Origin of the sequence: Taibaiella lutea, assembly GCF_008629695.1 — a bacterium.
GTDB lineage: Bacteria > Bacteroidota > Bacteroidia > Chitinophagales > Chitinophagaceae > Taibaiella > Taibaiella lutea.
On sequence record NZ_VWSH01000003.1, the window covers coordinates 655,716 to 713,386 of the forward strand.

Genomic DNA, 57,671 nt, shown 5'->3' on the forward strand with positions numbered 1-57,671 from the left:
TTGCAAAAATCCCGCTGTTTTCATGGCGGGATTTTTTGTAATGTTTATTTTACAATAGATAACATTTTTACATTAAAGCCGAATAAAATTGTATATTTTGTGTTTGTCAACTGTTTCAATTCTTGATTTTGAATTTAATATCTGTTTTCTTAGATAACGCCTTCTTAATCCCCAATAAGCACCATAATGAAGAACAAGATTAATTCTATTCAATATTTAAGAGCGATTGCTGTATTACTTGTGGTTTTTAATCATTTGTTTTTTATACGGGATTACATTGGGATTAAAAGAGAAGCAAGTATGTTAAACTTGCAGGGATTTGGAGCAATTGGTGTTGATATTTTCTTTGTAATATCAGGATTTATTATTACTTATACTGCTTCTCAGAAAAAAGGGATAGAAGGGGCTATTGATTTTGCTAAGAAAAGATTTATAAGAATTGCGCCTTGTTACTACATTGCAAGTAGCTTTCTCGTGTTACGTATTGCAATAAGTCATTTTTTTCATGCTGCGTCAACGGCTGATACTCTGAATACATCTACATTATTAAAAACAGTTACAATTTTGCCGGTTTTTGACAAGGGCTTTTTTCAAACACCCATTTTATTGGTAGGCTGGACTTTAAGTTTTGAGCTTCTGTTTTATGTGATTTTCAGCCTGTTAATTTTATTTACATTAAAAAACAGAGAAACATATTTGCTGGCCATTATTGTTTTACTTGGATTAACAGGTACTATTTTTCCTGTTCACCAGGTTCAGCTAAAGTTTATTACCAATCCGATAATTTTGGAATTTGCTTTCGGTGTTCTTATCTGCATTATGTACAGGAAAATTAAAGCTGTTTCATTCAACATAAATGTGGGTATTTTGATAGTTTCTTTGTTAATGTTTCTTGCCTTGATTTTATTTGGGTACGGAGACATCAGGCTTGTGTATAAAATTACAGATGGAGACCTGGCGCCTTTACGGGTTCTTTTGTGGGGAATACCTTCTGCTTTTTTTGCAGCAAGTATTATTTTTATTGGGAAAAGTAATCCTTATAAAATTAGGGAGAATAGGCTCCTGTTGTTTATAGGAGAAGCATCCTATTCATTATATTTGGTGCACGAATATTCATTTTCATTCTTAACAAGGGTTATTATTTATTTTCATCTACAGCAAATGAATATAATTTTGTTTATAGCAATAAGTATTATGACGGCTTTGCTCAGTGGAGCTCTTTTTCATATTATTATTGAAAGGCCATTGATAAGATGGCTTAATAAAATCTTTATTTCCAAGAAAAAGCACGAGAGAATCTTGTCTTTACATTAGTGCTTTTATACGAATATTGCATACAACCCAATTATTGAAAAGAAATACTTTAAAAAATTTAGCTAATGAGTTTTGATCCGGAAAGAAGCAAAAAGAATTTTGATAAAATGAGAGGCTATGCCGGCATGGGCATGGGCGCTGTTTACCTTATCATTGGCATAACGATATTGACTTATTCAAAAGTAGATCCCTTTCATATAGGCACCGGAATTTCCTATGTGGTTTCAGGTTTGATGCTTGCTTACGGTATTTTCAGGATTTACAGAGGTTATAAACTTTCAAAAGGCGAAGGGCTTTAACCTTTTATCTCAGACAAGCCATGGCCATTCAATATTTTGAAGTTGAAGTATCATCCAAGCTGAAACAAAAACGGAATCTCTCGGCGTTTCTGAAAGAGCTTATATTGCAATATCTTGATGTAAAAAAAATAGACATCAGTTATATTTTTTGCGATGATGCTTATTTGCTGGAAAAAAATCTTCAATTCCTTAACCACGATACGCTTACCGATATTATTACTTTCGATCTTTCGGAAAAAGATTTCGAGCTGGTTGCGGAAATTTATATCAGCGTGGACAGAATCAGGGAAAATGCAGAAAAATTCAAAATTGATTATCAGACGGAATTGCACCGGGTCATTTTTCACGGAGCATTGCATCTTTGCGGATTTAAGGATAAAAAGAAAGAGGACAAGGCATTGATGACCGAAATGGAAAACGATAGCCTGCAAAAATATTTTAATTAATGAAGTTTGAAATAGTTTACGAGGACGAAGATATTGTAGCATATAATAAGCCAAGCGGCTTGTTAAGCATTCCCGATCGTTATAATGCGGAAATTCCATGTCTTTACCACATGGCTGCAAAAAATTACGACAAGCTTTTTGTTGTACATCGGTTAGACAAAGATACAAGCGGGTTGATTGTATTTGCAAAAAACGAAGAAAGCCATAAATACATGTCGCAGTTATTTGAAAGCCGCGATGTAGAAAAATATTATCTGGCTATTGTAAACGGAAAACCGTTTAAAGACAAAGGAAGCATCGTTGCACCAATAGCCGAACATCCTAATCACAAAGGAAGGATGAGTATTCAGAAAAAAGGGAGATTTGCACATACCGATTATGAGTTGCAGAAATCCTGGAACCAGTTTTCATTGCTAAAATTGCGTATTCATACAGGCCGTACGCATCAGATAAGGGTTCACATGCAGCATTTGGGAAATCCGGTTGTTTGCGATCCTTTTTACGGCAGCGGAGGAACGCTATTGCTTTCATCTATAAAAAAGAAATTTAAGCTGGCGGAAAATGCAGAGGAAGAAAGGCCATTGTTGAGCAGATTGGCTTTGCACGCCTCGCAATTGAAATTCATAAACCAAAAAGGCGAAAAGCAAACCATTGATGCGCCTTTGCCTAAAGACTTAGCTGTTACCATTAAACAGCTGGATAAATGGGGATAAAATAAAGATTCCGGTTATTAATAACCGGAATCTTTATTTTAAGCGTTTAGCTCCTTCAGAATATTATCTATTCGTTCCTTCAATGTTTCAAAATCGGTATAACCTTTTGCCACCAGGTAAAATTTATTGTCGGATGCCTGTAATAATAATTGCGGAAAACTTGTAACCTGCAATTGTTTGCACAATGCAAAATCATAGTAAGCTTTCTCTTTAAATTTTTCGGAATGTAAATCGCTGTAAAAAGTTTCATTATCAATTCCGTATTTTGGTAAAAGGTGCCTGTAAGCTTCGTCGTCTGTTAAATCACGGCCTTCAAAGTTCAATGAGTATTGTAAATCGGCAGCGAAAGAAACGGCCATGTCAGGATTGTATTCTTTAATAATACACAATGCAATAGCCGGTTTTTCTGAATTTGGAAACCAATCGCTTTGTTCCGGGTTGAAAATATGCCAGAGAAAATCTTCACCAAACTTTACGCCTGTATATTCTTCAACCGTTTTATATGCTTGTTGAATATAAGGCGCAGTCAGGCCGATATGCCTTGGCTCCTCCGGTAAAATCATACCACCGCTTAACACTTCAACATGCAGCCTATCTTTGTAGAGCGCTTCTATCTTTTTAATAACCGGGCTGAAGCCGTAGCACCAGCCACACCATGCATCATAACAATATATCAAATTCATAATCCGGAAATAAGGGCAAAAGTAGGAAACAAAGACGCAAACACGCATTAAAACAACATAGAAATTGATAATCAAGATATTGCTCAAAAATAAATTCGTAAAAGAAATTTTTTTTTAACTAAAACAAATCGTAAACTTGCAAAACAAATGCACCAATTATTCCATCCCTTTGGTGTTATATCAAAAAACAGCTTACTTTTTTGCCCCAAAGAATAGGAAGCTCCAAAATTAAAAATTCAGTAAAACTTTATTGATTAACAACCTCAACATTTAAGAATCGTTTTGATTCCACACCTAATAAGATTAGTAAATCTCACATTTGAATGGCTTACGACATTTTGCAATTGAACGACATGATCGTTCCTGAATTACAGGATATTGCTGAAAAACTGCAAATTACCGACATGAAAAAACTTGGTAAGCAGGAATTGGTATATAAGATATTGGACCAGCAAGCACTGAACGATTCAGCAGTAGCGCCAATAGAAGAACCCAAAAAGAAACGCGGCAGAAAGCCAAAAGAAACGGTTGTGGCCGACGATACAGCAGAGGTTCCTGTAGCAACCGAAGAAATTCCTGTAGCATCACCAGAGGAACCGATTGAAAATACAGAAGAGAAACAAGTGCCGAGAGTTCGCCGTGAACGCAAACCGATTGCTCATGCAAGAACTGAAAGAGTTCCGGTAAGCTATAGTAGCCCTGAAGTCGAAGAAAAACAGCCGGACGTTTCACATGACGCAACAAGCTTTGAAGATCCGGCAGAAATAACACATGGCAAAGTCGTAACACCGGTTGAAATAACGGAAGAAGATAACAGCCCTCAGCCTCCGGAAGTTATATTGGCAGAAGAGTCCAAAGCCGGCGATGCACCAAAGCCACAGCAGAATAATCAAAACCGCAATCAGAATCCAAATCAAAACCGCCATCAACCACGTCAGAATGAAGGAAACTTCAATATTGAATTTGATGGCATCATTCCCGGCGAAGGAGTTATTGAAATGATGCCGGACGGATATGGATTTTTACGTAGCAGTGATTACAACTATTTAAGTTCACCGGATGATATTTATGTATCTCCTTCCCAGATAAAACTTTTCGGATTAAAAACAGGCGATACCGTAACGGGTAATGTCCGCCCTCCGAAAGAAGGTGAAAAATATTTTGCCTTATTAAAAGTAGAAACCATTAATGGCCGTTTGCCTGAAGAAATCCGCGACCGCGTTCCCTTCGATTATCTTACCCCGCTTTTCCCTAATGAAAAACTAAACCTGAATACTACTTCCAATAATTACGGAACACGTATCATGGATTTGTTTACGCCAATTGGTAAAGGTCAGCGTGGATTAATTGTGGCACAACCCAAAACAGGTAAAACCATGTTGCTGAAAGAAGTGGCCAATGCCATTGCTGCCAACCACCCGGAATGTTACCTGATGATTGTATTGATAGACGAGCGTCCGGAAGAGGTTACAGATATGCAACGTAGTGTAAATGCAGAAGTAATTGCTTCTACGTTTGATGAACCTGCCGATAAACACGTAAAAGTTTCTCAGATAGCATTACAAAAAGCAAAACGCCTGGTTGAAGTTGGCCATGATGTGGTTATTCTTTTAGATTCAATTACACGTCTGGCCCGCGCTCATAATACCGTTGCTCCTGCAAGCGGTAAAGTATTGAGTGGTGGCGTGGAAGCAAACGCTATGCAAAAACCAAAACAATTTTTTGGTGCCGCGCGTAAAATAGAAAACGGAGGATCGCTGACCATATTAGCTACAGCCCTTATTGATACCGGTTCCCGCATGGATGAAGTTATCTTTGAAGAGTTTAAAGGTACCGGTAACATGGAATTGCAATTGGATCGTAAACTGGCAAACAAACGCATCTTCCCTGCTATTGACATTACATCTTCCTCTACACGTCGCGATGACTTATTATTGGATAAAGAAACCTCTTCTAAAATGTGGGTATTACGCAATCATATTGGCGGCATGAATACAGATGAAGCTATGAACTTCCTGATGCAGCAAATGAGAGGCACTAAAAGCAACGAAGAGTTTTTGGCTACGATGAATAAGTAAATATTTGAACAATTCTTTGCATAATAAAGAGGCTGTCCCAAAAGGGCAGCCTCTTTATTATGCCTGACTATATATGGATATTTACAAATTTACTTTAAGGCCAATGTCGCCTCCTAAAAAGTAAAGGTGTTGTATAGAGTTACTTTCGGGAATAAACGACCATGTACCGGTCATTATATCATTAAGTGTATATTGAAATGCGGGACCTGCAATAATTTCAAAACGGTTATTTAGTTTATATTCTATATGCAGTGCTGTATTTCCCCATATATGAATTAAACCATAAAGGCTTTTAAAACGATTATGACCTATATTTTCCGAATGTTCTTTTTCGTCGGGGGCTTTGGTTGCGTAATTTATATTTAATAAGAAACCGGTAGATATACCAACAGAAGGCACTAACTTAAATCTGGAAGAAAGAGGTATTTGATAACCGATATCAATAGGAATGGCTATCTCCCGAAACTTTAATTTTTCGTAGCCGGTTGGCATTGTATCAGGAAATGAGCTTCCAAAAGTAAGACCTTGCTTATATCCGGTCTGTTTATATTGTAAGCCGGTTTCCAGCCTCCAGTTTTTTAAATGGTATCCGATTTTGGCTTGTGTATTAAAACCCGTTATGGAAGATATATATGGCTCCGGCCAATGAGAACCTTGTTTAATGGAGCTACTGCCAACAGCTCCTGATGTAATAATATACCATTTTTGCTGTGCATTGGTATGAGCCCACAATATGCAGGTGGCGATTAAAAGGGTTAATTTCTTCATTAAAAAATCATTTACCCTTAAAACGCAAATCCGGCTCAAATATTTTCCGGAGCAAAATAATCGTAAGAAAAACACAGTATTATAAAAATCTTACACACTACAAAGTGTACTATTATTTCAGCAAAACAAAATCTCCTTTCTTTACATGTGCCTCTTCCTTACAATCTCTATATCTCAGGTAATAAAAATAGTTTCCAATATCGCATAGCTGATTCCTGAAATGCCCGTCCCATTTGCCGTCAAGCTTATTGGTATAAAAAACACGTTCACCCAAACGGTTGTAAATACTTAATTCCATACCGGAAATATCTTCAGGATTCATTGGCATGAAGTAATCATTACTGGCATCATCATTCGGACTGAATGCATTGGGCATAAACAATTCTGAACATCTGGGTCCGCAGTATTTTGTAACGACTTTTACATCCGCCTTCTGCTCACATCCCTCTGCCGTTGTAATTTCTACGGAATAGGTTGAAGCTTTATCGATTTCAATAGATTTTGTTGTGGCGCCCGTATTCCATTCATAAGTCAAAGCATTATCAGGATAAGCGGTTAGTGTAAGAGTGCTGTCTCTGCAAATAACAGCTTCGTTTGGTAAAATAAAAGCAGCCGGTATTTCTTTTACTAAAACATCATCAAAAAGATAGTAGCTCATGCCGCTATGAAACTGTTCTTCGCCAAACGCACCAGGAAGTTGCGCCGTATCTGTGAGAGCATCGGTATTAAAATTACCGATGATGATTTTTGTTTCACCTCCTTTAGCAATGAAACAACCTGAAACCTTTGTCCACTCTGTCATTTCACTGATTACGCTATTGCTGTATTCTACTACCGGCGTTTCTTCAATGATATAAGAGGCCGTAGAATCATAGCGTATATAATGTTTGTTGGTCAGTACAATACCGATGTTCTTAATTCCAAAATTAATTACCGGAGATTTCAACATAGGCTTTACATACACTTCGGCATAATAAAGTGTATTTGGCTTTAACGGTTCGCTTAATTCCCCCTGAATATATTCTCTGTTATAAGCCGGCATAGCTCCCCAGTAACCCAGCTGATAACCGCCTGTCATTCCTGCTCCCGAGCGGGGCAAAGTCCCGCAATAATCCTGTACGCCTTCTATGGTCCACAATGCAGTATTGTAATAATCAGGTGTGGTAAAATAAGAATACCAACCCGGCAGCCAATCTTCAAGAAGTAAGCCTCCCGGCGAATTAGTGTACTGCTCAAAGTCGCCATTACGCACAAGATTCTGAGCACTTATTTTACCACACAAAAACGATGAAAGTAAAACAATAAAATAGCTGAAACGGAACATGACAATATTTTTAGGCCTATAATATCAGACGTAATCCATACCTTCTTTCTTTGTAAACAATACCGCTCGTTACAAGAAAATCATATTTATCGTTCTACCGTAATTCTTTTTACAACGTTTTTATCTTCAACATTTATTTTCAAAAGATAGATACCGCAGGCATTTCCTGTTAAAGAAATAATATGTTTATAATCAGGGTTTTTATTTTCAAAAATCACTTTTCCGGCGATATCCAAAACAGTAACCGTACTTTTTAGAGTTGACGTAATGGTAAAACATCCGTCATTAGGATTGGGATAAACGTTAAAACCATCTTCATTTAATGCCGGGTTATGAATACCGGTAACAGGAGGGGCAATTCTGTTAGTAACAATAAGACCGCTGTCACCTACTGCATAAGCAATGGAATCATTTACCATAGCAACAGAGCGCAACGGATGTCTTACCCTTTCAAAGCCGCTGAACATAGAGGTGCTGTCTCTCCAGTAAATCATTCCCTGCCCCTGCATCGTCGTAGATTCTCCGACTGCAATGAAAGAGTCTTTTTTAGATACGACAATACTTCTCATGATGGGATAGTCAAATGTCAGAGAATTGAAGTCCGCTACCCAGGTACGGCCTGTATCAAAACTCATCAACATGGTTCCTCCTTGCCCTGCACAGGCTGCCATAATAGTGCTGTCGTTTATGAAACGAATAGCATTGATTGTAGTATCTGTAGCCTGACAGGTAAGTGTATCCCAGCTAAGGCCGCCATCAAAAGTGCGGGCAATGTAACCTTTATCGCCTGCAACAATGCCCGTCTGCTCATTCCTGAAATCAATGGCTTTGAAGAAATAGCCCGCTGTCGATTGAAAAGTATGGTAATAAGAAGGCGTTCCTGATGGAATTTTATTAACTACATAGCCCGAAAAGAATGCCGAACCCGTTATAAAACCATTATTCTCTGAGAAGAAATGGCTGCAATAAGCAGCTATCGTTCCGGCATCTACCGGACTCCAGCTTAAGCCGCCATCCGTAGTTTTAAATAAGTCACCTCTGAAAGTCGGATCATTGTAATTTGATATAACGGCGTAACCCACACTTGCGCTGACGAAATCCAGATCGATTACATCATTAAAAGTATTCATTACCGCTATTTGTGACAAAGAATCCCAGGTCTGTCCGCCATTCACTGTTTTTAGAAGCACCCCATCGTAGCCCCCAATATAGCCCACCTGCTGATTGGCAAAAGAAATGGAAAATAATTGTCGTTGCGTGCCGGAACCCACTTCATGCCAATATTGTGCATTTGTCCGAATGCTGATTATAATAATCAGTAATACTAAAATCTTTATCTTTCTCATCTTCTTCTGTTTTAGTTGATGTCAAAATTAAAGCATTAACTTTTTTTATAATGGTACTTTGGGGCGTATTTAGGGTATTATGCGGTCATTTTTTGATTAATGGGAGTCAGCGTTTTCTTTTTGTTTGACAAGATTAATTGAAATTGAATCGTCATTACATCATTATTCTTTCATCACTTTACTCATAAAAACCTGTCCGTTTTTATCTTCACATTTCAATAAATATATGCCTTTGCCAAAGCTGTGGATATCTATTGATTCCTCTTGCTTTGATAATGATTTGGTAAATAAAATTCTGCCTGTCATATCGTAAACAGTTACAGATTTTAAAGCAGTGTTTTCGACACTTATTTGAATAATGTCATTTGCCGGATTTGGATAAACTTTGAAGTTGTTTGTTGCTGCTGACTCTGGCTCTGTGACTGCTAATGGTAAAGTGTCTGATATTGTAGCATCATTGATATAATAAGTCCAGTCATAAAGCGGCCTGTTATCTTCTAAAAAAAAGTCATAACCCGTAAGGATTATTCCCGAACGTTCGTAAGGCGAATTAATCCCATTAACTGTAGAACAGGAACTATGTGTTTTAAAATATTTCTTCCATTTTATATTTAAATTGGTATCAAGGCTGATTACCTCCAAATAGCCTTTGTCGCTATTCGCTGCACAGCTGGCAAAAAATAAATGGTGTGTTGTTGAAGCGTAGTATATAGTATGATCGTATGGATTGTAAGCAACAGAAACCGGCATCCAGATACTTTCATGTGCGGTATCTGTATTATCAAGAGGGCCGGAAACCACAAATTTATCAATACCATAACGGGTAGCGGCTGTATGTTTGCGTATCAACGGATAATTGCTTTCATCCCCTAAAGAGCCCGGCGCAAAACGCGTTGCACTTGCAGAAATAAGCGAGCCTCCGGGCAGTACAATAGTACCGGGGTTGAAAAAATAAGATAAGGCAACAGGATCCTGCACCGCTCCGTATTTGTCATTAAAAGTATCGAGCGTCTGCATGCTGTCGTTCACCAGGCACCAGCCAAAGCTACCGGGTGCACTACCCGATCCCGCAGCATAATTACCCGATACAAGGTATGTATGGTTACCCAAAGGCGTAAAACCCCGCATTAATGCAGTTTCACTAACCCTTGCATTTGAAATGGTATTGCCCATCGAATCCAGTATCAGGTGGTTGCGCCAGGGGAAGAGCGCAGGATTATATATCTGTCTATAACCTACAAAAAAATTGCCGTTATCCATTGGCTTTAAACAGTCAGAGAAAACAAAATCGATCTTTGCGCTGTCTTCTATTCTCTTCACCGGTACAAGCGTATTAAAGTGTATATCAATCCGCTGGTAGAAATAGTAATAAGGTGAAACTGTATTACCATGTTGGGCTTGCGAAGTATAGAAAAGATAAAACTGCTTATCTTTTAGTCCTATATAAGTTGCAAAAGTTATGCTGTCGCTGTTAAGGGTATCGCCGTACAGGTATTTCTGATCCAGTCTTTGCAGGGTATTTTTATCATATTTATTCAGGAAGTATTGGCTGGCCCAGCCATGCAATGTACTGTTATAAGGCCCTGCCTTTTGGCATGACACAAAATAATAATAATTACCGTGCTCGATCCAGTAAGAAGTTCCCCCGTGCTCTTTGTCCTGCATCTGATCCAGTAAATTCTGCAAATTATTTTGGGCATAAGAATGGAAATGCAGTATTCCCATCATCAAAAAAAGTGAGAGCCTGAAATATTTCGAAAGCATAAGTAGTATTTTAAGAGATGGAATCGAATCATTATGCAGCATACATCCTGTTGTATAATGATTCGATTTTAATTATTTTTTTTTATCTGTGAATCGTTATAGTTCAGTCAGAAGAAATCCTTGTGGAGCAAACCCGATATATTTACAGCTAAATGCCCATTAAAAATGAGTGCTTTATGTTGATTGAAATGAATAATTTAATTTTTAATTAAAAAATTTATGCTCAAATATGGACATTGTTTATGAATTATGATAATGTTTAACAGATAGTCTTAAAACTTTAACATGCGGTAATTATACATGCAAATTTCAAAGAATTTCAATATTTTCCATTGTTACGGAAAATATTCTTAAAAGGATAAAACAGGATGTTTCGCTTCTTAATTGATATTAAATGCTTTATGTAAGGATAGTTAATTTCCAAATTGTACATAAATATAGTTACATGGTACATATTCAGGAAAAATTCTGGCACAGTATTTGCACTATCTGAATTTTATTTATAACCCTTTAAATTTATTTAAAATGCCAATCAGCAATTTAAATAACGATCATTTCGAGATAGAAGATCGTGAACAGATTAATCAGGCCTGGTCAACCATTATGACCATATTGACCAGCAAAACCAGAAACCTGACGCCTAAAGAACGCCTGAAGTACGGCAGTGTCAGCGAAGAGAATAAACTGGTGGTACAGAAAGTACTGGAATACCATGAAAACCAGCCCCACCTCAGCAGCCCCGATGTGGATTTTTGGGAATTACAGGCCGATTGGAGCGACCGTATGTTCCTTGCCGGATTCATGTCTAAAATGGTGGAAGCTACCAATATTTGTAATAATGTGCGTATCACGCATGACTACGATGCCTTCCAGAATTCGAGAGTAGATTACAAGCATTGCAAGTACAAAATGGAGACCGAGCCGGGTGCAGGCTTTGAAGCAAAGTATAAAGACTTGCTGTATTTCTTTAAGAGTTATGTGGAACCGGCCGGAGATGATACAGAGGCCGGGAATGTAACAGCCGGACAGTAGAAACAGGATGTTACGTGGAAAGGGGATTAGCTTTAAGTTAATCCCCTTTTTTACCTCTGTATATCCATTAAGATAGGTCTTTACCCGTACGGACATAGGTCTTTACCCGTAATATGGGTAGTCAGACCCCGTCGGCTACGGGTGCTTATTATAGTTTTTACGGGCTTTGACCCGTTCCGGAACGGGGTATGAGCATTAGCGGAACGGGTTATGATTTATCTCCGTACGGGTTGTGTACATAGTTTTTACGGGCTTTGACCCATCGGCAGACGGGGGTAATGCACGGTCCGGACGGGGTAAGACCTATGTTCAGACGGGGTGAAGGGTATTATTTCAGTACAGATATGAGACATTTTAAATGTTCCATACCTCTTTTCATTGTGGCTTATAAGTTGTGAAATTTATAAACTATAAATTAATGATAGCAGTAAAGTAGAGCTTGCAATCTCTTTTTGATAAACACAAATCTAAGGTATTAAAGCATTCCTAGAATGAGTCTCGATGAGAAACTCTGCTGGGGGACAGACTATTCAATCACAAATTCGATAGGAGCCAAAGGGTTGCTTTTTTTATTAGCAGATATGTAATTCATATTTGAAAACAAAACTCTGCTATTGGACTTAAGTAATTTGAACATTTCAATCACTTCTGCAGGGAATGTGTTTCCTTCAAACGACTTTGAATAAATCGTAGTTTCATTTTCATATACTGTAATCGTATAATTTTGAACTCTGAAATTTGCTTGAAGTGTTGTTGCAGGTAATCTCGCAATAATTCCAAGTTGATTCTCAAAAATACTCTTATTGATTATTCCGCCACTTAAATTTGCCACAATAGCTACAGGAGCAGGTATTTCCCTTACTCTACATGGTACAACCCCTATTTTTTTATCATGTTTTTTTAAATAAACACTGATGTTTGCTGTACCCGATTTTTCGGGTATAATAGAATATCCGCAGCCTGTTTTGTCTCTAGAAATTCTTCCATTGTCAGTCTTTAAATAATAATCACTACATGAGTATTCGTTTATTGAAACACGGAGTGAATTTTCGAATCCGACATATAGAATATTCCCATCTTGCGAAGCAATAACATAGTTTTGGCTATATCCCTTATCAATAATGAATATTAATAGAAGTAAAAGTATCGCTAAATATTTCATTTTTCTAGTTTGTTGGAACGGTAGGGAGAACTTCTGATTTTCCTTCGCTTTTCTTGCGATCAATCATATTTTTTGTGCCACTTAAATCTTTATTATTAGTGGGGTCGTCAATATCCCCAACTTCATAAACCTTTATCGTAGTTCCATCCTCTAAAGTGACAGGTTCAAGATGGAATATTTCGTCTTTTGCATCTCCGCCAACTTCGTCGGCAGACCTAAAACCATCTTTTAAATCACCGGTATGAGTGGTTTCATCAATCATTGTTCCATAAAATTTGGTGATTGCGGCTTGCTTGTCTTCCTGACTTACGTTTTTATCAGACAGCATATTATCAAGGTTTTTAGCGTAGTCGTAATCTATTTGAATGTCTTTAGAATTGGATGTATGGGCATTAGCAGAACCATTCGTTTTTGCAGTTAATCCCTTTTCAAAAGTGATTGTAGGACTATTTTTATTGCTCCATTTTGCCACATTTTCGACTAGTTCACTGTTTGTATAACCACCATAAGTATTCTTCACAATGGCATTTTGAACAATAGTGCTTTTCCTCATATCATTCTGTATATGACTGGAAAGATACTTCGTAAGCATCGGAAACTCCTTTTTATAAGCCGCTGCTTTGCTAGCCGGATACTGATATAATCCATCAATGTCAACGAAATAGATTGGATTATTGGCCGCAAAACAATAAGGTGATTGAGACGGAAATTTGCTTGCCAAAGGGTCAATGGACAGCCACCTACTGATAATTTCCGGCGGCATGGCATTCTCACCTTCTTCTTTTTCGTCAATAAAGCCAACGATGGTTCTGGAATTGACATTGTATAAGATATTGCCGATAACCTCGATACTATCCTGATCAAAGGTTTCAACATATTTTCCCTTACTAAGGGTAAGCACTTCTTTTTTATCATCTCCCGCAAATGCGGAACTCCATAGCAAAAGGCTGATTAAGCCAAGGCAGAAATAGCGTAACATATGTGCATGTTTTATTTTGTGAAATTAATTTTTTTATTTGAATATTTTTCGTGTTGAGTTTTCAAAACAGACAGCCATTCCATATACATTTTGACCGGCATTCGTCTATAGCCAAGGTCATATATCTTACTTGTAAGCAGGGTCATATTTCCAAACAGCCTTTTGCTTTCAGGGTCTTTATCCAAATATTCTTGCGGCGTGCTATATCCGTCCGCTTTTAATCGTTCTGAAAACTGTCTTTCATAAATTTTGGATTGCAACAGCAACGCATTTATATAATTGGGGAAGTATGTCAGCGCAGTATTGCAGCACTTTAAGACAAAGGTATCAATTGCATTTCCTTTTGCCTGCATGTCCAGACCTTGCGCAAGGTCGACAAGACACATGGCAACGCTTTTGGTATTGCCAATCGTGTCCATATAAACGGCGTTTTGGATGGCGCTTAAATGCACATAACCCGAAGCCATTATCCATGCATCGATGGGAAAATCACCGCTTGTAAGTTCCGTATTATACCAGCCGTCCTTTTCGCTGAATAGTTTCAGATAAATATGATTGGGTGCCAACGCCAGATATGCTTCCTCACCGAGTTCCTGCACGATAATTTTGTAGAGATAAGGCATGGAATGGCAATTGCCCTGATGCGTTTCCAACAGCTTTGACACAAACATATCGCTCCAATCTGCCGAGCCGTCAAAATCGCTGAAATTATATTTATAAGGAATGTGGTAAAGTATCGTGTCATTAAAAGAAATGGGAATGCTGTCCGTCATAATTTTAAATACCGCCGCATATTTGCCAATGGTGGCACTGTCTTTCCCTTGATATAAAAGCGGATTGCTGCGCAAATATGCCTTTGCCAGTGCCGCAAGCCCTTTTATTGTCTTTTCGTAAGCTTCGTATGAGAGTGAATTTCGATAATAAGCATTTTCAACGGCAAATACGGCAGCCTTAAAGCTTGGCCTGCCTTTCGTTAACATAGTATAGATATTATTGTAAGCTTTGTTATATAAGCTAAGCTTAATGCTGTCTGTCTGTGCCAATGTCGCGAAGGAAAGCATCAATGCCAAGGCAAGCACCGTAAAATTTTTAATGTTGCCCATAGTTTATTTTTGAAGGATGTGTTTTCTGATATCGTAAAAACAATTCGTAATCCTGTTTGCGTTTTTCTTCGTCGATGGATTTCAGCCATTCCTCGTAGGCCGCTTCTGGTATTTGCGTATATCCGGCATCATCCATCTGCTTATAGATAGTGTGCATCTGGCTATAAAGCTTTCTTGCCTGCGGGATGGACAGGACTTCCTGCGGTGTTTTACCCGGCATCTGGCTTACGACATATTGAAACAATACGGTACAGTAATCCGATTTTATCGCCATGCCATAAGGATCATTGGGATAATATTGAAGCCCTGTATTGGCACATTTTAAGACAAAATCATCAAACCCGTACTTAACAAAGTAGCCTTTGCCTAAATCCTGCATCATCAGCGCGACAGCCTGTTTTGGTGAAAGCGTATCAAGATAGAGGTGGTTTTTGATAGCTTCTGATTTAATGTAACCACTTCCAAGAACATAGGCATCGGTCGTTATGTGTCCATTGGTCAGCTCCACATTTTTAAAAGCCTTCCCATGTCTGTATTTTATAAAAGATGTGAGGGGGAAGCGGACAAATAAGTTTCCGTCCCAAGTTCTTCGGCAAGTATTGCATAAAGCAACGGCATTGAATGGCACTGTCCAAAATTTGTATTCATCAGTTTGGTGACGAACATTTTCGTCCAGTCTTCCTTGCCATAGAAATCTTCAAAATCATAATGCACAGGGTAATGTGTGGCTTTCCTTTTTGTTGCAGGTTCTGTAACGGAGAGCGTATCGCTCATAAACCGAAACAGAAGGTTATTTACTTCCACATCATCTTTAGGGTCTATATTTTCTTCTTTCATTTTAAGGCGGCAAAACGTAACCAGATTTTGCACACTGCGGTCATAAATTTTATAATTCATTTTGTTTTGAAAATAGGCATTCTCCACAAGGAAAACTGCCTTTTTCAAACTCAAGGGGCTTTGCCCGGTCAGCATTGCATTGAGTTCATCATAGGCTTGCTGATAACATCCTGCGCCTGTATCGCTCAAATGCGAAGGCAGGGAATAATGAATGACTGGCTTTGAAAAAGCTTCTCTTACATCCACTAAAGCATTTTCATATTCCCTTTGATACTGTGCCTGTCTTCTTAGATCAGCATCATAAACCGAAGTGCCATTATTTGCATTAGGTAGATTAATAGGGCTTCGTTGATTAATGTCATTCACGCCTATTCCCTGCACAGGCGTGAATGTAGCAGGCTGTGGTGCAGACGGCATTATCTGTGCATTTATATTTTGGGTAGTCGATAAGCAAAAAATTACCAATAGGAATTTTCGCATAAGCTGTGTTTTGGTATCTCAAAGATAAAAATATAATTGAGATTGCATGCATTAAACAAACTTAAAAGGCTAAAATAATACCAATATGCTTGAAAGAATTAAATCATAAGCCATCAAAAATGACTTTGAAGAAATGCAGATAATTTTAATCTTACGAATAATTTGCTCGACTGACCTAGAACATAAAATTCAAAATGTTGCACCTATGTACCAATAAAACCCCCGCAGCATTAAGCTGCGGGGGTTTTATTTGAGCAGTTGATTTTGGCCTACCTTATTAAGGTAATATCTCCTTTGCGTTCATACAGCTTATTGTCGCTGCAGGTATATTGAACACGGTACATATAGATACCTGAATTTGCAGGCTCTCCGTTTTGGTAATTTCCGTTCCATCCTTTTCTTGGATTGGCATTGTCATAAACCATTTTTCCATAACGGTCAAAGACTTTGAATGAAGTCAGTAATTGTCCCGGTTCCATTGCCGGAGTGAAATAGTCGTTCAGGTCATCACTGTTCGGGCTGAATGCATTCGGTACAAAAACTTCGCAGCAAGGCTTCACCGTTACAAGCGTAGTGTCGGTTGAAGAACAACCGTAGCTGCTGTAAACCGTCAGCATTACCGGCGTGTTCTTATCAAAAACACCCCTGACTTCCGTACCCTCTTCTCCTGAAATAGCCCTGAAAGCCTTAGCCGGCTCCCATGTGTATATTCCGTCTGCGCTTAATTGGTCTGCTTTAAAGCTTAAGGTATCGTAAGAACAAAGCACGGGGTTATCATTTATAATAACGGCGGCAGGTACAGGCCTTAAATCAATTCTTAATCTGGAGGATGTGTCCACGCAGCCATTCAGATTTCCCGCCAGATGATAATCGCCGCCATCAAAAGCCTGGTATTTATCGCCTGTTTCTCCCGGCAACGCAGTGCCGTTTTTTATCCATTGATAAGCAGCGCCCGCTACCGGATTTAATACTTTTACGGTAATGGTATCTCCCGAACAAAGATCAATATGCGGTACTCCCGAAATAGAAGGATCAGGTAATGGCTTGGCTATCAGGTTAAGCGTTATATGAGAGCCGCATACATCCGCCGGCCCGCTGAAGATTAAAGTATCGTAAGTGCCGGTCAGGCCTACCGGCCTGCCATAAAAATCATAAGTATTTCCAAGACATACCGTTTCGTTCAGCACAACCTCGGGTGCAGAAAGAATCTGAACAACAGAGGTATCGCTTACAGCAACGCAGTTAATATTACCGGTTGTTCCCTGCGGGCCTGTAACATAACGAATCAGATAGGTGCCTATCGGCAAAGATGAAGGATCAAACACATAGCCTGTAGCAGGACCTGCCGTTCCCTGATCAAGCCAGGTAAGGCCGCCGTCTGTACTGTATTGCCACAAATATTCAGCAGGGTTATAAGGGCTGTTTATAACATTTGCCGTAAAGCCCAGCTGTGCATTCTGGCAAATAACCGTATCGAGCTTTGGCAAGATATGTGATTCGGGTACACATGGCTGAATAGTAATATCATCAATGGCAAGGTCGTTTCCAAAACCCGAACCGACAGAGTTGTTTACCAATTGTAATTTAACGGAAGTACTTGTCCCGTTATTGAATACCACAAAATATTGATGCCAGGCTGCATCTGCCGGAACATCTCCCGACGGGGAAGAACCCAGCACAACATTGCTGATTGCGTCAATAGCATTCAAGGTCATGTTGGCATACTGATAGGTAGGGTTTGTAGTAATAGAAGCATCATTTGCGTTCAGTATCCATACAGAAAGTTTAAGTGTCGTATTCGGGCACAGATTGTCCATTGTATATTCAAAGAAAACCGTTGCCGCAGTTGAAGGTGCATTAATCAACATCATTAATCCGAAAGGATCGCCGGTATGATCCGTAGTAGGAACCCAGTTGCCTTGTCCGCTGGCAGAGGGAACTTTGGCAAGCCCTGAAAATCCATCACTCAAAGTGCCTCCCGCCGGACCCGCTGCACCCACAAATGTAGTTGACGTAGATGCGCCCGGAGCATAAGTAGCTAAAGGCCCGTACCAGGTAGAGGTAGCATTTCCCGCACCGAAGGTTTGGTTGACTAATTTTTGCCCCCATACACCGTTACAGGTGTTTTGAGCAAAAGTGTTAAAATTTAACAATAAAATTAGAATCGAAAGTTCAATTATCCTTTTCATTTCTGTTGGCTTTAAGTTTGGCTAATATACTGAAAGACAAGGAGGAAAGGGCAAAGTATAGGCGCTACAGCATAAAATACATCAGAATGTAGCAAAATACAACATGTTAATTTTTACATTTACTGTTAAATGCCGTTATTATTTTTCAGGAAAAATTTTTTCTTGTATTCCTTCAGGAAAAATAAGCAAGACGGATAATCGGGAACAATGCTTCTTATTTTCCTTCCGGAAAACCGCTGCTTTTTCGTTACTTTGTAGCTTCTAAAATTTTGATGGCCGGGCTCCTTTTAATTGGTTTTGATTTTTAAGAAATCATTATCAAACCGGCGCATCATCAAATTATCATATCAAAAGAAATGCAGTTTTCTCACTTACATAATCATACACAGTTTTCATTATTGGATGGCGCATCCTCTATAGGGCGGTTATTTAAAAAAGCGGAAAAAGACGGCATGCCCGCAGTGGCAATAACAGACCACGGCAATATGTTCGGCGCTTTTGAATTTGTATCGCAGGCATGGAAGAATACAAAAGTTGTAGGAACTACGCCTGATGGAAAAGAGATAAAAGAACCGGTTGTAAAACCCATTGTAGGATGCGAAGTTTATTTGGTAGAAAACAGGCATAAACGCCAGTTTACAAGAGAAGAAGGGAAAGACAAGAGATACCATCAACTGTTTCTGGCTAAAAATGAAATAGGTTATCAAAACCTTGTAAAGCTTTGCTCTCTTGGCTTTATGGAAGGTCTGTACGGTAAATATCCGCGTGTAGATAAAGAATTGGTTTTAAAATATCATGAAGGGCTGATTGCTACTACGTGTTGTATCGGTGCATCGGTGCCGCAGGCCATATTGAAAAAAACAGAAGAAGAAGCAGAAAAAGAATTCAAATGGTGGCTCGATTTATTCGGCGATGATTATTATGTGGAGTTACAGCGTCATGAGATTCCGGAACAGCTAAAAGTGAACGAGGTATTACTGAAGTTTGCGAAGAAGTTTAATGTGCCTGTAATTGCATCCAACGATTCGCATTATGTAGAAAAAGAGGATGCCAATGCACATGATATCCTGCTTTGCATCAATACCGGCGAAAAACAAAGCACGCCAACCAATAAAGAATTTTCGGACGATGATGAAGTAAAAAACAAAAACACTCGTTTTGCTTTTTACAATGACCAGTTTTATTTCAAGACAAAGGATGAAATGACGCATTTGTTCAACGACGTTCAATATGCCGTTGACAATACGCAAATGATTGTGGATAAGATAAAGCCTTTAAAGCTGGAGCGCGATATTCTGCTGCCCCACTTTAAAGTGCCGCCTGAATTCAACGATAATCAGGATGCTTATCTGGAACATCTTACATGGATGGGTGCTAAAGAGCGTTACAAGGAAATCACACCCGAAGTAGAAGAACGGTTGAACTTTGAATTGTTCACCATCCGTACGATGGGTTTTGCGGGTTACTTCCTGATTGTATCTGATTTTATTAAAGCAGGAAGAGATTTAGGCGTTTTTATCGGGCCGGGCCGTGGTTCTGCCGCAGGCTCTGTGGTGGCTTATTGTACCGGTATTACAAATATCGACCCTATTAAATACAATTTACTGTTTGAGCGTTTCCTGAATCCGGACCGTAAATCTATGCCCGATATCGATACGGATTTTGACGATGTTGGCCGTCAGAAAGTAATCGACTATGTGGTAGATAAATATGGCAAGAACCAGGTAGCGCATATTGTGACTTATGGTACGATGGCGGCAAAGTCAAGTATCAAGGACGTGGCGCGTGTATTGGATTTGCCGTTGCAGGATGCAAATATATTGGCAAAGTTAGTACCCGATAAGCCGGGCATTTCTTTAAAAAGAATTTTACGTGCGCCTATTGAAACCAGTACTGACAGCGAAAAAAGCCTGAAAGATAAAGAAGGATTACAGGAAGAGGACTTAATAAACGTAAGAAGGCTGCGCGAAATACTGGAAGAAACAGGTATTCAGGGAAATGTAATCAGGGATGCAGAGAAACTGGAAGGATCGGTTCGTAATACGGGTATCCATGCCGCAGGTATCATTATTGCGCCAAAAGACTTGTCGGATCTGATTCCGGTAAGTACGGTGAAAGATATTAACCTGCTTGTTACGCAATTTGAGGGAAACGTCATTGAAAATGCAGGCGTTATTAAAATGGACTTTCTGGGTTTAAAAACCCTTACCATTATTAAAGATGCCTTAGCTTTAATCAAAAGAAATCACGGTATCGACATAAGCATTGACGATGTGCCGCTGGATGACAGAGAAACCTATGAGTTATATCAGCGCGGCGATACCAATGCTACTTTCCAGTTTGAGAGCCCGGGAATGCAAAAGCACTTACGTGATTTAAAACCCGATAAGTTTGCCGATCTCATCGCCATGAATGCTTTGTATCGTCCGGGTCCTATTGCTTATATCCCCAACTTTATTAAGCGTAAGCATGGTGAAGAAGCCATTACTTATGATATTCCCGAGTTAGAAGAATATTTGTCTGATACTTATGGTATTACCGTGTACCAGGAACAGGTAATGCTTTTGTCGCAATCTATAGGTGGCTTTAGTAAAGGCGACGCCGACGTATTGCGTAAGGCAATGGGTAAAAAGCAAAAGGCTGTACTGGATAAAATGAAAGTACAGTTTATGGAAGGAGCGAAGGCAAAAGGCCATCCTGCCGATAAGCTCGAAAAAATATGGACCGACTGGGAAGCATTTGCCCAATACGCTTTTAACAAGTCGCACTCTACCTGTTATGCATTTGTAGCTTATCAGACAGCTTATCTGAAAGCACATTTTCCGCCGGAATATATGGCGGCGGTGATGAATAATGCCAATAGCATTGAGAAGATAACTTTCTTTATGGAAGAGTGCCAGCGGATGGGTATTAAGGTGTTGGGACCTGATATTAATGAATCGCTGAAAGGGTTTTCGGTAAACAGAGACGGTATTGTCCGTTTCGGGTTAGGCGCCATTAAAGGTGTGGGAGAAGCTGCTGTTGAGGACCTCATTGCAGAGCGTGAAGCGAATGGCGTTTTCAAATCTATTTTTGATATGATAACCCGTGTGAACCAACGCACGGTTAATAAGAAGTCATTGGAAAGCCTCGTGCACGCTGGTGGTTTCGATTGTTTTACCGAACATCACAGGGCGCAGTATTTTCATGCACCTACTATGGATCCGGTTACAGGCATTGAACGCATCATCCGCTTTGGCAGCCAGTTTCAGGCAGCACAATCCATGACCGTAAATAGTTTGTTCGGCGATGCAGAAATGCCGGATATCAAACCGCCTGATTTGCCTGCATGTGAAAAATGGACCTTACATGATTTGCTGGAAAAAGAGAAAGATGCCATCGGCATTTATTTAAGCGGCCACCCGTTAGATGGCTTCAGGTTTGAAATACAGCATTATAATATTATTCCCATAAATGAATTGGATAACTTCAGAGGCCGCCAGATAAGAGTTGCAGGTTTTGTAAGCAATCCTTATCATGGCATTTCAAAGAAAGGTGATAAGTACGGAAGAATGGTATTGAATGATTACAGCGGTAACCTGGAATTGAATTTCTGGAAAGAAAACTATGTTCAATATGGCAACTATCTGGAAGAATCACAAAAACTGATGATTACCGGAACGTACGACGAAAGCCGTTTCCGTCCGGGTCAATTGGAATTCAGGATACAAGGTGTAATGCTATTGAGCGATGTAAAATCGAAGTTTACAAAACGGTTGTCTATGGCTTTGCCATTACAAAAACTGGATAAAGATCTTGTGGATTTTCTGCAAACCAATTTTCTGCAAAATCCCGGTGGCTGCGATCTGAGTATCATTGTAACCGATGAAGAATCTGAATACAGGGCAGCGCTAAGATCCAGCAGCGGCAAGGTTTTAGTAAATGATGATCTGATAGAATATTTACAGACTGCAGATATTGCCTATAAGGTGGAGGTGAGTTAATGAACGAAATTTGGGGCAATATTATATTTTACCCTTTTCAGATTCTCATTCAAGCTATTAAAAAAGAAAAGAACCGCTAGTATTTATTACAGCGGTTCTTTTCTTTTTATTTTTTGATAAAAAATTCTAATTAATTCCCGGAATCAGGCTAAATACTAAATTCTTATAAGATTCTAATTTAAATATTCCGGCAAAACTGAATTGCGGATTGGAGTGCTGCAATGCGCCGATGGTCATAATAGCAATACCTGAAACAAAGCAAAGAATACACATTACCAACAATAAATAAGCATTCCTTTTGCGAATTGTATTTTTAGTTATCATACCTATGATTGTTTAGATTTGGATGGTAAAGCTATACAATAAATCTATATATTCCTAATAACAAATGCTCACCATGGTCTTTTAATTTCATTTGTATTCGTTGTGCCGGAATTTAAAGTGTCCTTTGGCGTAAAAAAGGCATTTTGTTGTACTCCGGTGGATATAGGAAGGTTATAATCATGTTTTGTATCTGTTGCTGCCGAAATGGAGCCGGAAACCATCCTGATGAAATAAAATACCATCAATAAAATAGTAGCATAAGAAGCATAGGTTTTCCTTTTGGATTCAACAGGAGGTTGATATGCCTGATATTCATACTGTGGTTCATAATAATACGCTTCCAATTCCGGCCTTTCCCCTAAAACATTGAACCTGTATTGCTGATCATAGATTTCTTTTTTATAATTGTCCGACAACGCTTCGTAAGCCTCCGTTATTTCCTGGAATTTGGCCGTATAGCTTTCTGCATCTTCGGGATGCATATCCGGATGCAATAAACGGGCCATTTTCCGATAAGCAAGTTTGATTTCGGCCTCAGATGCCGAAAAAGGGATGCCTAATATGTCGTAATAATCTTTAAATTTCTGTGCCACGCTGTTTTGATTAAACCGTAGCAAACTTATTAAAAAATAATAATCCCTGATTATATAAGTATTCAATCAGCCTATTGTTGCAATATGATTTTGGTGTTACCTTTGTTCTTTCTTTGTAAATAATTAAACAAAAATAAAATGGCAGCAGTATTCACCGATGCTAACTTCGATAACGAAGTGTTGCAGTCTGATAATTTATCTGTAGTTGACTTTTGGGCACCTTGGTGCGGACCTTGTATCGCTTTAGGACCAACCATCGATGCGCTTTCAAAAGAATATGAAGGTAAAGTGAATGTAGGAAAAGTAAACGTGGATGAAAATCCGACTTTATCAGTTAATTATGGTGTTACAAGCATTCCTTGCGTGTTGTTCATCAAGAACGGACAAGTTGTGGATAAGCAGGTAGGCGCCGCTCCTAAATCAGCATTCGAAAAGAAAATCCAACAGCATTTAAGCTAAGGTTTTCCTGACTATAAAAATGCCACGTCAAAAGACGTGGCATTTTTATTTCTGTTTATCAAAGCTTTTTCTTTATCAATATTATAGATCCAGTTCCGCAAATACCGGGCAGTGGTCCGAATGTTTTACATCAGGGTAAATAGCAGCTCCTTTTAACTTTGATTCAAGCGATTTACTGACCGTTATATAGTCAATGCGCCAACCTTTATTATTGGCTCTTGAATTTGCCCTGAAACTCCACCAGCTATAATGATGCGGCTCTGCATTGAAATGCCGGAACGTATCTACGAATTCACTATTAAACCATTTGTCCATCCAGGCACGTTCTTCGGGCAGAAAACCGCTGCTGTCTTTATTGCTGATAGGGTTATGAATATCTATTGGCTTATGACAGATATTATAGTCACCTGTAATGATAAGATTAGGTCTTTCTTTTTTCAATGCATCAATGTATTCATAAAATTCCGCCAGCCATTGATACTTGTAGGTTTGCCTTTCGTCGCCACTGGAGCCGCTTGGAAAGTATGCATTTATTAAAGTAACATCCCCGAAATCGGCTCTGATAACACGCCCTTCCGCATCGCTTTGCATAATACCATTACCGTATTGCACAAAATTCGGCTCTGTTTTTGAAAAAATAGCAACGCCGCTATAGCCCTTCTTCTGAGCCGGAAACCAAAAAGTATGAAAGCCCAATGCTTCAATAGCAGCAAAATCCACATTCTCCTTATGTGCCTTAATTTCCTGCAAACAAATTACATCAGTGGGATTTGTAGCCAGCCAATCAATAAAACCCTTTGTAATGGCGCTTCTCAGCCCGTTGACATTATATGAAATGATTCTCATTTTTTTGATTTAAGATTCAAAAGTAAAATTGAAAATAAAGATAGCGTATTGCATTTCAATTTTAAAAACAGCTCAGCAATTTCAATAATAAAACCATGCAATAATTTACGAAGCGACCACCAGCTCTTTTCCGTTGTAGATAGGAACAACCGGATGTAAATTGGGCGTGGTGCAGTATTGCAGATCTTTTTGCAAACCAAACCCCGATAATCTTCTGTAATGATTGCTGTCCTTTACAAATTCCAGTATTGAAGGATATTGCTGAGATTGCAGGTACAGTTCCCTTGCCATTCTCGCGCTGTCGCACTCCATTGTAAAATGTTCTTTTATCTTTTCGGCAACGGCACCCGCAAAAAGGCTGTCTTCAATATTGACACGGTCTTTCCAGGCGGAGCAGGCCAGCAGCACTTTTTTATTTTGCCTGATTAAATAAGCACAAACCGCATCCATATTTAAAAACGACCCCGTGATGATAGAATCCGCATCGCTTACCATGTGCAATAATTTGGTGCCGTTTGTTGTGGTAAGCGCCAATGTCTTATGCTGAATAAAAGAGGTTGGATATTCAAGCGGAGAATTACCATATTGCAGTCCCGGCGCTACTTTCCCGTCTCTTTCTCCTGCGGTAATGCAATTGTCCAGCTTATCTTTCAGCGAAATGCATTCTTCTACCGAAGCAACGGGAACAACACATCTGGCCCCATTATCCAAAGCAGCTGCAATGGTGGAGGTTGCACGAAAAACATCAATAATTACAACAACTGTATCTTTAGTATCATATAAATGAAGCAATGCCGGCGAAAGGCAGACTTCCAGAGAAGGTAGGTTGGTCATGCTGCAAAAGTAAATAAGAATTAGTGCATTTTTTGTTCGGGATGATTGACTGCATTTTAAAATTTGAATATTAGTGTGGCATCGGATGGTATAATATTCTTTATTTTTGTATTTAAGTACTATTTTAGCATACTTTTAAGCCAATCAAAGTCACAGATTTTTTTGGAGCAATTTCTATCATCTTTTTAAAACGCATAATTATGATGTTATCACCAAACAAGACATCAGGCAAAAACGTACAGATAACATTTTCTGCGCTGATGTTAGCTGCATTTATATTATTTCAAAGTAATATACATGTAACGGCACAAAGTAGAAAAGGCGAGAAGAAAATTTTTACAATGGTGGACCAGACAGCAGAATTTCCCGGCGGAATGAGTGAAATGCGCACTTACCTGGCAAAAAGCATTCATTATCCTGATTCTGCAAAGAAGAATAATATTCAGGGAAAAGTAGTCCTTCAATTTATAGTAAATAAGGACGGCTCTATCAGCGATGTTGACATCATGCATAATCTGGCGGGGGGCTGCGGAGCAGAAGCGAGAAGAGTGGTGCTGGCAATGCCTAAATGGAAACCGGGTATGATGAATGGCCAGGCGGTAGATATGTATTATACCCTGCCTATTTATTTTAAAACCAGATAAATGGATTTTTAAAAATTGCCGGCTTTCGCCGGCAATTTTTTTATGGAATATATGAAATGACTTGTCTTTTCCCAATGAAAGCCATCATCTCAAAATGCTTCAGGCAAAACACTGTTCTTTGTTTGTCCTTCCTGTTCCTCTTCCAAATTGCATCTGCACAGAAGCAAGAACCACCCTTTCAATGCAAAATCGCAGAAGAGATGCCTGAATTTCCCGGCGGCCCTACAGCGCTCCTTAAATATATTTCAACTAATTTAAAATATCCGGAAAGCAGCAATGAGGATTTATGTGGCAGAATAGTCGCAAGATTTGTCGTTAATAAATCAGGGAGCACCGGGCAGGTTAAAATTATCAGAGGCTGTAATAATGCAGGATTGGAAGCTGCAGTTATTAAGCTGATTCAGGACATGCCTGCATGGAAGCCGGGCAAGGCAAACGGCACAATTGTCGATTGCGATTACACTTTGCCCATCAGTATAAATTTGAAAGAATAAGAGCTATAAGGTTTTGCGGATTTTCCGCTCCCTGTAATTATTTCGTATTTTCTCTGCATTGGTTATATAAACGCCCAGAAGAATTACAAATAAACTTCCTATTTCAGGTTTGGTAATGTCTTCATGGTAAAACAATCCCCATACGATAGCCATTACCGGTATGCAGTAAGTCACCATAGCAGCAAATATTACACCCGCATTTTTAATCAGCTGATAATATCCGACCGTAGCGATACCTGTACAAACAAACCCAAGCAAAGAAGTATAACCTGCCGCTTTCAGGAAACCGCTGTCATTGAACTGCAATGAAAAAAAGCCGGTGAAAATAAGTACCAGCAAGGCTATAAAGCCACTGCACAATAATGAAACCGAGGCAACGCCATAAATATTTATGCCTTTCAGATAACGGCCTACCATGTTTACATTGATACCATAAAAAACAGTTGCAATAATTATCAGTGAAATGTCAATCAGATTTTGCTGCCCTTCTACCCCGCCCCGGCTAAGCAATAAAAGCAGGCTTCCTAAAAATGCAATTCCAATGCCCAGTTGCTGCATGCGACTGGTTTTTTGCTGAAAAAAAGCTACACCCAGAATCAAGGTGAATATCGGCGTCAGGGAATTTAACATGCCCGCTAATGCGCTGCTGACACCCATTTCGGCCTTACAAAACAAATAGGCAGGAATCAAATTGCCAAACAAGCCGGAAAGGAAAACAACACCGAATTTCTGCTTCGGAATATCTTTAAAATGCCTGAATGCAAAGGGCAATAATGTAAGGCCCGCCACTAAAATCCGGATGGAAGCAACGTGGTAAGAAGACAAATGCTCCAAGCCCAGTTTCATCAAAATAAAACTACTGCCCCAGATAAAGGACAGCAGTATGAATAAAAACCAGTTACCGAATTTGGTGTTCAAAAAACAATATTTTAAAATTCAAAAGGATAAAATTCAGGAAACGCTGCTTGTAATCATGATAAAGCAGCTATTTACATTTGACAACTTTTTAAAAGGAAACGATGCTATTAATCCTGTTGATGCTATTAATAACATTTGATAACTTTTAAAAAGTTGTCAAATGTATTACCGGCGAATTATAAAAAGACCCTACTTCAATTCCAGCAAAGCCACATTTTCAATATGATGTGTATGCGGGAACATATCTACCGGCTGTAACCTTACAACCTTATACATCTCGTCCAACAATGCCAAATCCCGCGCCTGCGTCGCCGGATTGCAGCTTACATACACAACTCTGGGCGCTTTTATACGCAATAATGTTTGTATCAGCTTCTCATGCATACCTGCACGCGGCGGATCTGTAATGATAACATCAGGTCTTCCGTGTTCCTCGAAAAATGCATCCGTTGCAATATCAGAAACATCGCCCGCATAGAATTGACAATGCTCCAGGCCATTCCAGGATGCATTTAATTTTGCATCTTCAATAGCATCCGGCACAGCCTCAATACCGATAATTTTCTTTGCGCCTTTTGATAAAAATATACCGATGCTTCCTGTACCGCAATATAAATCGTACACCACTTCCTTGCCTGTCAGTCCTGCAAAGTCGCGGGTAATCTGATATAATTTTTCGCCCTGCTTGGTATTGGTCTGGAAAAACGACTTAGGGGAAATCTTAAAACGGAAATCTTCCAGATATTCTTCTATATAGCCCTTGCCATGATAAGTTACAACCTTCAAATCATAAATGGTATCATTCATTTTCGGATTGATGGTGTAATGCAAAGAAGTAATTTCAGGTACTTCCTTCAAAAGAATATCCAGCATCATTTTTAGCTCCGGCCTGTCTTCCTTCACAATCAGGTTCACCATAACCTCACCGCTGGTCGCTACACGTATTATCACATTGCGTAGCCATCCTTCCTGCTTTCTGTGGTCATAAAAAGGAAGGTTATTTTCCAATGCTATTTTACGTAACAGGTTTTTTATTTTATTGGTAGGCTCGGCCTGCAGATAGCAGGTCTGAATATCTACCACCTTATCAAACATACCGGGCGCGTGAAAACCCAAAGCAGGTTTACGTTTGATTTCGCCATCGCCCGCGGCTTCAATTTCTTCCCGTGTCAGATAACTTAATTCGCTGAATGTAAATTCCAGCTTGTTGCGGTATTCCCTTTGCAGGTCGCTTCCCACAATCGTTTCAATAGGAGGCAATGCCACATGTCCTATTCTTGTCAATTGGTCCGTTACCTGAATCTGCTTATATTCCAGTTGTTTATCATAAGGTAACATTTGCCATTTACAGCCGCCGCAAACCCCAAAATGATTACAAAAAGGAATAACCCTGTCTTCCGATGGCGTTACAATCTTCATGGCCCTTCCCTCTGCATAGCTCTTTTTGTTCTTCATGATCATCACCTCGACCACATCACCGGGAACCGCTCCTTCTACAAATAAAGTTTTGCCATCTTCCAAATGTGCTATAGACTTGCCTTCTGCGGCATAGCGTTCCAACCTTATTGCGCTTACTACTGTCTTTTTGTTTTTCCTTGCCAATGTTAAATATGCTTGTTAATCTCTTGCAAAGGTAGCCCGATTTTTAATGTTGCATTCATTCGTTTTTTAGCTTTGAACACAACGTAACAATTTTTAATCCGACTTTAGAAAATATAATCGAGTGGTTTAATTACTAAATTGTTTCAAGGGAAGAACTGCTCAACAAGTAAACAATAAGTAATAAAACCATTAAGCAATTTAACAATTTTACATACTTCGAATGAAAAATACCGCATTGATTGCATTATTGTTATTGTCTTCGTTTTTTTCTTTCGGCAAATCCGGATACAAGGTTGAGGTAAACTTTCCGAAGGACATCAACGACTCTGTAGTATATCTGGCTCATTTCTACGGTAAAAACCTTCCTACCATTTTCACGGTCGATTCTGCAAAAGTCTCTCCAAATAAAACAGTTGTATTCCAGAAAAAAGATGCTGTTCTTGGCGGCATTTACCTGATTGTTTATAACCATCGCAGCAAAATTGTAGAATTTGTATTAGATAACGGAGACGATTTTTCCATTGATTTTAAACCCGGCAAGAACGGTTCATCAACGGCCGTATTTAAAAATAGCGCAGAGAACAACCGTTATCAGGCTTATAATGCCGAATCGGAAGAAATGGGAACCACCAACCGGATGTTACTGGCTAAGTTGGCAATGGCAAAAACGCATGATGATACAGCTGCTGTTACCACTGCTTTTCAGCAATTGACAGCACGACAACTGGAACAGCGGGAAAAATATATAAAACAATATCCAAACACTTTCCTTTCAAAAGTATTTGTAAGCCTTCAATCGCCCGAAGTACCTAAAGGGCCGCATTATCTTGAAGATGGCAAAACAATAGATTCTCTTTTCGATTATACTTATTACAAAGCGCATTACTGGGACAACTTCGATTTTAAGGATGACCGCCTTATTAATACACCGGTTTATGATGCAAAGCTGAATGATTATTTCAGCAAATGGATTTATCAGATTCCGGATACCATTAATGCCGAGGCAGATAAAATTTTAAAAGCCACCAGGAACTCAAAAGAATTATTTCGCTATACCTTACGCACGCTTACGGCTAATGCCCTGCAAAGCAAGATAATGGGAATGGATGAAGTGTTTGTATATCTTGTGGAACATTATTACATGAAGGGAGATGCGTACTGGCTTTCAAAAAAAGATTTGGATTGGTACGAAGACCGCGCACGTAAAATGTCGCCTACCGTATTGGGCAACACTGCGCCGGAATTGATGATGCAGGACGTGTTTACCCTGGGCGACAAACCGCTTTCGGAACTTAAAGCAAAATATACCGTGGTCGTAATCTGGGATTATGATTGCCCTGTTTGTAAAAAAGAAGTACCTAAACTGGATTCGGTTTACAACGCCATATTGAAAAATAAAGGAGTGAAAGTTTATTCCGTAGCAAGCGGTGGCGAACTGGATAAGGTGCAGCAATTTATAAAAGACAATAAAATAGAAGATTGGACCAATGTTGCGGACGTCAATAACAATACCGGATTCAAAGAAAAATATGATGCTTATTCGACCCCTAAAATCTATTTGCTCGATGAAAATAAAAAAATCATCGGCAAGGGTTTGGACCATAGCAATATAAACACCGTAATTGAAATGTCTGAAAAGAAAAAGATTTAGAGAACCGGCTGAATAAAGCTTTAACCAATTATATACTTTTGCAATCTTATAAAAAACCAATGAAGAAATTATTATTAGGCGCATTTTGTACAGCATTGAGCCTTGCTTCTTTCGGCAAGAACGGCTACAGAATCGAAGTAAAATTCAAGCAGGACGTTTCAGATACATTTGTTTATCTGGCCCACTATTATGCAAAACCTTTACCTACCATCTACAAAACAGATTCGGGTTTGGTGGTCAACAAAAGGAGCCTGATTATTGAGTCAAAAGACAGCGTGCTTGGCGGCGTATATATGATTTTGTTCAACAACAAATCCAAGTTCACGGAATTCATTCTGAATAACGGCGATAATTATACCATCAATATCGACACAACCGATATGCCGAAAAACATCAGTTTCAAAACCAGCGAGGAGAATACCCGCTATGTGGATTATGAAAGATACCTGATGCAATACGGCGCAAAACAGCAGGCATTTGTTGAAGAGCTGAAACATGCTAAAAATGCCGCAGATACGCAGGCCGTCCGCGATAAATCCGGCAAGCTTGCAAAAGAATTGACCGCCTACAGGACCGATTATGCCAAAAAATATCCGAACACCTATCTGAGCAAAGTTTTCAATGCAATGATACTGCCAGTAGTGCCTGAAGGAAAGCATTACCTTGAAGATGGCAAAACCGTTGATTCTACCTGGGCTTATAAATATTACAAAGCGCATTATTGGGATAAGTTTGATTTCACGGATAACCGTATCATGAATTCACCTATTTATGATGCCAAACTGGATGAATATTTCAACAGGCTGGTATATCCTACGCCGGATTCCATAAACTATGAGGCAGATAAAATTTTAGCCAAAACCCGCAATGCAAAAGAGATATTTAAATATACATTGCAATGGCTGGCAGGAAACACAGATAACAGCAAGGTGATGGGTATGGACGAAGCCTTTGTACACCTTGTAGAAAATTATTACATGAAAGGCGATGTATATTGGCTGGATTCTGCAACCCTTGCAAAATATGAAGACCGCGCCAGAAAAATCGCCCCGAATGTATTGGGAAATTTAGCGCCTGAACTCAATTGTCAGGATATCTGGACATTGCAGGACAAAAAGCTTGGCGAGATGGAAGCAAAATATACCCTGGTGGTTTTCTGGTCTAAAGAGTGCGGGCACTGTATGAAAGAAATTCCGCAACTGGATTCTGTTTACAATCTTATTTTAAAGAAAAGAGGCGTTAAGGTATATGCTGTGAGTACGGAAGGCGAACTTTCCGATATCCAGAAGAAAGTGAAAGAACTTAAAATTGAAGAATGGACCAATGTGGTGGATGCACATGGAAATACCGGTTATAAAGATAAATACGATGTGTATGTAACCCCAAGAATCTACCTTTTGGATGAACATAAAAAGATTATCGGTAAAGGCCTGGATCATGGCAATATTGTAGATGTACTTGATTTTGTAGAAAAGAAGAAAAACAAAAATTAAGGTAAAACAAGAATATTAAACAAAAACGCTGAAGGGATTATCTTCAGCGTTTTTTGTTTTGGATCTGCTTGTTAGGGAAGCCGATCGATTGTTTTGCTCATGCCTTTCAGGAGTTTATGGCAGGACACGAGCCAAAGGTCTGCGCTAACTAGGCTTGTTGTAGGTGCATGAGCTTCAGGTTCTTTTTAAGTTGTTGTATTTTACTGTTATAGTGTAACACAGGTTCTACGTTAGTGATTTCTATTAGGAAAGTAAATGCTCCAATGAACGTGCCTCCGCTTCTACCAAAGGGATCAAACTTAACATTGATGCTTCAAATAAATAGAGTTTACTATTCCTTACATCAAGTAGTGCATGTATGTGGTTTTTTGTAGGAATTGCATGCTTCATTAAAGCAAGAACACTGGCTATTCTATCTTTTGACGGCTGTTCTGATTTTAGATATAACTTGATCAAATATTTATCACCACCCCATTCTAATCCTATTTCAGGATTAATTGGAATACTAAGATCTCCATAAATCCAATCTTTTTTAGGCGGATTAAACCATGTAATGTCTTTTTTACCGATAAACTTTTTATATCCAGTTGCCATTGCGCCATAATTGATAACTTTCTTATCAGGTAAATTACCAATAAGTTTATCTAGTTCTTTTTTGTCGTGACCTTTTGAATGGAGTTCTTGAACAGCTTCCCTAAATCGTTTATAATAATCTTTAGCAGGTTCGTAAGGTTCAGATAACTGTACTTTAATTTTGTCTGCACATGTTTTTTTGGGACTTCCTGACTTTAAAACAAAATCAATAAATGAAGTAAGTGGTATTTGCATAATGACGCTTTAAATTTGGTTAAAATTATTTGTGTTAGAAGTTTAAATAAATAAAATGTTTATAAAAGAACAATTATAGTCATCTTATAATTTTCATATCTAAATTCGTGCCAATGTTAAATATGTCAGGAAGCAATATCTGTTTAGTGTTTACATATCTCTTTTTTTTGATAAATAGGGAAATATTTACTTGATTTTAATTATTGATTTATGTCACTAAGACAGAAGATATTAGAGTTTAAGTCTTTTTGGCAATTAAATTTATATTGATATGATTGCTCGGCAGCTACCACCCAGTCTGTATGGTATCACCTTACTTTTTATTAGGTATCACCTCACAATTTCTTAGTTGCTACCTTGCCTTTTCTTAGGTCCACCTAACCTTTTCTAAAATACCACCTTACCTGTCAAAAAGGAACTACCTCGTGTTTTATCAGGTATTACCTCCAAATTTTATAGGTATCACCTGCCCTCCTTTAAAGGTACCACCTCGTTTTTTCTTAGGTTATACCTCGCTTTTTCGTAGGTACCTCCTAATCCTTTCAATAGGTACTACCTCCTGTTTTGTTAGGTATCACCTTCTCATTTTAATAGGTACCACCTCGCTGTCTGGCAGGCAGCACCTCGTTATTTCATAGGTGGTAGTTTAAAAAACCTTAGGTAGGCGTTTTTAAATAACGGATTACCTCTATTCAGGAAACAAGACTATTGATTTTATCCCGGAGGGATAGAATATCGGTAGCTTTTTATTATCTGATAGAGCATTGTCCCGTAGGGACAACATTGCAATGTTCATCACATTTTTTGTTTGGAGTAATTTGACCCTTACAGGGTCAGAAATGGATTGCTGATATGCTCTACCAATATTATATCCCTATGGGATAGGTAAGGTATTTTCACAAAAAAATAGAGCCTCTGGAAAGAGGCTCTATGCTGCAAAAACAGCTTTTTCATACACTATAAGTTAAGCAGCACACTCTGTATGGCGCTTACAGATTGTTGCATTGCAGGATTTGTCGTAATAGAAATATTGTTGCTTACCGTAATGTTTTCTTTCAGGTCAAAATAGTAAGCATTGTTCCTTGCGCTCAATACCACCACTTTAATATTGGTGCCGACAGGCAGGAAGTAACTTGGATAACCTAAGCTGAAGGTGCTTGTTGCTGCATCATAATGCGACAAGCCGGTTACCATATTCAGGTCAGGAAAAATAATGAAAACCCGCGTGTTCGCAACATTATAAGAGGAATCAGGCAATGTCACCTTTACATCAGACTTCGGATCCGGAGAAGAAATAAAATGATCGCAATTTATCCAGTTAAAATTGAGGCAGGAATCAAATGCATAATAGAAAGTAGGGTTGCTCAAGGAATCTTTCGTTGCACGGGGAACGGTATTGCTTGAATCGCTTGACCATATAGTTCCACTCAAAGGATCTGTGGAGGCGATGCCGTTAAAAAGCGCCATAGACTGCTCATTGGCGCCCGGCTGTTTAAAAGAAATGCTGTAATTGTTTGCAAATACTTCATGGTTGTTTACTTTGGCTGTTATATTTACGCAACCGCCACTGCCAAGCAATTCATGCGAATCTGTTTCTGTCGTTACATTGTTCAGCAACATTTGTCCGGGCGTGTAAGCCTCTGTCAAAGTAATATCAACCGTACCGGAAGTTATTATATTTCCTGAAGCGTCTTTAAATGATTGCGGATTGAACCTGATAATAGTACCCCTTGCGCCGGTGATGCTTTGCCAGGAGCCCGCGTTGACTGTAAATCCCTGTGGCGTTTCCTTTAATGACTGGTACAAAGAAGCAATAGACTTGTTTTCATTGGCCGGAGCAGGATCTTTATCATCGCTGCAGGCGCCAAAGCCGATAGCCATTGCCAATATCATTAATGGCGTCATTAGTTTTCTCATCATCATAATGTTTGTTTTATCAGTTGTTATCAATTGGTTCCTAAGCGGTATGAAAATCTGAAAGCCTTGCCTGAAGCGGCATACGGGTTCAGCAAAGAAATAAAGACGCAAATAAAAGCAGAAACCTTGGTTTCTGCTTCCCTATAAATTCCTAAAGTACTGTTACATGAATGTGAAGGTGCAATTGTTGTAATATAACGTTACACCCTTTATCAGCGAATTTCCCAGGATGAATAGTTGTTAGAAAAACAACCCAATCCTCAACGCAAAATTATTTAACCTTGTATTGGCATCCTGAAAGGGCAGGTCATAAGCCATATCATATTTGCCGGGATTGGTTGCATCAGGTGCAAAGCCATTATTAAAAAAGATACCACCATAAGCAGCCAGTTTTTGATTCAAAGGATATTCCAAGCCTGCCCCGATGTTCATCGAAAACATTACAGGTGCAATGGCAAGCGTACCTTTTATTTTTTCATTGTTGCCCGTTGCTGTTTTTTTGTTTCCCATATCATCTGTATAATCAACCGTATAAGTTCCTTTTTTAGCAATATTGAATCCGGTTGTAATACCTAACTGACCAAAGAAACGGAACCCGGCAATGATATCCGTACGTAATTTTAAGGCTGCGGGTACTTCAAGATAGTTAAGCCTGTAATTAAAATCACTGTGCGTCACTACCTTGGTTGTTGCCGTTCCCTGGTAATCCGAAATAATTTTTCCTCCGGTCATATTTACCTGCAGCCCCGTTACGATAGCATAATTATCTGCAAATCTGTACTCGGCCATTACCCCGTAGGTAAAGCCTATTTTGCTTCCGTTGCTTTTAGGAGCATAGGAGCCATCTCCGGTTTTTGCCGTGGTGGGTTTCATCCAGGACATGGTCGGTGCAACATATACACCAAAACGGATTTGTTTGGAATCAATATCCGAAGAACCGGAAACCGATGTCGTTTGGGCAAATACAAAATTGCCAGATAATAGTAATACTGATGTTGTTAAGCGTTTTACGTATTTCATAAAATTCAATTTTTGGTTAAAACATTTTCTTACTATTATACTATCAAAAATCGGGCCAAAAATGCAATTGTTTAGAAAATTCCTAACCCTACCTTTGCAGGAATCTCCAATAATTAAAAAATTAAGCACATGCAGCAACCCATATTGATTAAGAATGCAACACTTGTAAATGAAGGAAAACAATGGCAATCAGACGTTCTTATCAAGGCCGGAAGAATTGAGAAAATTGCAAGTGGAATTGAGACTAATGAAAATTGCATTGAAATTAATGCCGAAGGAAAATACCTTATTCCCGGAGTAATAGACGATCAGGTGCATTTCAGGGAACCGGGATTGACGCATAAAGCAACTATAGGTTCTGAAGCAAGGGCTGCTGTGGCCGGAGGCACCACCTCTTTTATGGAAATGCCCAACACCAATCCTCCTGCAACGACACAGGAATTGCTGGAACAAAAGTATAGCCGTGCCGCGGAAACATCTGTAGCTAACTATTCTTTTTTTATGGGCGTAGCGAATGATAATGTGGAAGAAGTACTGAAAACCAATGCAAAGAAAAAGGACGTTTGCGGCATAAAAATTTTTATGGGAAGCAGTACCGGCAATATGCTGGTAGATAATTATGTTACGCTCAATACCATTTTCTCCGAAACAGAAATGCTGATTGCAACCCATTGCGAGGACGAAAGAATCATTAAAGCCAATAAAGAGAAATATGCCGATGCCGACAACGCTTCTTACCATCCGCTGATACGCAATGAGGAAGCCTGTTTTGAATCTTCCTTTTCTGCGGTTCAGCTAGCAAAGCAGCATGATACGCGCCTGCACATCCTTCACATTTCTACAGAACGCGAACTGCAGTTGTTTACCAATATGTTTCCTTTAAAAGATAAACGTATTACTAACGAAGTATGCGTGCACCACCTGCATTTTACGGCTGATGATTATGCTGCGTTAGGCACATTGATTCAGTGTAATCCTGCCATCAAAGCGCCGCATCATAAAGAGGCCCTCTGGAAAGCGTTGCTCGACGACAGATTGGATATTATTGCAACAGATCATGCACCGCATACCTGGGAAGAAAAACAACAGCCTTATGGAAAAGCGCCCTCCGGCCTTCCATTGGTACAACATTCTTTAATGATGATGCTGGATTACGTAAAAGAAGGCCGCATTACAATTGAAAAAGTGATTGAAAAAATGTGCCATGCACCCGCTCAATGTTTTAATATTGAAGAGCGCGGTTATTTGCGCGAAGGCTATTGGGCCGACATGGTTTTAATAGATCCGAATGAAACTTACACTGTTGCTAAAAGTAATATTCTTTACAAATGCGGCTGGTCGCCTCTGGAAGGAAAAACTTTCCCCATGAGTATTTCAAAAACAATTGTCAGCGGACATATTGCTTATTCAGATGGAAAAGTAAATGATAGTGTAATGGGTAAAAGATTGCGGTTTAAAGATTAACTGCGATCTCTGATTTTATAAATAAAAGGCTCAAAGCAAATAATTGCTTTGAGCCTTTTGCTTTGAGAGAAATATTCAATTATTCTATTCTTTATTATGATTATGATAGCTTTTTATTTTATACCTATTAACATTATTTATCATTTTTTCTAATAATAAATCAAAAATTAGTGTTTTCACCAAGCGTAAATTAGTGGTTATGATTATGTTAAAACAATACACGCGATGTAGTTTTGAATTAACTAAACTATTTTTTTATGAAAACACTCATTTTTTACATCCGACCAATACTCACATTTACAATGTGCGTTATTTTCTTAATCTGCTGTTTCAGCATTAACAATACAGCCGCACAAACTATCAGATCTTATGCAACGAGACAAGCTGTAAAAATATCCTCCGGAGGTGGCGTTTCGAATGCGTCTATGGCAACTGACGGAGATCCGGCAACACATTCTTCACTCAACCAATCCATCTACATAGGCCTTGACAACCGGTATGTGGAGCAAATCCTGGACTTTAATCCTAATCCGGCATCTGTTTCAACTTACGCCACTATGATTTCGGCCAATACACCTATTACAGTAAAAGTCGAAATGCCGTCAACGATATTAGGATTAATGAATAAAATTGAAATTCAGGCAATAACAGGTTTGCAGCAATCCGGCGGCTCCTGGATTTATACAAATGTCGGCACCGCAGTTTCAGGCAACAATCTGTTATCATTACTTTCAGGAAACGGGTCAAATGAAATAACCATCACGCCGAACGTGGCTTTTCAAGGCATCCGCGTCAGGGTATCGGCTACCGCACTTCTTGCCAACAGCGCAGGTGTTTATCATGCATATGTAAAGGTTCCTGCAACAGGTAATACTCTTTGTAACGACAGGATAGATGTTATGTCGGGTATAATGCCTGTTACAATATTGGGGGTTTTAAGCACAACCGCCAGCGTCAGCAATCCCTGGGCTGCAGTTGATAATGACATGAGCACCTATGCGGAACTCAAAACAGGAATAGATGTTTTGAATGAAGTGTACCATACAACTATGTTTAATACCGTTTCCAAAATCGGAGATACCCTTCAGCTTGCATTGCAGGATATAAGCGGAAACTTACTTACGGTCGGTGCTTTAACAGGTTTTACAATCAGGCTTTATAACGGCGAAACCCTGGCTCAAACCATAACCAATAATCCAGCAATCTTAAGCCTGAGACTCTTGAACCCTGTCGGGAACATTATGCAGATGAGCGCTGTTCCTACTGTCGCTTTTGATAAAGCCGAAATCATGGTAGGTGGTGTTGCAAATGCTTTTTCAGGCATCCGGATTTACGAGATGGACAGAAAAAATGCAGGCGTTTTGCTTACATCTTCCCAAAAGAATATTTACGTGTACGCAGGTCAAACTTATACCTTGAATGCAACGGCAATTGCAACGGGCGATAATGTTGTGTTTTATGATGCTCCTGTAAATGGAAATGTAATGTCTGCAGGACCAACAACTACTACCGAAGCCCAAAGCGGAACAATGCTCTCTTTTTATACAGGCACTACCCGTAACGGCTGTCTTGAATCCTCAGAACGGAAAACTATAAATATCCACATCATTGGTTTCACAAGGCACTTCCCTGATACGGCTTATTTGGGTCAGCCTTATAACAGTGATATTATTGTTAGCGATACGAATAGCTTGCCTTTGCCTTCTGACTTTCAATACACAACAACTTCACAACTTCCGGAAGGACTTTCCTTAAATCCCCAGACAGGAGTAATTACGGGAATGCTTACTTCTATGACATCTGTGCCGCCAATAATTGTGAATATTTTCGATTCCGCCAATAATTTGCCGGTCGGCACATTTAGTTATCCATTCATATTGTCAGTAGGTATTCCACTTGGTATTGATAACATACTGACCTGTAAAACTGACGGAAACGAAGTGTTGCTCCAATGGAGTGCCGACTCTGACAAAGAACATATGGATTTCATTATTGAAAGAAGCATGGACGCAAAAAAATTCAATACAACAGGAGTTGTAAAAAGCAATTACGGATTTGGAACCGTTAGAACGGAATACAGCTTCACAGATAAGCAACCTGATAATGGAATCAACTATTATCGTTTAAAACAAACCGAAAAGAATGGGAAAGTACATTACAGCAACCTGGTTTCAGCCTTTATAAACACTAAACAATCTGTTTCTATCTACCCCAATCCGGTGAATACGATTTTAAATATCCGGACAGAAAACACATCGGCTGTTTATATCTATAATGCAGCGGGGCAACTGGTTCTGACAAAAACAATTGACGGTCAAAATAATACCGGTATTGACGTCAGCCATCTTGCCAACGGAATATATTCTTTGAGAATAGGGGATGAAAATGAAATTCTGATTAAAAATTTCATCATAAGTCATTAAAATTAATTTAACCAAACAGAAAACCCGAATCGTTACTGATCCGGGTTTTCTGATTTTATTTCGCCACTTCCACCTTTGCTTTCTTTCCCTTTATCCTTTCTTCCTTTACAAGGTGTAAAGCATGATTCACCTTCGTTTTTCTTACTGCTACAAAAGAGAAGAAATCTTTTACCTCAATCAATCCGATATCTTCTTTTTTCAATTCTGCTTTATTGGTAAGAAACCCTACGATGTCAATCTTGTTTACTTTGTCTTTCTTGCCATGCGGTAAATACAAGGTTGTCCATTTCGGCTTTTCAGGAACTTCGTAAGTGCCAAGTTCCAGTTTTATTTCTTCAATATCTTCTTTAATATATTCCGGCATTTTCTCGTCCGGCGAAAGAATAAGAATGGCCGTTCCGCTTGCCTCCATCCTTGCCGTACGTCCGTTACGGTGCGTATAGACATCTTCAGTCAATGGCAAATGATAATGAATAATATAGCGGATGTTCGGAATGTCCAGCCCGCGGGCTGCAAGGTCTGTGGTTACGAGAATATTGGTAGTACCATTTCTGAATTTACAAAGTGCACTGTCTCTGTCCCTTTGTTCCATGGCTCCGTGATAAAACTCATTGGTAACGCCCTTTTCCCAAAGCAAATGACTGGTGCGTTCCACAGACTCGCGATGATTGCAGAAAATAATAGTGGAACGATTACCCAAATAACAAACAAGGTTGAACAACACATTCAACTTATCTTTATCATCCGATATCACCTTCCTGATAGCAAGGCTATTATTCAGCTTATCTTCTTCAGAAAGAAAATTTAAAGTCGTTTCATTTTCCAGACCTACAAATTCAGGAATCGACACCGCATCTGTAGCCGAAGTCAGGATTCTCTTTTCCAATGCCGGCAATGCTTCTATTATTTCAGACATTTCATCCTGGAAACCTAATTCCAGCGATTTATCGAACTCATCCAGCACCAAAGTTTTAATGGCTTTAGTCTTAATATTTTCGCGGCGGATATGATCTGCAATCCTGCCGGGCGTTCCCACAATCAAAGCCGGTGGCTGAATCAAGTTGTTTTCTTCAATCTCACGTTTGTGGCCGCCATAGCAGCAAGTCACTTTATGGCCCGTTCCTAATTGTTTAAAAACTTTTTCAATTTGCATCGCCAGCTCCCTGGAGGGAACAACGATTAAAGCCTGTGTATCCTTGCTTTCATTATCTATTGTATTGAGTATAGGTAGCAGGAAAGCAAGTGTTTTTCCGGAACCCGTTGCTGACAACAGCACCACATTCGTGTTTTCTTCGTTCGTTGTAATGGAAGCTTCCTGCATTTCATTCAGGGCTTCAATATTGAGGTTGGCCAGAATCTGGTCCAGGTCATAATTTGGTTGCATTGGCGCAAAAGTACGAAACATTCACCGCCCCATATTGGAAAAAGAATTGCAGTATGGTAAAACAGTCCGGCAACAACCTTTTAATCCTCTTTATGTTTGATTACATTTGTATTTGCTGATAATGAAGTCCTTAAATATTCTCTTATAATATGGAAAGCACAAAAGACCTAAAACTTGCTGTATTGATTGATGCAGACAATGTTCCTTATTCCAACATAAAAGGAATGCTTGCAGAAATTGCTAAGTACGGCACGCCTACTTTTAAGAGAATTTACGGCGACTGGACCAAGCCTACTTTATCGGGCTGGAAAACCGTATTGCTGGAATCTGCCATCACACCTATTCAGCAATATGCTTATACTTCCGGAAAAAATGCTACGGATTCTGCTTTGATTATTGATGCAATGGATATTCTTTATACCGGAAATGTGGATGGATTCTGTATTATTTCAAGCGACAGCGATTTTACAAGATTAGCCACCAGGCTGCGTGAAGCAGGCAAACAGGTTTTTGGCATGGGCGAAAGGAAAACGCCGAAATCTTTTATAGCAGCTTGTAACAAATTCATTTATATAGAAATCCTGCAGAAGGAAGTTCCGGTTGTAGAAGAAGTGGTCAAACCGGTGAAACGCGCTAAAAAAGCAAAAAAGCAGGACGATGAATTTACAAGCTTGCACAAGCTGATTACAGGCTCTATCTCTGATCTTGCCGAGGAAGACGGTTGGGTTTTTCTGGGAGTTCTGGGCAATCTTATTTTAAAGAAGCAGCCCGATTTCGATTCCAGAAATTTCGGCCATAAAAAGCTATTGGACCTCATTAAAACCATTCCGGGCATAGAAATTGAGGAGCGCCCCTCCGGGAAGAACAACATATCTCATTTTTATGTAAAGAATAAATAAAAGCGGCGGCCGAGATACATATTAAAGTAATTTTTCTCTCTTTATTTTAAACAAAACCCATGTTTTGGCATTAATATTATGACCAAATATTTTTTATTCCCTCTTCATTTATCATAAAAATCCATGTTAGCCCGCGAAGAAAAATATATTTACGACTGGGAGACGACTCGGGGAAAAGGAAAATGGCAATATATATTGCTGAATACATTTGTATGGGCTACTTTGCTTACGGTAATCATTAAGCTTTTTAAGATTGTATTAAGCACCAAATTCAGTATACAGTCTTTTTCACAAACATTTCTCAATACATCTTTTCTGTTCTTCTGGCTAAAGTTTGTGGGAGGCGTTTTCCTTTATTCTTTATTAATGTGGCATCTTTCTTATAAAAAGTACAAAGAACTTAAACAAAAGCAGATAGCTCAGATATTGGAAAAAGCAGATGCGCTGGTTGAAAACATGATATAATACGCGTAATCAGCATTACCGGATTCTGTCCCTTATCGGCAGGCATTTTATTTGCAATAATTTTTGGTACGCTGTCAGGAAAAAATTATTGTTTCCATACAGCTTTTTAGCTGCTTTGCCATAATCTGTTCTGTTTTTCCGCTACAAAATCAGTCATTTCACAGGGAGTACGCTTATTTGCTCCTTATAATTTTAGGGCAAGGTTTCCTTTCTCCTTCCGGAAACTTATCTTTGCAAGCTTATGGAATCGTTGAAGACGCGCATAGAAGCGTTAACCCAGGAAATAAATACCATTGTTCCGGCTACGAAAGAGGAGCTGGAAGCATACAGAATAAAATACCTTGGCACCAAAGGCTTGGTAAAAGAGGTGTTTGGCGGCATGAAAGACGTGGCGGCGGAGAATAAAAAAGAAGCCGGCCAGGTACTGAATGCCTTCAAGCAATTTGCCGAAGCGCATTATGAAAAATATAGTCATTTGCAGCAAGGCGGCAATGGTAATAGTAAGAAAATAGATCTCAGCCTTCCGGGAAGCAATGTTCCTTTAGGTACGCGCCATCCTTTGCGTATTGTTGAAAACAAAATTGTTGAAATATTTGAACGCCTTGGTTTTGGTGTGGCAGAAGGGCCTGAAATAGAGGATGACTGGCATAATTTCACCTCGCTGAACATGCCCGAAGATCATACCGCACGCGATATGCAGGATACTTTCTATGTATCTCAGAATCCTGATTGGCTATTACGTACACATACATCTTCGGTACAGGCACGTGTGTTGGAAGAAGGCAATTTACCTGTCCGTGTAATTTGTCCGGGACGTGTTTACCGTAATGAAACCATCAGTGCAAGAGCGCATTGCTTTTTCCATCAATGCGAAGGTCTTTATATTGATGAAAATGTTTCCTTTGCCGACCTGAAACAAACGCTTTATGCGTTCGTAACAGAAATGTTTGGCGAAGGCACAAAGGTGCGCTTCCGTCCTTCTTACTTCCCGTTCACAGAGCCAAGTGCGGAAATGGATATCAGCTGTACGGTATGTGGCGGCAGTGGCTGCAGCTTATGCAAGCATACGGGTTGGGTAGAGATTTTAGGTTGCGGCATGGTACATCCCGATTTGTTGCGCAATTTTAATATTGATCCTGAGAAATATACCGGATTTGCTTTTGGAATGGGTGTGGAACGTATAACACAAATAAGGTATCAGGTAAATGACCTTAGGTTATACTCTCAGAATGATGTGAGATTCTTAAAGCAATTTACGGTTAAGACTTAGTTCATACGTAGTGTCATTGATGACACTTTTTTTGTTATTTTGTTTTGTTTAGATAACATTTAATAACTTGATTGTTCAATACCTCAATTTGTTGACACTCTATATTTTTCGTAAATTTGTTTAGTGAAAAAACAGCATCTTAAAGGCCTTGACTTTTTTATTGATAAGCTTACTAATTCTATTGAAAATGTTATTACAGGTGATAGTTTTCAAACAGAAGTTTCAGTTATATCTGCTTCCGATTTAAAAAATATTACAAAAAAGAATAGTTGGTTGTTCAATTGGAAATTTGAATATCAACAGCCCGAAAGAGAAGTTTACAAATTGACAATAGCAGGTAATGCTCATATAATTCAAGGATTGATTTCATTGGAAGTAAAATCAGACCACGTTTATATGCATTTGGTTGAAAATGCTCCTTTCAACAAAGGGAAGATAAAAATGTATACAGGTGTGGCAGGAAACCTCGTAGCATTTGCATGCAGACTTTCCTTTCAACGTGGAAATGATGGCAATGTTTCTTTTCTGTCGAAATCGCAGCTCGTACAACATTATGAAAAGACATTGGGTGCAATTCATTTTGGAGGACGTGTTATGATTATCGAAACAAGAGCAGCATTAAAGCTTATTGGACGTTATTTTAAAAATTAAATGAGATGAAAAAACAGATATCAGAAACAGATTTTATAGGAGGCCTTGGTGCTTTAACTAAAGAAGAAGAGGCAGCCTTATCAGAATATTTTGCAAAAAAGAAAAATAAGCAAACCAAATCCGCTTTGACACCAGTAAAAACAAAAACGAATCATTCAGCTACTGCGTGATTATCGGATAAAAAAGTTCAATTCCAGTAGATAAACTAACCAATATTGTTTCATCCCGATACAATATAAACACCATTACCTTCTTTGATACTTGTTACAGGCGCCAGTGGATTTTTAGGACTGCATTTGCTTCAGGCATTGGCACAACAGCCCTTGCCGGTATTGGCCTTGTACAACAAGCATGTTCCTGATGTTTCTTTCCCCAACGTTTCTTTCAGACAATGTGATTTGCTTGATCCTTTTGCGGTAGAAGATTGCATGAAAGGCATCACACACGTCTATCATTGTGCGGCCATCGTTTCTTTTGATCCTGCTTTCAAAAAAAGAATGATTGAAGAAAATGTAGCTGCTACTGCGAACGTAGCGAATGCCGCTTTGGAAGCCGGAATTGAAAAACTGGTGCATGTAAGTTCTGTAGCCGCATTGGGAAGGGTATTGTACAACGGCGAAGCTTCTATCAACGAAGAAACGCATTGGGAAGAAAGTAAGACAAATTCTGCTTATGCCGAAAGTAAATATCTTTCGGAGATGGAAGTATGGCGCGCTATGGCCGAAGGGCTGAATGCCGTCATTGTAAATCCAAGCCTTATTTTAGGTGAAGGAGATTGGGAAAGAAGCTCTGCAAAGCTCATACAAATTGTTGCAAAAGAATTTCCCTGGTACACGCTGGGCGTTAATGGATGGGTGGATGCGAAAGATGTTGCTGCTGCAATGGTTTTGCTTATGGATAGCGACATTTCGGACGAAAGATTTATTATAAGCTGCGGCAACTTTTCGTATAAGGATATTTTTACAAAAATGGCGGAAGCCTTAAATACAAGAGCGCCTTATCGTGAAGCAAGCCCGTTGATGACGGAAATCGTCTGGCGCGCAGAATTGTTTAAAAGCCGGCTGGCCAATAAAGAAGCCACCATCACCAAAGATTCTGCCAGAGCCGCACAGGCCAAATGTTTTTACAGTAATGAAAAGTTCCTGACAGCTTTTCCTGATTTTCAGTACCGGAGTATGGATGTAACTATTCAACGCATGGCAAAAGCCTTTATGGGCAAATAGGCCTGTTTGATTACTCTTATTCAATCTACCCCTTTTAGGGTTATTCTTTTTTCTGAAACCCTTTTTACTTTTAAGACCCCAGGAAAGCCGGGTTATCTTTCTTGACAGGCAAATGTTAGGCTACGTCGAAAATATATCGTGATATGTCGAAATTTTGATTTGCAGCGTTTGATATAATCCTACGTTTGCAATAGAAATAATCTTAAAGTACGTCCGTATTCCGAGTGAAATTCAAATTACTTATCCCTAAAATTCTAAATAAAATGTTTAAAAACTTTTTGTCGAAAGCTGCGCTGGCTTGTCTGTTTACAAGCGCAACTTTCAGTGCATACGTTGTTTCGGCACAAACAAGCAAAACAGAGAAATTGCCTGTTGATCCCAAAACCAAAATCGGCAAGCTGCCTAACGGGCTGACCTATTATATCAGGCCTAACAGCAAGCCGGAAAAGAAAGTGGAACTCCGTTTGATCCTGAACGCAGGTTCTATTCTTGAAAACGATAATCAACAAGGTCTGGCGCACTTCATGGAACACATGAACTTTAACGGGACCAAAAATTTTCCGAAGAATAAACTGGTTGACTTCCTGCAAAGCATCGGTGTTGAATTTGGCGCTGACTTAAATGCTTATACAAGTTTTGATGAAACAGTATTCATCCTTCCTATTCCTACGGATAAGCCCGGCAATCTGGAAAGCGGCTTTCAGGTTATTGAAGATTGGGCACATAATGCCAACTTAACGGAGCAGGATATTAATGACGAACGTAATGTAGTATTGGAAGAGAGCCGCCTTGGTAAAGGCGCGGATGACAGGATGTCTAAAAAATATCTTCCGAAATTATTTGCAGGTTCTCATTATGCCAATCGTTTGCCAATCGGTATCGACAGTATTTTAAGAACTTTTAAGCCGGAAGCTATCCGTGCTTTTTATCATGACTGGTACCGCCCTGATTTGATGGCGGTTGCCGTAGTTGGTGATATTACGGTTCCGGAAGCGGAAGCATTGATTAAAAAGCATTTTGGCGGCATGACCAATCCTGCCAATGAACGTAAGCGTAATGCATTTGAAGTCCCGACTTATCCTGAAGCTTCCGCTATGGTACTGACAGATAAGGAAGCAACAAACTATGCATTCCAGTTATTCTTCCCTGTTAAAAAAGAAACCGTAAGAATAACATTGGATGATTACCGCAGCAATTTGATTCAAACACTGTTTACGCAGGTTTTGAACCGTCGTTTACAAGAGTTGACTCAATCTGCAACCCCTCCGTTCTCTTTTGCTTCTACTTTTGCAAATTCTTTTTTAAGAGGCTATGAAAGCTTTGGCGTATTCGGCATGCCGGCTGATGATATCCAGACTTCAGTTAATGCTATTGTAGGAGAATTGGTTAAAGCTGAAACATACGGCTTCAATAATTCTGAACTTGAAATCGTGAAAAAGCAATTCCAGAGCAGCGTTGAAAAGAGCTATAATGAGCGTGACAAAACACCTTCTTCACGTCTGGTAGATGAGTATATAAGAAATTTCCTTACTAAAGAACCTATTCCCGGAATTGAAAATGAATACAACTATGTAAAAACAATGTTGCCTACCATTACCATCAATGAGGTAAATGCAGAGGCAAAAAAATGGTTGAACAAAGGCAATTACGATAAATATTTTGCTTTAATCACCGGTCCGGATGCTAAGAAAATGCCGGTTCCTACTGACATTGAATTAAAGGAAATGGTTGACAATGCCTTCCAGCAAAAAGTAAATGCCAATGAAGAGAAAAAAGTTGCGACCTCTATCCTGGATAAAGAGCCTGTAGCCGGAAAGATTGTTTCTGAAGCGACAGACAAAGAATTGGGCGCTACTACATTTACATTGAGCAATGGCGTAAAAGTAACTATCAAAAAGACAGATTTCAAAAGCGATGAAATCACTTTGGAAGCTGTAAAGAAAGGCGGTTATAATAATTATGGCGCTGCCGATAAAAGCAATACCAAATTCCTGCCTGATGTAATCGAAGCAATGGGTTACGGCAATTTCACGCCGACTCAACTGGAAGATTTGTTATCCGGTAAAACGGTTAGTCTTGTTCCGGAAATGGATGATATTTATAATGAAATAAAAGGTAATTCTTCAGTAAAAGATTTTGAGTCTTTGTTGCAATTGACTTATTTACAATTGACATCACCACGTACCGATGAAGATTTGTTCAAAGGATTTATAAATACACAAAAAACGCAACTGCAATTTCTTAGCCAGAACCCTCAGATTGCATTTATTGATACCATGCTGAAAACGGTATATCACAATGATCCGTTGACACCAATTCAGGTGCCTACAGTGCAGGATGTTGACAAGATTGATATGAATCGCGTAGTAGATATTTACAAAAACGAATTCAGCAATGCAGATGGCTTACATTTCTTTATTGTTGGAAACATAGATGAAAGCACGATTCGTCCTTTGTTGGAAAAATACATCGCAAGCCTTCCTGCCAATGGGTCACAACCTACAATGAAAGACAACGGGCTGCGTCCGATTTCAGGAAATAATTCATTGGTATTTAACAAAGGCGAAGAGCAAAAAAGCCTGGTGCTGATGATGAACCGCGGTGAACTGCCTTATACTGAAAGCCTTGCTTTGCAAACTCAAATGATTGCCGATATTCTATCTATCTCTGTAATTGAAAATGTTCGTGAAAAGATGGGCGCTATTTATGGTGGCGGGTTCCAAGGCCAGTTCGAACAATATCCTTATGCACATTACAGCTTATCAGGTTATTTCCCTTGCGGACCTGAAAACGTAGACCCAATTATGAAAGAAGCGAACAAGGAAATTGAAGACCTTAAAAAGAATGGCCCGAGCCAGAAAGATCTTGATAAAGTGAAACTGGCTATTGTAGAAAAACGCAAAGAGAATATCAAAACCAATACTTACTGGAACAATAAGCTGGAGCAATTGCTGTTCTGGAACGAAAGCAAAGACAGATTCCTGAACTTTGAAACAGAACTGAATAAAATTACTGTTTCAGATATTAAAGCCACAGCTAATAAATTGTTTGATGGCAAGAATAGTTTTAATGCGGTATTACAACCTGCTGTTGTTAAAACAAAGGGTTAATATCAGATAAAATTAATATTAAACACCGGGCTGCTATAAAATAGCAGCCCGGTGTTGTTTTGGACGGATTTCATCTTATTTCAGGTTTTTAATTTTCAATTTGGTTTTTGACTTTATTATCTTTGCAAACAATTTTTCCTCCAGACCATATGCCTTTATCTTTTGACAATACTGAAATAGCATTCCGTTACCGCAATAATAAAGAACTTAAAAGAGCCAATTTTCTTTTCTCATCTATGAGTTCTCCATTCTTGTCCAAAACAGGAATGAAGCTTACCCAATGGGCGATGAGCGTGAATCTTCCTATCAAAGGCATTGTGAAGAAGACTATCTTTCAGCAATTTTGCGGTGGCGAAACTATTGAAGAAGCTGCCGTAACTTCTGCAACACTTGGTAAATTCGGCGTTGATGTTGCTTTGGATTATAGTGTGGAAGGTAAAGAATCGGAAGCGGAATTTGATCATGCTGTGCCTGAGTTTATCAAAGCAATTGAATTTGCGGCTACACAAAATAATATTCCCTTTATTCCTATTAAAGTTACAGGCTTTGCCCGCTTTTCTTTGCTGGAAAAAATACACAGAGGAGAATCTTTGAATGAAGCCGAGAAGGCGGAATGGGCAAGGGTTGAAAAAAGAATTGACCGCATTTGTGAGGCAGCGGCACGTTGCAAAAGCATGATTTTAATTGATGCCGAAGAAAGCTGGATTCAAAAGCCGGTGGATGACCTGGCAGATTTTATGATGGCTTGTTATAATAAAAAGGCTTTAGTTGTATTCAATACCTTTCAGATGTACAGGCATGACCGTTTGGATTTCCTGAAAACTTCGCATAATAAAGCAATGCAGCTGGGTTATACATTGGGAGCAAAACTGGTACGCGGCGCTTATATGGAAAAAGAACGCAAACGTGCAGAAGAACAAGGTTACGCTTCTCCGATTCAGCCCAATAAAGAAAGTACGGACAAAGATTATGATACCGCAGTAACTTATTGTATCAATAACCTTGACACGATTGCTGTTTTCATCGGCACCCATAATGAGAACAGTTGCCTGAAAGCCGCTGAAATGATGCAACAGAAAGGAATACAGCCACGAAATGCTCCTGTTTATTTTTCACAGTTATACGGCATGAGCGATAACATTACTTTCAATCTTGCAGATGCCGGCTTCCATGTTTCAAAGTATTTACCTTATGGCCCGGTGAAAGATGTTGTGCCTTATTTAATGCGCCGCGCACAGGAAAATACTTCTGTTGCAGGCCAGACAGGCCGTGAGCTTGGGCTTATAAAAAAGGAACTTAAAAGAAGAGGAATTTAATATTATTCGGTTAAATATTGTCAAAGCAGCCATGAGGCTGCTTTTTTCTTATAAAAATTTTTTGCAAAAGATTGACAACAATAAATAAAAATGATAGATTTGTATGCAATCTATAAATAAAGGCGTTCTTCATGAATAAAATTTTTACTGCTCTAAGGCAAGCCGCACTTGCAAGTGTGATTTTGGCTGCAGCTACAAATACCGTAAATGCTCAAACCGGCCGTAGCTTCGGCAACCTTTCAGTTAAACGATCTAACGGCAAAAGCGTAACCTGGTTTCAACGTCTTGAGTTAGGCGGAGGATTGACCTTTGGTAAAGGCAGCGCCAGTTCTGTTGAGCGCTACTACGATCCCTTTCATCCCGGTGTTGTTTCAGGAACATCCAATACCCAAAATTTTTCTTACAGAAGTGCATGTGCATGGGTCAATACTTATTTCCCTATGACGGCATTAAGCCATAGCAGCATTCTTGCTTTAAGCGTAGGCCTTTACGGAAACAATAATTCTTTTACGCTGAATAATTTTAGCTTCAATGGTCAATCCACCGCTTCCATGGATATTAAAGACGGCTTCGTAGGGCTTCCTATTGGTGTCGATTATATTTTTGGCGGAGAAGCAACCAATAACCAGGCTGATAAAGTTTCATTGCGTGCGGGTATCGGTGCTATGCCGTTTATGAGTTTCGGAAGCATATCAGACGATTTCAGTAAATACAGCCGCCTTGGAGTAAGACCTTATATCAAAGCTGAGCTTGGGTTTTTTGCAGGTATAGAATGGAAGATAAAAACACAGGTTATAATTGGTTCACGTAATTTATACGACGTTAAGATAGGTGATTATGACCTTCAGGATGGCGCTAATTATTATTCCAATTTTAAAATGGATTTGCGTCCTTCTTATTCCGTAGGTATTGCTATTATGCCTTTTGCTGCCGGTTGGGATAATGACAATTGGTAAGATTTATTAAGGAAAAAAAGAACTGTAAATTGATTTAAAAAGCTAAAAGTCGCTACAGTATTAGAGTTTTGAAGAAAAATTTTTATTTTTTTATAAAAAAATCATTGTAATTTCAAGTAACTTTTTGTAACATCGCTTTTCAATATTTAAAAACATATCAGATTATGAACAAAGCTGAATTAATTGAACAAATTTCTAAAGATGCCGGCCTTACTAAAGTTCAGGCTAATGAAGTGTTGAATTCTTTTACAAATGCAGTAGTAAACACTTTGAAAAAAGGTGAAAACGTAACGCTTGTAGGTTTCGGTACATTCTCAGTTTCTCAACGTTCTGCGCGTAATGGTCGCAATCCTCAAACAGGTGAAGTGATTAAAATCAAAGCAAGAAAATTACCTAAATTCAAAGCAGGTAAAGATTTCGCTACTAAAATCGCAAACGCGAAAGCACCAAAAAAATAATCGACACAATACTTTGAAAAGATATAAAGCAAGGACTGAGGTCCTTGCTTTTTCCTTTTTAACTCCGTAACGAATTGCTTTTAAGCCTTTCTCAATGCAGATTTCAGGTGTGATGTTACACCGATTCTGTTCCATGCATTAATTGCAACTATTGCCATTAATACGCTTGCGTAATATTTTTCGCCTAAAACACGAACGGCGTTTTCGTATGTTTCATTTGAAACACCGCCATTGGTAATCAAGGTTACTTCTTCTGTCAAAGCCAGAATTGCTCTTTCCTCTTCAGTGAAGAAAGTTGTTTCGCGCCATGCATCCAATGTATAAATTCTTTGCTCGGTTTCACCGCCGGTTCTTGCATCGTGCGTATGCATGTCCAGGCAATAAGCACATTTGTTGATTTGTGATGCCCTGATTTTAATAAGCTCTCTGTGTGTTTTATTGATTTGCGTTGTATCAATATAATTCTCCAATGCCATTATAGCCTGGTAAGCGTTTACGTCTGTTTTGAAAACATTGATTCTTTCCTGCATAGTTTTTTGTTTTTTTGATAACACAAAGGTCATGCTCCTTTATCACAAAAAACTTGAACTACTTCAAGAAATCCGGGCTATACTTTTCCTGCTCTTATTTTACTTACAAATTCGGCAGAGATGCCAAGATAGGAAGCTAACATATATTGCGGCACCTTTTGTACAAAGTCAGGAAACATTTCGACAAAGTGAAGATAACGTTCCGTGCCCGAGTATTCGAAGATGTATTTAATGCGTTGTTGAGCGGCTGCTAAGTTACGCTGCATTAATATCCTGAAGTAACGCTCCATGGCCGGTATTTGCGCTAATATGGTTTCCTCTTTATGTTTATCCCATATAATAACTTCGGTTGCCGCAACAGCCTGAATATAATATTGGGAAGGTTGCTGCATATCGTAACTTTTATAATCGCACAACCACCAGTTGTCAATACCGAAATAAGCAATTTGCTCCACACCTTTTTCATTCACATAATACATCCGTAAGCAGCCTTTTACCACAAAGAAATTTGAACTGCAGATCTGGCCTTCTTTCAATAAAAATTCTTTGCGTCTATATTCTTTCTGCTGCAATAAATCATTCAGTAAATCTTTGTCGGATTGATTAAGTGTAACGAACCTTTGAATATGATTGAAAAGGGCTTCCATAAGCTTCTGAAATTACCAGTTAAGAAAAGGGTTCAGTGATAAGTTGGAATTATAATAGCGTGAATCATCCGTCACTTCTTCTGCAACCCAGTCAGGCTTTTCAAAAATAACCGATTCATTTTCCAGCTCTATTTCTGCAACAATAAGTCCCTCGTTCTTTCCATGAAACACATCGACCTCCCAAATGTGTTGCTGGTAAGGAAGCCGATATCGTTCTTTAATTATTTCGGTAATCGCAAACTGTTGCAGCATTTCGGTTGCTGTCGTTGCAGGAATAGTGCATTCAATTTCTGTTCTTGAAAATCCGGTCGTTTTTCCTTTGATAGTAAGATAGGCTTCGTTGCCTGTAATCCTTACCCTGATGGTCTTTTCAGCATCTGTTGTAATATAGCCCTGCCTTATGAATTTGCTTTCCGGTTTTGGCAAAGCATTCCATTTTTCTTTATTTATCAGAAACTTTCTTTCAATTTCTATAGCCATGTTGCAATATTAATAGGAACGTTTTGCTATGAGGATAATATCTTTCGTTGTGCTGCCGTCATTTTGCAAAAAGTCTTTTCGTTGCAGAGATATAATTTCAAAGTCATTTGATTCAAGCATCACAACAAGATCGTCAGCCATATAATAATGCATATAAATTTCGTGTCCTGCGCTGCTTTTTTCCGGTCCTGATTTGCTATACGGAGCTTCCATTGTACTTAAATAAACTATACCGCCTTCGTTTAATATCTTTGATGTATCTGCAATCAACTTTTCTGTTTCTTCTTTATCGAGATAAGGCAGGCAAAAGCCTATCATCACGCTATCATATTTTTTATCAATCGTGGAAACTGCCCGACAGTCCATTATTTGAAAGATTGCAGAAGGATTATTGGCTTTGGCAAGTTCAATCATATTAGGAGCTAAGTCTGTCCCTAAAATATTAAAATCAGGTCGTTTGCTTAGCAGATATTTCGTGATGTTGCCGGGGCCGCAGGCAAGCTCCAATATTTCAGCATTTGGTTTGGGAATGTTATCGCAAAACAAATCAAAAGTATCGTTGTACAACTCAAAATGCATGAACCTGTCCTGGTATTTATTGGCAAGCTCATTAAAAACAGATGCTGCATGAGCGGATTGATCCATGGCTGAAACTTATCGGTAAGTGTTTGTTCAAAATTAATGGTTTACGGACAATATAAAACGGTGTTTGAATAAGCATGAATCTTTGAAAGCAATCTCTTTTATTATCTTTAGGAATTGTTGTTTACTGCGATGCGTTTTTAAACAAACTATTATAATTATAGACTCTTTAATTTTTACCCAAAAAGATGCTTACAAAAATCTATTTTTCTATTCTTGGTATGATAATACTAACATCTGTTAAGCTGACTGCACAAACGGCTCCTGTTTTAGATGCGGCGCTTGCTGATAAATTAGCACATTTGCCTCTGCATTGTATTACGCAGGAATTTCCGAATAAGACTTCGCATTCGGCAGACAGCGCTACAGATGCAGTTTTGCTACCAAGTCAATTACATCCTGCTTTTTATGGTTGCTTTGACTGGCATAGTTCAGTGCACGGGCATTGGATGCTGGTTCGTTTGTTGAAAACATTTCCGGATATGGAGAGTAAAGACCAGATTGTAGCAACGCTTAATAACACCTTTCAGCCTGAAAAGACGAAAGAAGAGGCCGCTTATTTCAGTAAATATACTGTTGGCAAGAACTATGAAAGAACTTATGGCTGGGCATGGCTGCTAAAGCTGGATGAAGAACTACTGACATGGGATAACCCTGATGCCAGGCGCTGGCATGAAGCATTGCAGCCATTAACAGATACGATACTGAGCCTTTGGAAAAATTATATTCCAAAACAGGATTACCCCAACAGAACCGGCGTTCATCCCAATACAGCCTTTGCAATGGTCTTTGCGCTGGACTGGGCAAGAACCGTGAAGGATACTGCTTTTGAACACATGGTAATTCAAAAGTCGCTGCAATTTTATAAAAATATCAAAGCCATTCCGGCTTATATGGAACCTGACGGCGGCGATTTCTTTTCGCCCAGTCTTGAGGTTGCCGATTTGATGCGCCGTATTTTAACCAAAAAGCAATTTGTAACCTGGTTTAATCAATTCTATGAAGAAAGAAGCATACGTCAATTATGTCTGCTGCCAAAAGTGAGTGACCGCAGTGACTATCAGATTGTACATATGGATGGTTTGTATTTCACAAGAGCATGGTGCATGAAAGGCATCGCCGCTTCTTTACCTTCAGGACACAGATACAAAAAGCTGTTTGCCGAAACTGCAAATAAAATGTTGGCATTGGCGCTTCCCACTATTTCAAAGGAAAATTATGGCGGCGGCCATTGGCTTGCTTCTTTTGCGGTTTATGCCTTAAAATAAAGCAGAAAAGCACAGGAAATAATTGTTCGCACCTGATGCATAATTAAAAAGAGTTTGCTTATCAAATTATGGATTGAAATCAACACTTAATAAAGCCGTATTGACACTTCGTCGATACGGCTTTATTGTTGTTATGTAATGCTTCATCTTTGATGTGTAGTAATTAGAAATATTAATTAATCGTTATCTCCATATACTCAATTGTTACCCATGAGAAGCCAGACACTAAAAATCGGTTCATCCATGAGGCCAATATCATAATCAACGTTATGGTATTGGCTTATTTTTTATATTTAAAACATTGAAAAATGTAAATTAAAATTCGGACTTTTATTCCCCGGTCATTCATCTATTTCTTAACCTTTTAAAATAAAAATTATGCAACCACCACTTCCCAAAGGACTTATTGACAAAGAAACAGCGAAAGCAATGGAAAAATTGTATGTTGACAATCAATATGCAATTATTAACCGTTACCGACAATCTCATGGAGATGATGAACCTGACTCGCGTGAAACCATTTTCAGCCTTGAAGAAATAGAAAATTATATTGCTTACGTAAAAGAAGCCTCCAATGCTTTAGGTTTAAGGGATTTAGGTATCAGGATTTATCAGGGAGCAAAATCAGCAGACGAAAAAGTATTTACAACTGTTTTCTTTGCACCAACAAATGAAGGCAACAACAGCATGGAGATTCAATGCCTGAATCTTGGGTCTTATGGCAGACCGCCTACCGTTTACGATAACGGAAACAAGTAAACATATTATAAGAGAGGCTCTTTAGCTCCGGAATTTCTGAACCGGCACCTATATTTACAGAAGCAATGTAATATTCTTTACTAAAAACGAATTGCATGATTTTGGAATTAGCAGATTCTGTCAGGACAGGAGTTCTTATTATAGCATTTTTGGTTTCGGTATATTATTGGAAGAATTATAAAAACTCCGCACAGAAATATTTCCCTTTTTTAATGCTCTTTGCCACGATAGTTGAAGTAACCGGAAGTGTCAGATTGTATTATGAGAAGGAAACATCCAACTTTCTGTACAACGTTTATTTGATAATTTCTTTCGTCTTTTTGCTGATATGGTTTATTACAATATTGAAGCGAAAAATCATACCTAAAATCTTATTGTTTGTTTTTCTGGCAGCCACCGTTTTTTCTGTTTTTACCGAAAGTGCAACGGGAGATTTATACTTCTATATGCTTATGACGGGCTCTGTATTTATTTTAGCCGGTGCGTTCCTGTTTTTTAAGCAATTAATAGAAACAGATGCTGCTGTTTATTTTATCAAAAATCAGCAATTCTGGATCATGTCCGGATTGCTGGTTTTTTATATAGGCTTTCTGCCCTTCTATCTGTTAGTCAGAAATCTTGATTTGCATGATTACCGTATCGGCCTTGTGATACCATTATTAAATATATTACTTTACGGTTGTTTTATAATAGGGTTCAAATGTCCCAGCAAATAAATCTTGTCTTTTTTATACTGTTTGGAATTGCCATTCTGTTGGTGGCAACCATGATAGGGCTGTTCCTTGTTTTCAGCAGGAAGAAGAATCAGATAATTGAAGCAGGGCTGAAAAAAGAACTGGAACTGAAAATACATCAATATGAAGTAGAGCTAAAGGCTTTGCGTTCGCAAATGAACCCGCATTTTGTACACAATTCTTTAAATGCCATTCAATATTATATCCAGCGTAATGAAGTTGAAATTTCAGAAAATTATCTTGTGAAATTCTCTAAACTGATACGCCTGTTTTTTGAATATTCAGGGAAACAAAACATTACCATTCAACAGGAAATTGAATTATTGCAAAACTATCTTTACCTTGAAAAACTAAGATTTGAAGCTAAGCTTAATTATGAATTTCATATTGATGAAAGACTGGATATTGAATGTCAGCAAATCCCTTCGATGTTACTTCAGCCTATAGTGGAAAATGCAGTAAACCATGGAATATTTCACAAGGAAGAAGAAGGAAATATTTCAGTATCATTTGTATATTTAGACCATCAATCTTTTGTAGTTACTATTGAAGATGACGGTATAGGAATGACGCGCAGTAAAGCAATTCTTAAAAATAATTCCAACGGCCATCAGCACCGTTCTTCTAATGTAATACGGGACAGAATTGAGCTATTAAACCAAAGTAAGAGTTGGGAAATAACCTTTGACACACATGAGAAAATGCCGGAGCAAGGCTCAGGTACCACCATTACTATTTCATTTTCTCAAAAAAATTAATCATGGCAATTACTGCATTGCTTATTGATGATGAACCAAAATCTTCCGCTATACTAACCAGTAAGCTTGAACGGTTTTGTCCGCAAATAAAAATTATAGGCACCGAGCAAA

At 38.9% G+C, this 57,671-nt stretch carries 54 protein-coding genes (1 of these 54 only partly in view); 29 read left to right on the forward strand and 25 right to left on the reverse strand.

The genetic code is table 11. The annotated features are described in order from the left end of the window. Positions 1-186: 186 nt before the first annotated feature. The 4 genes from F0919_RS14025 to F0919_RS14040 all read left to right on the forward strand — a co-directional run bounded on the left by F0919_RS14025 (position 187) and on the right by F0919_RS14040 (position 2,772). Complete coding sequence (locus tag F0919_RS14025; RefSeq protein ID WP_150033396.1) at positions 187-1,314, forward strand: acyltransferase family protein; 1,128 nt, start codon at positions 187-189, stop codon at positions 1,312-1,314. Positions 1,315-1,379: 65 nt separating this feature from the next. Further along, positions 1,380-1,613, forward strand: a complete 234-nt coding sequence (locus F0919_RS14030) for a hypothetical protein (protein WP_150033397.1) — start codon at positions 1,380-1,382, stop codon at positions 1,611-1,613. 20 nt (positions 1,614-1,633) lie between these two features. Then, the gene (gene ybeY / locus F0919_RS14035; protein ID WP_150033398.1) at positions 1,634-2,059 is read left to right on the forward strand and encodes an rRNA maturation RNase YbeY; all 426 of its coding nucleotides are present in this window, start codon (positions 1,634-1,636) and stop codon (positions 2,057-2,059) included. Next, positions 2,059-2,772: an RluA family pseudouridine synthase gene (locus F0919_RS14040; protein ID WP_150033399.1), complete on the forward strand. Its 714-nt coding sequence runs from the start codon at positions 2,059-2,061 to the stop codon at positions 2,770-2,772. Before ybeY ends, F0919_RS14040 begins: the two co-directional genes overlap by 1 nt. A gap of 38 nt (positions 2,773-2,810) precedes the next feature. On the opposite strand, the gene F0919_RS14045 is transcribed toward F0919_RS14040, so the two are convergent. Continuing rightward, complete coding sequence (locus tag F0919_RS14045; RefSeq protein ID WP_150033400.1) at positions 2,811-3,455, reverse strand: DsbA family protein; 645 nt, start codon at positions 3,453-3,455, stop codon at positions 2,811-2,813. 323 nt (positions 3,456-3,778) lie between these two features. On the opposite strand from F0919_RS14045, the gene rho reads away from it, so the two are divergent. Then, positions 3,779-5,533, forward strand: coding sequence for a transcription termination factor Rho (gene rho, locus F0919_RS14050; RefSeq protein WP_150033401.1), 1,755 nt, complete (start codon positions 3,779-3,781; stop codon positions 5,531-5,533). Positions 5,534-5,614: 81 nt separating this feature from the next. On the opposite strand, the gene F0919_RS14055 is transcribed toward rho, so the two are convergent. The 4 genes from F0919_RS14055 to F0919_RS14070 all read right to left on the reverse strand — a co-directional run bounded on the left by F0919_RS14055 (position 5,615) and on the right by F0919_RS14070 (position 10,735). Continuing rightward, positions 5,615-6,301, reverse strand: a complete 687-nt coding sequence (locus tag F0919_RS14055) for a porin family protein (protein ID WP_150033402.1) — start codon at positions 6,299-6,301, stop codon at positions 5,615-5,617. Between the two features lie 112 nt (positions 6,302-6,413). Then, entirely contained in the window at positions 6,414-7,625 is a 1,212-nt protein-coding gene (locus tag F0919_RS14060; protein ID WP_150033403.1) for a T9SS type B sorting domain-containing protein, read from the reverse strand. Positions 7,626-7,711: 86 nt separating this feature from the next. Further along, positions 7,712-8,971: a YCF48-related protein gene (locus tag F0919_RS14065; RefSeq protein WP_150033404.1), complete on the reverse strand. Its 1,260-nt coding sequence runs from the start codon at positions 8,969-8,971 to the stop codon at positions 7,712-7,714. Positions 8,972-9,133: 162 nt separating this feature from the next. Further along, entirely contained in the window at positions 9,134-10,735 is a 1,602-nt protein-coding gene (locus F0919_RS14070) for a T9SS type A sorting domain-containing protein (RefSeq protein WP_190277394.1), read from the reverse strand. Between the two features lie 525 nt (positions 10,736-11,260). Between F0919_RS14070 and F0919_RS14075 the strand changes: the two genes are divergently transcribed. After that, positions 11,261-11,767: a hypothetical protein gene (locus tag F0919_RS14075; RefSeq protein ID WP_150033406.1), complete on the forward strand. Its 507-nt coding sequence runs from the start codon at positions 11,261-11,263 to the stop codon at positions 11,765-11,767. A gap of 526 nt (positions 11,768-12,293) precedes the next feature. Here the strand turns inward: F0919_RS14075 and F0919_RS14080 are convergent. The 6 genes from F0919_RS14080 to F0919_RS14105 form a co-directional block, all read right to left on the reverse strand. After that, on the reverse strand, positions 12,294-12,929 hold the full coding sequence (locus F0919_RS14080) for a GldM family protein (RefSeq protein ID WP_150033407.1): 636 nt from the start codon (positions 12,927-12,929) through the stop codon (positions 12,294-12,296). A 4-nt stretch (positions 12,930-12,933) separates the two neighbouring features. Next, positions 12,934-13,908, reverse strand: coding sequence for a hypothetical protein (locus tag F0919_RS14085; protein ID WP_150033408.1), 975 nt, complete (start codon positions 13,906-13,908; stop codon positions 12,934-12,936). Between the two features lie 11 nt (positions 13,909-13,919). Beyond that, positions 13,920-15,011, reverse strand: coding sequence for a hypothetical protein (locus F0919_RS14090; RefSeq protein ID WP_150033409.1), 1,092 nt, complete (start codon positions 15,009-15,011; stop codon positions 13,920-13,922). Next, positions 14,998-15,519: a hypothetical protein gene (locus F0919_RS14095; protein ID WP_150033410.1), complete on the reverse strand. Its 522-nt coding sequence runs from the start codon at positions 15,517-15,519 to the stop codon at positions 14,998-15,000. The genes F0919_RS14090 and F0919_RS14095 overlap by 14 nt, the downstream gene beginning before the upstream one ends. Before the next feature lie 29 nt (positions 15,520-15,548). After that, positions 15,549-16,328: a hypothetical protein gene (locus tag F0919_RS14100; RefSeq protein WP_150033411.1), complete on the reverse strand. Its 780-nt coding sequence runs from the start codon at positions 16,326-16,328 to the stop codon at positions 15,549-15,551. A gap of 269 nt (positions 16,329-16,597) precedes the next feature. Further along, positions 16,598-18,517, reverse strand: a complete 1,920-nt coding sequence (locus tag F0919_RS14105; protein ID WP_150033412.1) for a T9SS type B sorting domain-containing protein — start codon at positions 18,515-18,517, stop codon at positions 16,598-16,600. Between the two features lie 356 nt (positions 18,518-18,873). Here F0919_RS14105 and dnaE point away from each other — a divergent pair, with 356 nt between their 5' ends. Next, positions 18,874-22,500: a DNA polymerase III subunit alpha gene (dnaE, locus tag F0919_RS14110; protein ID WP_150033413.1), complete on the forward strand. Its 3,627-nt coding sequence runs from the start codon at positions 18,874-18,876 to the stop codon at positions 22,498-22,500. A 126-nt stretch (positions 22,501-22,626) separates the two neighbouring features. On the opposite strand, the gene F0919_RS14115 is transcribed toward dnaE, so the two are convergent. Together F0919_RS14115 and F0919_RS14120 are read right to left on the reverse strand one after the other, a co-directional pair. Continuing rightward, complete coding sequence (locus F0919_RS14115) at positions 22,627-22,824, reverse strand: hypothetical protein (protein ID WP_150033414.1); 198 nt, start codon at positions 22,822-22,824, stop codon at positions 22,627-22,629. Positions 22,825-22,892: 68 nt separating this feature from the next. Next, on the reverse strand, positions 22,893-23,417 hold the full coding sequence (locus tag F0919_RS14120; protein WP_150033415.1) for a J domain-containing protein: 525 nt from the start codon (positions 23,415-23,417) through the stop codon (positions 22,893-22,895). A gap of 138 nt (positions 23,418-23,555) precedes the next feature. Between F0919_RS14120 and trxA the strand changes: the two genes are divergently transcribed. Continuing rightward, positions 23,556-23,876, forward strand: a complete 321-nt coding sequence (gene trxA / locus F0919_RS14125) for a thioredoxin (protein WP_150033416.1) — start codon at positions 23,556-23,558, stop codon at positions 23,874-23,876. Between the two features lie 81 nt (positions 23,877-23,957). Here trxA and F0919_RS14130 read toward each other — a convergent pair whose 3' ends face one another. Both F0919_RS14130 and F0919_RS14135 read right to left on the reverse strand, forming a co-directional pair. Continuing rightward, positions 23,958-24,722: an exodeoxyribonuclease III gene (locus F0919_RS14130; RefSeq protein WP_150033417.1), complete on the reverse strand. Its 765-nt coding sequence runs from the start codon at positions 24,720-24,722 to the stop codon at positions 23,958-23,960. 105 nt (positions 24,723-24,827) lie between these two features. Next, complete coding sequence (locus F0919_RS14135) at positions 24,828-25,556, reverse strand: 2-phosphosulfolactate phosphatase (protein ID WP_150033418.1); 729 nt, start codon at positions 25,554-25,556, stop codon at positions 24,828-24,830. A 200-nt stretch (positions 25,557-25,756) separates the two neighbouring features. Here F0919_RS14135 and F0919_RS14140 point away from each other — a divergent pair, with 200 nt between their 5' ends. Then, a complete protein-coding gene (locus F0919_RS14140; protein ID WP_150033419.1) occupies positions 25,757-26,200 on the forward strand; it encodes an energy transducer TonB in 444 nt (147 codons plus the stop codon). 200 nt (positions 26,201-26,400) lie between these two features. Continuing rightward, positions 26,401-26,694 carry an energy transducer TonB gene (locus F0919_RS14145; RefSeq protein WP_190277395.1) on the forward strand — a complete coding sequence of 98 codons (294 nt, stop codon included), beginning with the start codon at positions 26,401-26,403 and terminating at the stop codon, positions 26,692-26,694. 3 nt (positions 26,695-26,697) lie between these two features. On the opposite strand, the gene F0919_RS14150 is transcribed toward F0919_RS14145, so the two are convergent. Together F0919_RS14150 and rlmD are read right to left on the reverse strand one after the other, a co-directional pair. Continuing rightward, on the reverse strand, positions 26,698-27,612 hold the full coding sequence (locus tag F0919_RS14150) for a DMT family transporter (protein ID WP_150033421.1): 915 nt from the start codon (positions 27,610-27,612) through the stop codon (positions 26,698-26,700). Positions 27,613-27,801: 189 nt separating this feature from the next. Beyond that, positions 27,802-29,214: a 23S rRNA (uracil(1939)-C(5))-methyltransferase RlmD gene (gene rlmD / locus F0919_RS14155; protein WP_150033422.1), complete on the reverse strand. Its 1,413-nt coding sequence runs from the start codon at positions 29,212-29,214 to the stop codon at positions 27,802-27,804. Between the two features lie 220 nt (positions 29,215-29,434). Between rlmD and F0919_RS14160 the strand changes: the two genes are divergently transcribed. After that, on the forward strand, positions 29,435-30,865 hold the full coding sequence (locus tag F0919_RS14160; protein WP_150033423.1) for a TlpA family protein disulfide reductase: 1,431 nt from the start codon (positions 29,435-29,437) through the stop codon (positions 30,863-30,865). Between the two features lie 59 nt (positions 30,866-30,924). Continuing rightward, positions 30,925-32,358: a redoxin domain-containing protein gene (locus F0919_RS14165; RefSeq protein ID WP_150033424.1), complete on the forward strand. Its 1,434-nt coding sequence runs from the start codon at positions 30,925-30,927 to the stop codon at positions 32,356-32,358. 243 nt (positions 32,359-32,601) lie between these two features. Here F0919_RS14165 and F0919_RS14170 read toward each other — a convergent pair whose 3' ends face one another. The 3 genes from F0919_RS14170 to F0919_RS14180 form a co-directional block, all read right to left on the reverse strand. Next, entirely contained in the window at positions 32,602-33,186 is a 585-nt protein-coding gene (locus tag F0919_RS14170) for a hypothetical protein (RefSeq protein ID WP_150033425.1), read from the reverse strand. Between the two features lie 957 nt (positions 33,187-34,143). After that, positions 34,144-35,109, reverse strand: coding sequence for a hypothetical protein (locus F0919_RS14175; RefSeq protein ID WP_150033426.1), 966 nt, complete (start codon positions 35,107-35,109; stop codon positions 34,144-34,146). 234 nt (positions 35,110-35,343) lie between these two features. Next, positions 35,344-36,123: a porin family protein gene (locus tag F0919_RS14180; RefSeq protein ID WP_150033427.1), complete on the reverse strand. Its 780-nt coding sequence runs from the start codon at positions 36,121-36,123 to the stop codon at positions 35,344-35,346. A gap of 129 nt (positions 36,124-36,252) precedes the next feature. Here F0919_RS14180 and F0919_RS14185 point away from each other — a divergent pair, with 129 nt between their 5' ends. After that, positions 36,253-37,587 (forward strand): dihydroorotase, encoded by a 1,335-nt coding sequence (locus tag F0919_RS14185; RefSeq protein ID WP_150033428.1) that lies wholly within the window; start codon positions 36,253-36,255, stop codon positions 37,585-37,587. A 257-nt stretch (positions 37,588-37,844) separates the two neighbouring features. After that, complete coding sequence (locus F0919_RS14190; RefSeq protein WP_150033429.1) at positions 37,845-40,010, forward strand: T9SS type A sorting domain-containing protein; 2,166 nt, start codon at positions 37,845-37,847, stop codon at positions 40,008-40,010. A 55-nt stretch (positions 40,011-40,065) separates the two neighbouring features. On the opposite strand, the gene F0919_RS14195 is transcribed toward F0919_RS14190, so the two are convergent. Then, positions 40,066-41,415, reverse strand: a complete 1,350-nt coding sequence (locus tag F0919_RS14195) for a DEAD/DEAH box helicase (RefSeq protein ID WP_235903513.1) — start codon at positions 41,413-41,415, stop codon at positions 40,066-40,068. Between the two features lie 128 nt (positions 41,416-41,543). Between F0919_RS14195 and F0919_RS14200 the strand changes: the two genes are divergently transcribed. The 10 genes from F0919_RS14200 (at position 41,544) to F0919_RS14240 (ending at position 51,742) form a co-directional block, all read left to right on the forward strand. Continuing rightward, complete coding sequence (locus tag F0919_RS14200; protein WP_150033430.1) at positions 41,544-42,293, forward strand: NYN domain-containing protein; 750 nt, start codon at positions 41,544-41,546, stop codon at positions 42,291-42,293. Between the two features lie 123 nt (positions 42,294-42,416). Then, the gene (locus tag F0919_RS14205; protein WP_150033431.1) at positions 42,417-42,758 is read left to right on the forward strand and encodes a hypothetical protein; all 342 of its coding nucleotides are present in this window, start codon (positions 42,417-42,419) and stop codon (positions 42,756-42,758) included. A 241-nt stretch (positions 42,759-42,999) separates the two neighbouring features. Further along, positions 43,000-44,028, forward strand: a complete 1,029-nt coding sequence (gene pheS, locus F0919_RS14210) for a phenylalanine--tRNA ligase subunit alpha (protein WP_150033432.1) — start codon at positions 43,000-43,002, stop codon at positions 44,026-44,028. Between the two features lie 123 nt (positions 44,029-44,151). Then, positions 44,152-44,679 carry a hypothetical protein gene (locus tag F0919_RS14215; RefSeq protein ID WP_150033433.1) on the forward strand — a complete coding sequence of 176 codons (528 nt, stop codon included), beginning with the start codon at positions 44,152-44,154 and terminating at the stop codon, positions 44,677-44,679. Between the two features lie 5 nt (positions 44,680-44,684). Further along, positions 44,685-44,849: a hypothetical protein gene (locus F0919_RS18465; RefSeq protein WP_190277396.1), complete on the forward strand. Its 165-nt coding sequence runs from the start codon at positions 44,685-44,687 to the stop codon at positions 44,847-44,849. Between the two features lie 84 nt (positions 44,850-44,933). Beyond that, positions 44,934-45,902 carry an NAD-dependent epimerase/dehydratase family protein gene (locus F0919_RS14220; protein WP_150033434.1) on the forward strand — a complete coding sequence of 323 codons (969 nt, stop codon included), beginning with the start codon at positions 44,934-44,936 and terminating at the stop codon, positions 45,900-45,902. Positions 45,903-46,165: 263 nt separating this feature from the next. After that, entirely contained in the window at positions 46,166-49,012 is a 2,847-nt protein-coding gene (locus F0919_RS14225; RefSeq protein ID WP_150033435.1) for a M16 family metallopeptidase, read from the forward strand. A 149-nt stretch (positions 49,013-49,161) separates the two neighbouring features. Next, on the forward strand, positions 49,162-50,328 hold the full coding sequence (locus tag F0919_RS14230; protein ID WP_150033436.1) for a proline dehydrogenase family protein: 1,167 nt from the start codon (positions 49,162-49,164) through the stop codon (positions 50,326-50,328). 131 nt (positions 50,329-50,459) lie between these two features. Further along, the gene (locus F0919_RS14235; RefSeq protein ID WP_150033437.1) at positions 50,460-51,284 is read left to right on the forward strand and encodes a hypothetical protein; all 825 of its coding nucleotides are present in this window, start codon (positions 50,460-50,462) and stop codon (positions 51,282-51,284) included. Positions 51,285-51,448: 164 nt separating this feature from the next. After that, on the forward strand, positions 51,449-51,742 hold the full coding sequence (locus tag F0919_RS14240; protein WP_150033438.1) for an HU family DNA-binding protein: 294 nt from the start codon (positions 51,449-51,451) through the stop codon (positions 51,740-51,742). A gap of 80 nt (positions 51,743-51,822) precedes the next feature. Here F0919_RS14240 and F0919_RS14245 read toward each other — a convergent pair whose 3' ends face one another. From F0919_RS14245 to F0919_RS14260, 4 genes are all read right to left on the reverse strand, one after another. Then, entirely contained in the window at positions 51,823-52,272 is a 450-nt protein-coding gene (locus F0919_RS14245) for a carboxymuconolactone decarboxylase family protein (protein WP_150033439.1), read from the reverse strand. 77 nt (positions 52,273-52,349) lie between these two features. Further along, on the reverse strand, positions 52,350-52,919 hold the full coding sequence (locus F0919_RS14250; protein WP_150033440.1) for a Crp/Fnr family transcriptional regulator: 570 nt from the start codon (positions 52,917-52,919) through the stop codon (positions 52,350-52,352). Between the two features lie 12 nt (positions 52,920-52,931). Next, positions 52,932-53,399 carry a CYTH domain-containing protein gene (locus F0919_RS14255; protein WP_150033441.1) on the reverse strand — a complete coding sequence of 156 codons (468 nt, stop codon included), beginning with the start codon at positions 53,397-53,399 and terminating at the stop codon, positions 52,932-52,934. Positions 53,400-53,408: 9 nt separating this feature from the next. Next, on the reverse strand, positions 53,409-54,044 hold the full coding sequence (locus tag F0919_RS14260) for a class I SAM-dependent methyltransferase (protein ID WP_150033442.1): 636 nt from the start codon (positions 54,042-54,044) through the stop codon (positions 53,409-53,411). 218 nt (positions 54,045-54,262) lie between these two features. Here F0919_RS14260 and F0919_RS14265 point away from each other — a divergent pair, with 218 nt between their 5' ends. The 5 genes from F0919_RS14265 to F0919_RS14285 all read left to right on the forward strand — a co-directional run. Continuing rightward, the gene (locus F0919_RS14265) at positions 54,263-55,309 is read left to right on the forward strand and encodes a DUF2891 domain-containing protein (protein WP_150033588.1); all 1,047 of its coding nucleotides are present in this window, start codon (positions 54,263-54,265) and stop codon (positions 55,307-55,309) included. Between the two features lie 378 nt (positions 55,310-55,687). After that, a complete protein-coding gene (locus F0919_RS14270) occupies positions 55,688-56,068 on the forward strand; it encodes a hypothetical protein (RefSeq protein ID WP_150033443.1) in 381 nt (126 codons plus the stop codon). A 95-nt stretch (positions 56,069-56,163) separates the two neighbouring features. Next, a complete protein-coding gene (locus F0919_RS14275; RefSeq protein ID WP_150033444.1) occupies positions 56,164-56,784 on the forward strand; it encodes a hypothetical protein in 621 nt (206 codons plus the stop codon). Next, positions 56,769-57,560, forward strand: coding sequence for a sensor histidine kinase (locus F0919_RS14280; protein ID WP_150033445.1), 792 nt, complete (start codon positions 56,769-56,771; stop codon positions 57,558-57,560). The genes F0919_RS14275 and F0919_RS14280 overlap by 16 nt, the downstream gene beginning before the upstream one ends. Positions 57,561-57,562: 2 nt before the next feature. Further along, on the forward strand, positions 57,563-57,671 hold the start of the coding sequence (locus F0919_RS14285) for a LytR/AlgR family response regulator transcription factor (RefSeq protein WP_150033446.1). 632 nt of this gene lie beyond the right edge of the window; the window shows 109 of its 741 coding nt (coding positions 1-109); it begins with the start codon at positions 57,563-57,565; its stop codon lies beyond the right edge, outside the window.

What these genes read in the sequence shown, in the direction of transcription:
- F0919_RS14025 (WP_150033396.1), top strand. Translation starts at nt 187, where the DNA reads ATGAAGAACAAGATTAATTCTATTCAATATTTAAGAGCGATTGCTGTA.
- F0919_RS14030 (WP_150033397.1), top strand. Translation starts at nt 1,380, where the DNA reads ATGAGTTTTGATCCGGAAAGAAGCAAAAAGAATTTTGATAAAATGAGA.
- ybeY (WP_150033398.1), top strand. Translation starts at nt 1,634, where the DNA reads ATGGCCATTCAATATTTTGAAGTTGAAGTATCATCCAAGCTGAAACAA.
- F0919_RS14040 (WP_150033399.1), top strand. Translation starts at nt 2,059, where the DNA reads ATGAAGTTTGAAATAGTTTACGAGGACGAAGATATTGTAGCATATAAT.
- F0919_RS14045 (WP_150033400.1), bottom strand. Translation starts at nt 3,455, where the DNA reads ATGAATTTGATATATTGTTATGATGCATGGTGTGGCTGGTGCTACGGC.
- rho (WP_150033401.1), top strand. Translation starts at nt 3,779, where the DNA reads ATGGCTTACGACATTTTGCAATTGAACGACATGATCGTTCCTGAATTA.
- F0919_RS14055 (WP_150033402.1), bottom strand. Translation starts at nt 6,301, where the DNA reads ATGAAGAAATTAACCCTTTTAATCGCCACCTGCATATTGTGGGCTCAT.
- F0919_RS14060 (WP_150033403.1), bottom strand. Translation starts at nt 7,625, where the DNA reads ATGTTCCGTTTCAGCTATTTTATTGTTTTACTTTCATCGTTTTTGTGT.
- F0919_RS14065 (WP_150033404.1), bottom strand. Translation starts at nt 8,971, where the DNA reads ATGAGAAAGATAAAGATTTTAGTATTACTGATTATTATAATCAGCATT.
- F0919_RS14070 (WP_190277394.1), bottom strand. Translation starts at nt 10,735, where the DNA reads ATGCTTTCGAAATATTTCAGGCTCTCACTTTTTTTGATGATGGGAATA.
- F0919_RS14075 (WP_150033406.1), top strand. Translation starts at nt 11,261, where the DNA reads ATGCCAATCAGCAATTTAAATAACGATCATTTCGAGATAGAAGATCGT.
- F0919_RS14080 (WP_150033407.1), bottom strand. Translation starts at nt 12,929, where the DNA reads ATGAAATATTTAGCGATACTTTTACTTCTATTAATATTCATTATTGAT.
- F0919_RS14085 (WP_150033408.1), bottom strand. Translation starts at nt 13,908, where the DNA reads ATGTTACGCTATTTCTGCCTTGGCTTAATCAGCCTTTTGCTATGGAGT.
- F0919_RS14090 (WP_150033409.1), bottom strand. Translation starts at nt 15,011, where the DNA reads ATGGGCAACATTAAAAATTTTACGGTGCTTGCCTTGGCATTGATGCTT.
- F0919_RS14100 (WP_150033411.1), bottom strand. Translation starts at nt 16,328, where the DNA reads ATGCGAAAATTCCTATTGGTAATTTTTTGCTTATCGACTACCCAAAAT.
- F0919_RS14105 (WP_150033412.1), bottom strand. Translation starts at nt 18,517, where the DNA reads ATGAAAAGGATAATTGAACTTTCGATTCTAATTTTATTGTTAAATTTT.
- dnaE (WP_150033413.1), top strand. Translation starts at nt 18,874, where the DNA reads ATGCAGTTTTCTCACTTACATAATCATACACAGTTTTCATTATTGGAT.
- F0919_RS14115 (WP_150033414.1), bottom strand. Translation starts at nt 22,824, where the DNA reads ATGATAACTAAAAATACAATTCGCAAAAGGAATGCTTATTTATTGTTG.
- trxA (WP_150033416.1), top strand. Translation starts at nt 23,556, where the DNA reads ATGGCAGCAGTATTCACCGATGCTAACTTCGATAACGAAGTGTTGCAG.
- F0919_RS14130 (WP_150033417.1), bottom strand. Translation starts at nt 24,722, where the DNA reads ATGAGAATCATTTCATATAATGTCAACGGGCTGAGAAGCGCCATTACA.
- F0919_RS14135 (WP_150033418.1), bottom strand. Translation starts at nt 25,556, where the DNA reads ATGACCAACCTACCTTCTCTGGAAGTCTGCCTTTCGCCGGCATTGCTT.
- F0919_RS14140 (WP_150033419.1), top strand. Translation starts at nt 25,757, where the DNA reads ATGATGTTATCACCAAACAAGACATCAGGCAAAAACGTACAGATAACA.
- F0919_RS14145 (WP_190277395.1), top strand. Translation starts at nt 26,401, where the DNA reads ATGCCTGAATTTCCCGGCGGCCCTACAGCGCTCCTTAAATATATTTCA.
- F0919_RS14160 (WP_150033423.1), top strand. Translation starts at nt 29,435, where the DNA reads ATGAAAAATACCGCATTGATTGCATTATTGTTATTGTCTTCGTTTTTT.
- F0919_RS14165 (WP_150033424.1), top strand. Translation starts at nt 30,925, where the DNA reads ATGAAGAAATTATTATTAGGCGCATTTTGTACAGCATTGAGCCTTGCT.
- F0919_RS14170 (WP_150033425.1), bottom strand. Translation starts at nt 33,186, where the DNA reads ATGCAAATACCACTTACTTCATTTATTGATTTTGTTTTAAAGTCAGGA.
- F0919_RS14175 (WP_150033426.1), bottom strand. Translation starts at nt 35,109, where the DNA reads ATGATGATGAGAAAACTAATGACGCCATTAATGATATTGGCAATGGCT.
- F0919_RS14180 (WP_150033427.1), bottom strand. Translation starts at nt 36,123, where the DNA reads ATGAAATACGTAAAACGCTTAACAACATCAGTATTACTATTATCTGGC.
- F0919_RS14185 (WP_150033428.1), top strand. Translation starts at nt 36,253, where the DNA reads ATGCAGCAACCCATATTGATTAAGAATGCAACACTTGTAAATGAAGGA.
- F0919_RS14190 (WP_150033429.1), top strand. Translation starts at nt 37,845, where the DNA reads ATGAAAACACTCATTTTTTACATCCGACCAATACTCACATTTACAATG.
- F0919_RS14195 (WP_235903513.1), bottom strand. Translation starts at nt 41,415, where the DNA reads ATGTTTCGTACTTTTGCGCCAATGCAACCAAATTATGACCTGGACCAG.
- F0919_RS14200 (WP_150033430.1), top strand. Translation starts at nt 41,544, where the DNA reads ATGGAAAGCACAAAAGACCTAAAACTTGCTGTATTGATTGATGCAGAC.
- F0919_RS14205 (WP_150033431.1), top strand. Translation starts at nt 42,417, where the DNA reads ATGTTAGCCCGCGAAGAAAAATATATTTACGACTGGGAGACGACTCGG.
- pheS (WP_150033432.1), top strand. Translation starts at nt 43,000, where the DNA reads ATGGAATCGTTGAAGACGCGCATAGAAGCGTTAACCCAGGAAATAAAT.
- F0919_RS18465 (WP_190277396.1), top strand. Translation starts at nt 44,685, where the DNA reads ATGAAAAAACAGATATCAGAAACAGATTTTATAGGAGGCCTTGGTGCT.
- F0919_RS14225 (WP_150033435.1), top strand. Translation starts at nt 46,166, where the DNA reads ATGTTTAAAAACTTTTTGTCGAAAGCTGCGCTGGCTTGTCTGTTTACA.
- F0919_RS14230 (WP_150033436.1), top strand. Translation starts at nt 49,162, where the DNA reads ATGCCTTTATCTTTTGACAATACTGAAATAGCATTCCGTTACCGCAAT.
- F0919_RS14235 (WP_150033437.1), top strand. Translation starts at nt 50,460, where the DNA reads ATGAATAAAATTTTTACTGCTCTAAGGCAAGCCGCACTTGCAAGTGTG.
- F0919_RS14240 (WP_150033438.1), top strand. Translation starts at nt 51,449, where the DNA reads ATGAACAAAGCTGAATTAATTGAACAAATTTCTAAAGATGCCGGCCTT.
- F0919_RS14245 (WP_150033439.1), bottom strand. Translation starts at nt 52,272, where the DNA reads ATGCAGGAAAGAATCAATGTTTTCAAAACAGACGTAAACGCTTACCAG.
- F0919_RS14250 (WP_150033440.1), bottom strand. Translation starts at nt 52,919, where the DNA reads ATGGAAGCCCTTTTCAATCATATTCAAAGGTTCGTTACACTTAATCAA.
- F0919_RS14255 (WP_150033441.1), bottom strand. Translation starts at nt 53,399, where the DNA reads ATGGCTATAGAAATTGAAAGAAAGTTTCTGATAAATAAAGAAAAATGG.
- F0919_RS14260 (WP_150033442.1), bottom strand. Translation starts at nt 54,044, where the DNA reads ATGGATCAATCCGCTCATGCAGCATCTGTTTTTAATGAGCTTGCCAAT.
- F0919_RS14265 (WP_150033588.1), top strand. Translation starts at nt 54,263, where the DNA reads ATGATAATACTAACATCTGTTAAGCTGACTGCACAAACGGCTCCTGTT.
- F0919_RS14270 (WP_150033443.1), top strand. Translation starts at nt 55,688, where the DNA reads ATGCAACCACCACTTCCCAAAGGACTTATTGACAAAGAAACAGCGAAA.
- F0919_RS14275 (WP_150033444.1), top strand. Translation starts at nt 56,164, where the DNA reads ATGATTTTGGAATTAGCAGATTCTGTCAGGACAGGAGTTCTTATTATA.
- F0919_RS14280 (WP_150033445.1), top strand. Translation starts at nt 56,769, where the DNA reads ATGTCCCAGCAAATAAATCTTGTCTTTTTTATACTGTTTGGAATTGCC.